The 55896-nt window shown below is 72.9% G+C and carries 56 protein-coding genes (2 of these 56 running past the window's edge); 29 read left to right on the forward strand and 27 right to left on the reverse strand.

The genetic code is table 11. The features are described 5' to 3' along the window. The 5 genes from BM385_RS11000 to BM385_RS11020 form a co-directional block, all read left to right on the forward strand. Positions 1–17: the end of a dihydrodipicolinate synthase family protein gene (locus BM385_RS11000; protein ID WP_019433865.1), read on the forward strand. 892 nt of this gene lie to the left of the window's left edge; only the last 17 of its 909 coding nucleotides appear in the window; its start codon lies off the left edge, out of view; the stop codon is at positions 15–17. Further along, positions 14–1750, forward strand: coding sequence for an L-arabinonate dehydratase (gene araD, locus BM385_RS11005; RefSeq protein WP_019433866.1), 1737 nt, complete (start codon positions 14–16; stop codon positions 1748–1750). Before BM385_RS11000 ends, araD begins: the two co-directional genes overlap by 4 nt. A gap of 21 nt (positions 1751–1771) precedes the next feature. Further along, positions 1772–2932, forward strand: a complete 1161-nt coding sequence (locus tag BM385_RS11010) for a Gfo/Idh/MocA family protein (RefSeq protein WP_093842901.1) — start codon at positions 1772–1774, stop codon at positions 2930–2932. Positions 2933–2942: 10 nt separating this feature from the next. Beyond that, positions 2943–4259, forward strand: a complete 1317-nt coding sequence (locus BM385_RS11015) for a pectate lyase family protein (protein WP_093842902.1) — start codon at positions 2943–2945, stop codon at positions 4257–4259. A 99-nt stretch (positions 4260–4358) separates the two neighbouring features. Continuing rightward, positions 4359–5501 (forward strand): serine hydrolase domain-containing protein, encoded by a 1143-nt coding sequence (locus BM385_RS11020; RefSeq protein ID WP_093842903.1) that lies wholly within the window; start codon positions 4359–4361, stop codon positions 5499–5501. Between the two features lie 67 nt (positions 5502–5568). Here BM385_RS11020 and BM385_RS11025 read toward each other — a convergent pair whose 3' ends face one another. Next, positions 5569–6438: an NAD-dependent epimerase/dehydratase family protein gene (locus BM385_RS11025; RefSeq protein WP_093842904.1), complete on the reverse strand. Its 870-nt coding sequence runs from the start codon at positions 6436–6438 to the stop codon at positions 5569–5571. 172 nt (positions 6439–6610) lie between these two features. On the opposite strand from BM385_RS11025, the gene BM385_RS11030 reads away from it, so the two are divergent. The 3 genes from BM385_RS11030 to BM385_RS11040 all read left to right on the forward strand — a co-directional run bounded on the left by BM385_RS11030 (position 6611) and on the right by BM385_RS11040 (position 10266). Beyond that, positions 6611–7540 carry a 5-dehydro-4-deoxyglucarate dehydratase gene (locus BM385_RS11030; RefSeq protein WP_019433871.1) on the forward strand — a complete coding sequence of 310 codons (930 nt, stop codon included), beginning with the start codon at positions 6611–6613 and terminating at the stop codon, positions 7538–7540. Positions 7541–7545: 5 nt separating this feature from the next. Beyond that, entirely contained in the window at positions 7546–8721 is a 1176-nt protein-coding gene (locus tag BM385_RS11035) for a hypothetical protein (protein WP_019433872.1), read from the forward strand. Positions 8722–8853: 132 nt separating this feature from the next. Further along, a complete protein-coding gene (locus BM385_RS11040) occupies positions 8854–10266 on the forward strand; it encodes an NCS2 family permease (protein ID WP_093842905.1) in 1413 nt (470 codons plus the stop codon). Between the two features lie 67 nt (positions 10267–10333). On the opposite strand, the gene BM385_RS11045 is transcribed toward BM385_RS11040, so the two are convergent. Next, positions 10334–11698: an MFS transporter gene (locus BM385_RS11045; RefSeq protein ID WP_019433874.1), complete on the reverse strand. Its 1365-nt coding sequence runs from the start codon at positions 11696–11698 to the stop codon at positions 10334–10336. 68 nt (positions 11699–11766) lie between these two features. On the opposite strand from BM385_RS11045, the gene BM385_RS11050 reads away from it, so the two are divergent. After that, positions 11767–12393 (forward strand): TetR/AcrR family transcriptional regulator, encoded by a 627-nt coding sequence (locus BM385_RS11050; protein WP_019433875.1) that lies wholly within the window; start codon positions 11767–11769, stop codon positions 12391–12393. Positions 12394–12438: 45 nt separating this feature from the next. On the opposite strand, the gene BM385_RS11055 is transcribed toward BM385_RS11050, so the two are convergent. Next, on the reverse strand, positions 12439–13209 hold the full coding sequence (locus BM385_RS11055; protein ID WP_026047443.1) for an IclR family transcriptional regulator: 771 nt from the start codon (positions 13207–13209) through the stop codon (positions 12439–12441). A gap of 108 nt (positions 13210–13317) precedes the next feature. On the opposite strand from BM385_RS11055, the gene BM385_RS11060 reads away from it, so the two are divergent. Both BM385_RS11060 and BM385_RS11065 read left to right on the forward strand, forming a co-directional pair. After that, on the forward strand, positions 13318–14853 hold the full coding sequence (locus tag BM385_RS11060; protein ID WP_093842906.1) for an aldehyde dehydrogenase (NADP(+)): 1536 nt from the start codon (positions 13318–13320) through the stop codon (positions 14851–14853). A 250-nt stretch (positions 14854–15103) separates the two neighbouring features. After that, positions 15104–17050, forward strand: coding sequence for a PhoX family protein (locus BM385_RS11065; RefSeq protein WP_093842907.1), 1947 nt, complete (start codon positions 15104–15106; stop codon positions 17048–17050). Between the two features lie 72 nt (positions 17051–17122). Here the strand turns inward: BM385_RS11065 and BM385_RS11070 are convergent, their stop codons facing one another. Genes BM385_RS11070 through BM385_RS11090 form a run of 5 tightly spaced genes read right to left on the reverse strand, consistent with a single transcriptional unit; the run spans position 17123 to position 21830 of the window. Beyond that, on the reverse strand, positions 17123–17719 hold the full coding sequence (locus tag BM385_RS11070; protein WP_019433883.1) for a DJ-1/PfpI family protein: 597 nt from the start codon (positions 17717–17719) through the stop codon (positions 17123–17125). Between the two features lie 13 nt (positions 17720–17732). Next, a complete protein-coding gene (locus BM385_RS11075; RefSeq protein ID WP_093842908.1) occupies positions 17733–18761 on the reverse strand; it encodes a LacI family DNA-binding transcriptional regulator in 1029 nt (342 codons plus the stop codon). Next, the gene (locus BM385_RS11080; protein WP_093842909.1) at positions 18758–19621 is read right to left on the reverse strand and encodes a carbohydrate ABC transporter permease; all 864 of its coding nucleotides are present in this window, start codon (positions 19619–19621) and stop codon (positions 18758–18760) included. Before BM385_RS11080 ends, BM385_RS11075 begins: the two co-directional genes overlap by 4 nt. Continuing rightward, complete coding sequence (locus BM385_RS11085) at positions 19618–20541, reverse strand: carbohydrate ABC transporter permease (protein WP_019433886.1); 924 nt, start codon at positions 20539–20541, stop codon at positions 19618–19620. Before BM385_RS11085 ends, BM385_RS11080 begins: the two co-directional genes overlap by 4 nt. Continuing rightward, positions 20538–21830 carry an extracellular solute-binding protein gene (locus BM385_RS11090; protein ID WP_019433887.1) on the reverse strand — a complete coding sequence of 431 codons (1293 nt, stop codon included), beginning with the start codon at positions 21828–21830 and terminating at the stop codon, positions 20538–20540. The genes BM385_RS11085 and BM385_RS11090 overlap by 4 nt, the downstream gene beginning before the upstream one ends. 143 nt (positions 21831–21973) lie before the next feature. On the opposite strand from BM385_RS11090, the gene BM385_RS11095 reads away from it, so the two are divergent. Both BM385_RS11095 and BM385_RS11100 read left to right on the forward strand, forming a co-directional pair. After that, positions 21974–23992: a beta-galactosidase gene (locus BM385_RS11095; protein ID WP_093842910.1), complete on the forward strand. Its 2019-nt coding sequence runs from the start codon at positions 21974–21976 to the stop codon at positions 23990–23992. Between the two features lie 119 nt (positions 23993–24111). Next, a complete protein-coding gene (locus BM385_RS11100; protein ID WP_367889593.1) occupies positions 24112–25221 on the forward strand; it encodes a glycoside hydrolase family 53 protein in 1110 nt (369 codons plus the stop codon). Positions 25222–25304: 83 nt separating this feature from the next. On the opposite strand, the gene thpD is transcribed toward BM385_RS11100, so the two are convergent. From thpD to BM385_RS11130, 6 genes are all read right to left on the reverse strand, one after another. Next, positions 25305–26204 carry an ectoine hydroxylase gene (gene thpD / locus BM385_RS11105; RefSeq protein WP_019433890.1) on the reverse strand — a complete coding sequence of 300 codons (900 nt, stop codon included), beginning with the start codon at positions 26202–26204 and terminating at the stop codon, positions 25305–25307. A 69-nt stretch (positions 26205–26273) separates the two neighbouring features. After that, positions 26274–26678, reverse strand: a complete 405-nt coding sequence (locus BM385_RS11110; protein ID WP_019433891.1) for an ectoine synthase — start codon at positions 26676–26678, stop codon at positions 26274–26276. A gap of 69 nt (positions 26679–26747) precedes the next feature. Next, on the reverse strand, positions 26748–28016 hold the full coding sequence (ectB, locus tag BM385_RS11115) for a diaminobutyrate--2-oxoglutarate transaminase (protein WP_093842912.1): 1269 nt from the start codon (positions 28014–28016) through the stop codon (positions 26748–26750). A 71-nt stretch (positions 28017–28087) separates the two neighbouring features. Further along, entirely contained in the window at positions 28088–28648 is a 561-nt protein-coding gene (gene ectA / locus BM385_RS11120; RefSeq protein ID WP_107407810.1) for a diaminobutyrate acetyltransferase, read from the reverse strand. A 352-nt stretch (positions 28649–29000) separates the two neighbouring features. After that, positions 29001–29663, reverse strand: a complete 663-nt coding sequence (locus BM385_RS11125; RefSeq protein WP_093842913.1) for a hypothetical protein — start codon at positions 29661–29663, stop codon at positions 29001–29003. Next, on the reverse strand, positions 29660–30343 hold the full coding sequence (locus BM385_RS11130) for a SigE family RNA polymerase sigma factor (protein WP_093842914.1): 684 nt from the start codon (positions 30341–30343) through the stop codon (positions 29660–29662). Before BM385_RS11130 ends, BM385_RS11125 begins: the two co-directional genes overlap by 4 nt. A 64-nt stretch (positions 30344–30407) precedes the next feature. Here BM385_RS11130 and BM385_RS11135 point away from each other — a divergent pair, with 64 nt between their 5' ends. Beyond that, positions 30408–31529, forward strand: coding sequence for an amidohydrolase family protein (locus tag BM385_RS11135; protein ID WP_093842915.1), 1122 nt, complete (start codon positions 30408–30410; stop codon positions 31527–31529). 174 nt (positions 31530–31703) lie between these two features. Continuing rightward, positions 31704–32771 carry an SCO1860 family LAETG-anchored protein gene (locus BM385_RS11140; RefSeq protein ID WP_093842916.1) on the forward strand — a complete coding sequence of 356 codons (1068 nt, stop codon included), beginning with the start codon at positions 31704–31706 and terminating at the stop codon, positions 32769–32771. 100 nt (positions 32772–32871) lie between these two features. Here the strand turns inward: BM385_RS11140 and BM385_RS11145 are convergent, their stop codons facing one another. Together BM385_RS11145 and BM385_RS11150 are read right to left on the reverse strand one after the other, a co-directional pair. After that, positions 32872–33102: a hypothetical protein gene (locus tag BM385_RS11145; RefSeq protein ID WP_019433898.1), complete on the reverse strand. Its 231-nt coding sequence runs from the start codon at positions 33100–33102 to the stop codon at positions 32872–32874. A gap of 19 nt (positions 33103–33121) precedes the next feature. Beyond that, positions 33122–34381 carry an inorganic phosphate transporter gene (locus BM385_RS11150; protein WP_093842917.1) on the reverse strand — a complete coding sequence of 420 codons (1260 nt, stop codon included), beginning with the start codon at positions 34379–34381 and terminating at the stop codon, positions 33122–33124. Positions 34382–34585: 204 nt separating this feature from the next. On the opposite strand from BM385_RS11150, the gene BM385_RS11155 reads away from it, so the two are divergent. The 10 genes from BM385_RS11155 (at position 34586) to amaP (ending at position 42925) form a co-directional block, all read left to right on the forward strand. Next, entirely contained in the window at positions 34586–35728 is a 1143-nt protein-coding gene (locus BM385_RS11155; RefSeq protein ID WP_093842918.1) for an alpha/beta hydrolase, read from the forward strand. Positions 35729–35781: 53 nt separating this feature from the next. Next, positions 35782–37191: a hypothetical protein gene (locus tag BM385_RS11160; RefSeq protein WP_078576073.1), complete on the forward strand. Its 1410-nt coding sequence runs from the start codon at positions 35782–35784 to the stop codon at positions 37189–37191. A 157-nt stretch (positions 37192–37348) separates the two neighbouring features. Continuing rightward, positions 37349–38947 carry a ribosomal protection-like ABC-F family protein gene (gene abc-f, locus BM385_RS11165; protein WP_019433902.1) on the forward strand — a complete coding sequence of 533 codons (1599 nt, stop codon included), beginning with the start codon at positions 37349–37351 and terminating at the stop codon, positions 38945–38947. A 361-nt stretch (positions 38948–39308) separates the two neighbouring features. Next, on the forward strand, positions 39309–39530 hold the full coding sequence (locus BM385_RS11170) for a helix-turn-helix domain-containing protein (protein ID WP_019433903.1): 222 nt from the start codon (positions 39309–39311) through the stop codon (positions 39528–39530). Between the two features lie 34 nt (positions 39531–39564). Further along, positions 39565–40350 (forward strand): enoyl-CoA hydratase/isomerase family protein, encoded by a 786-nt coding sequence (locus BM385_RS11175; protein WP_093842919.1) that lies wholly within the window; start codon positions 39565–39567, stop codon positions 40348–40350. A gap of 200 nt (positions 40351–40550) precedes the next feature. Continuing rightward, positions 40551–40991, forward strand: coding sequence for an Asp23/Gls24 family envelope stress response protein (locus BM385_RS11180; protein ID WP_026047450.1), 441 nt, complete (start codon positions 40551–40553; stop codon positions 40989–40991). A 47-nt stretch (positions 40992–41038) separates the two neighbouring features. Further along, positions 41039–41236 (forward strand): hypothetical protein, encoded by a 198-nt coding sequence (locus BM385_RS11185; protein WP_019433906.1) that lies wholly within the window; start codon positions 41039–41041, stop codon positions 41234–41236. Positions 41237–41242: 6 nt separating this feature from the next. After that, positions 41243–41599 carry a hypothetical protein gene (locus BM385_RS11190; protein WP_093842920.1) on the forward strand — a complete coding sequence of 119 codons (357 nt, stop codon included), beginning with the start codon at positions 41243–41245 and terminating at the stop codon, positions 41597–41599. Continuing rightward, entirely contained in the window at positions 41596–42318 is a 723-nt protein-coding gene (locus BM385_RS11195) for a DUF6286 domain-containing protein (protein WP_093842921.1), read from the forward strand. Before BM385_RS11190 ends, BM385_RS11195 begins: the two co-directional genes overlap by 4 nt. Positions 42319–42328: 10 nt before the next feature. Next, on the forward strand, positions 42329–42925 hold the full coding sequence (gene amaP / locus BM385_RS11200; protein WP_093842922.1) for an alkaline shock response membrane anchor protein AmaP: 597 nt from the start codon (positions 42329–42331) through the stop codon (positions 42923–42925). Here the strand turns inward: amaP and BM385_RS11205 are convergent. The 4 genes from BM385_RS11205 to BM385_RS11220 are packed head-to-tail and all read right to left on the reverse strand — an operon-like array spanning position 42918 to position 45533. Then, positions 42918–43319 carry a type II toxin-antitoxin system VapC family toxin gene (locus BM385_RS11205; protein WP_254791509.1) on the reverse strand — a complete coding sequence of 134 codons (402 nt, stop codon included), beginning with the start codon at positions 43317–43319 and terminating at the stop codon, positions 42918–42920. The genes amaP and BM385_RS11205 overlap by 8 nt on opposite strands. Beyond that, positions 43316–43597 (reverse strand): FitA-like ribbon-helix-helix domain-containing protein, encoded by a 282-nt coding sequence (locus BM385_RS11210; protein ID WP_093842923.1) that lies wholly within the window; start codon positions 43595–43597, stop codon positions 43316–43318. Before BM385_RS11210 ends, BM385_RS11205 begins: the two co-directional genes overlap by 4 nt. A gap of 51 nt (positions 43598–43648) precedes the next feature. Continuing rightward, complete coding sequence (locus tag BM385_RS11215; RefSeq protein WP_093842924.1) at positions 43649–44485, reverse strand: SURF1 family cytochrome oxidase biogenesis protein; 837 nt, start codon at positions 44483–44485, stop codon at positions 43649–43651. Between the two features lie 25 nt (positions 44486–44510). After that, positions 44511–45533: a DEDDh family exonuclease gene (locus tag BM385_RS11220; protein ID WP_037755939.1), complete on the reverse strand. Its 1023-nt coding sequence runs from the start codon at positions 45531–45533 to the stop codon at positions 44511–44513. A gap of 91 nt (positions 45534–45624) precedes the next feature. On the opposite strand from BM385_RS11220, the gene moaA reads away from it, so the two are divergent. Further along, positions 45625–46614, forward strand: coding sequence for a GTP 3',8-cyclase MoaA (gene moaA, locus BM385_RS11225; protein ID WP_217650945.1), 990 nt, complete (start codon positions 45625–45627; stop codon positions 46612–46614). On the opposite strand, the gene BM385_RS11230 is transcribed toward moaA, so the two are convergent. The 6 genes from BM385_RS11230 to BM385_RS11255 form a co-directional block, all read right to left on the reverse strand. Continuing rightward, entirely contained in the window at positions 46615–46866 is a 252-nt protein-coding gene (locus BM385_RS11230; RefSeq protein WP_019433914.1) for a hypothetical protein, read from the reverse strand. 182 nt (positions 46867–47048) lie between these two features. Then, positions 47049–47417, reverse strand: coding sequence for a DUF3099 domain-containing protein (locus tag BM385_RS11235; RefSeq protein ID WP_019433915.1), 369 nt, complete (start codon positions 47415–47417; stop codon positions 47049–47051). 41 nt (positions 47418–47458) lie between these two features. Continuing rightward, positions 47459–48880: a tyrosine--tRNA ligase gene (tyrS, locus tag BM385_RS11240; RefSeq protein ID WP_093842926.1), complete on the reverse strand. Its 1422-nt coding sequence runs from the start codon at positions 48878–48880 to the stop codon at positions 47459–47461. Between the two features lie 58 nt (positions 48881–48938). Next, complete coding sequence (locus tag BM385_RS11245) at positions 48939–50339, reverse strand: metallopeptidase TldD-related protein (RefSeq protein WP_093842927.1); 1401 nt, start codon at positions 50337–50339, stop codon at positions 48939–48941. A gap of 93 nt (positions 50340–50432) precedes the next feature. Beyond that, positions 50433–51962, reverse strand: a complete 1530-nt coding sequence (locus BM385_RS11250; protein ID WP_093842928.1) for a TldD/PmbA family protein — start codon at positions 51960–51962, stop codon at positions 50433–50435. A 131-nt stretch (positions 51963–52093) separates the two neighbouring features. Beyond that, entirely contained in the window at positions 52094–52843 is a 750-nt protein-coding gene (locus BM385_RS11255) for an RDD family protein (protein WP_139275166.1), read from the reverse strand. A 240-nt stretch (positions 52844–53083) separates the two neighbouring features. Between BM385_RS11255 and BM385_RS11260 the strand changes: the two genes are divergently transcribed. The 3 genes from BM385_RS11260 to fabI all read left to right on the forward strand — a co-directional run bounded on the left by BM385_RS11260 (position 53084) and on the right by fabI (position 55171). Beyond that, positions 53084–53569, forward strand: a complete 486-nt coding sequence (locus BM385_RS11260) for an ATP-binding protein (RefSeq protein WP_093842930.1) — start codon at positions 53084–53086, stop codon at positions 53567–53569. Between the two features lie 108 nt (positions 53570–53677). Further along, entirely contained in the window at positions 53678–54397 is a 720-nt protein-coding gene (gene fabG / locus BM385_RS11265; RefSeq protein ID WP_026047453.1) for a 3-oxoacyl-[acyl-carrier-protein] reductase, read from the forward strand. A gap of 3 nt (positions 54398–54400) precedes the next feature. Then, positions 54401–55171: an enoyl-ACP reductase FabI gene (gene fabI / locus BM385_RS11270; RefSeq protein WP_026047454.1), complete on the forward strand. Its 771-nt coding sequence runs from the start codon at positions 54401–54403 to the stop codon at positions 55169–55171. Positions 55172–55248: 77 nt separating this feature from the next. On the opposite strand, the gene BM385_RS11275 is transcribed toward fabI, so the two are convergent. Next, positions 55249–55896, reverse strand: partial view of a FadR/GntR family transcriptional regulator gene (locus BM385_RS11275; protein WP_093842931.1) — the 3' portion only. The gene runs 48 nt beyond the window's last position; the window shows 648 of its 696 coding nt (coding positions 49–696); its start codon lies beyond the right edge, outside the window; the stop codon is at positions 55249–55251.

Below are 55896 nucleotides of genomic sequence, written 5' to 3' on the forward strand. Positions count from 1 at the left end.
GGTGGGACGTGCGATGACCGACCCCCAGGAGTTCGACCCCACCACGCTGCGCAGCCACCAGTGGTACGGCACCGACGGGCTGCGTTCCTTCTCGCACCGGGCGCGCACCCGGCAGCTGGGGTATCTGCCCCAGGAGCACCTCGGCAAGCCGGTGATCGGCATCCTCAACACCTGGTCCGACATCAACCCCTGTCACCAGCATCTGCGCGAGCGCGCCGAGGCCGTCAAGCGCGGGGTGTGGCAGGCGGGCGGCTTCCCGCTGGAGTTCCCGGTCTCCACGCTCTCCGAGACGTACCAGAAGCCGACGCCCATGCTGTACCGCAATCTGCTCGCCCTGGAGACCGAGGAACTGCTGCGCTCCTACCCGGTCGACGGCGCCGTGCTGATGGGCGGCTGCGACAAGACCACCCCGGCGCTGCTGATGGGCGCGGCCAGCGCCGACCTGCCCGCCGTGTTCGTCCCGGCCGGTCCCATGCTGCGCGGCCACTGGCGCGGCGAGACGCTGGGCTCGGGCACCGACATGTGGAAGTACTGGGACCAGAAGCGGGCCGGGAAGATCGGCGACTGCGAACTGGCCGAACTGGAGTGCGGGCTGGCGCGTTCCCCGGGTCACTGCATGACCATGGGCACCGCCTCCACCATGACCTCCGCCGCCGAGGTGCTGGGCGTCACCGTCCCCGGCGCGGCCTCCATCCCCGCCGTCGACTCGGGACACAGCCGGATGGCCGCCGCCGCCGGCATGCGCGCCGTCGAGCTGGTGAAGCGGGGCGCCAAGCTCTCGCAGTTCCTCACCCGCGAGGCGTACGAGGACGCGGTCACCACCGTGCTGTCGCTCGGCGGTTCCACCAACGCCGAGATCCACCTCATCGCCATGGCCGGCCGCTCCGGCGTCGACCTGACCCTCGACGACTTCGACCGCATCGCCCGTACCGTCCCGGTGCTGGCCAATCTGCGGCCGGGCGGCGCCCACCTCATGGAGGACTTCCACTACGCGGGCGGACTGCCCGGGCTGCTGGCCCGGCTGGGCGACAAGCATCTGCACCTGGACCGGCCCACCATCAGCCACCCCACGCTGCGCGAACAGCTGGCCGGGGCGCTCGTCCACGACGACGACGTCATCCGCACCCTGGACAACCCGCTCGCCCCCGAGGGCGGCGTCGCGGTGCTGCGCGGCAACCTCGCCCCCGACGGCGCCGTCATCAAGCACATCGCCGCCGAGCAGCACCTGCTCCAGCACACCGGACCCGCCGTGGTCTTCGACGACTACAAGACCATGCAGAAGACCATCGACGACCCGGCGCTGGGCATCACCGCCGACAGCGTGCTGGTGCTGCGCGGCTCCGGTCCGCTCGGCGGCCCCGGCATGCCCGAGTACGGGATGCTGCCGATCCCCGACTATCTGCTGAAGCAGGGCGTCACCGACATGGTGCGGCTCTCCGACGCCCGGATGAGCGGCACCAGTTACGGCGCCTGCGTGCTGCACATCGCGCCCGAGTCGCACGTCGGCGGCCCGCTGGCCCTGGTGCGCACCGGCGACCTCATCACCCTGGACGTGCGGGGCCGGAGCCTGACCCTGCACGTGGACGACGAGGAACTGGAGCGCCGCCGGGCCGCCTGGCAGGCGCCGCCGCGCCGGTACGGGCGCGGCTACGGCGTGCTGTACGAGCAGCACATCACCCAGGCCGACACCGGCTGCGACTTCGCCTTCCTCTCCCAGCCGGGCGAGGTCCCCGAGCCCTACGCGGGCTAGCACCTGCCGGAAGGAACAGCCATGAGCAACGAACAGCCGCTTCCGGTGGTGCTGGTGGGCGCCCGGGGCCACGGCCGCTGGCATCTGCGCAATCTGCGCCGGCTGGCGGCGCGCGGCACCGTCACGCTCGCCGGGGTGTGCGAGCTGCGCCCGCTGAGCGCCGAGGAGCTGGGGGAGGGGCTCGGCAGCCCCGAGCAGGGGTCCGATCTGGGGGAGCTGCTGGAGCGCACCGACGCCCGGATCGTCATCATCTGCACCCCCATCCACACCCACGCCGATCTGGCGCTGACCGCGGCGAAGGCGGGCGCGCACATCCTGCTGGAGAAGCCGCCGGCCCCCTCGCTGGCCGAGTTCCGCCGTATGACGGACGGCATCGCGGCGGCCGGGGTCGCCTGCCAGATCGGCTTCCAGTCGCTGGGCTCGCACGCGGTGCCCTGGATCCGGGCGACGCTGGCCGGCGGCGCGATCGGCCGGGTCCGGGGGTTCGGCGCGGCCGGGGCCTGGGTGCGGGAGGAGGCGTACTGGCAGCGCGCCCCGTGGGGCGGGCTGCGCCGCACCCCGGACGGCCGGGACGTGGTGGACGGGGTGCTCACCAACCCGCTGGCGCACGCGGTGGCCACCGCGCTGCGGCTGGCGGAGGCCGACCGGGAGACGGACATCGCCGGCGTCGGCCTGGAGCTGTACCGGGTCAACGACATCGCCGCCGACGACACCTCCAGCGCCCGGATGACCACCACGGACGGGACGCCGGTGGTCACCGCCGTCACGCTGGCCGCCGAGCGGCCGGGCGAGCCGTACGTCGAGGTGCACGGCAGCACCGGCCGCATCACGTTCTGGTACAAGCAGGACCGGGTGCTGCTGGAACGGGACGGCGCGGAGCCGGAGTACAGCACGTACGACCGAACGGACCTGCTGGAGAACCTGATCGCGCATCTGCGGGACGCGGACGTCCCGCTGCTGGTGCCGCCGGAGCGCACCGGTGGCTTCATGCGGCTGGTGGAGGCGGTCCGTACCGCGCCCGAGCCGGCCGCGCTGCCGGCGTCGGCCTGGCACAGCGAGCCCGCCGAGCACGGGCCGCGCCGCGTCCTCGACGGCATCGACGCGCTGACCGCCGCCGGGGCGCGGCAGCTGGCGCTGTACTCCGAACTCGGCGCCTCCTGGGCCGGGTCCACGACGAGGTGAAGGAGTCGTCATGTCACGCACGCTGAGAGCCGCGGCCGTCACCGGGTGCGCCGCGCTGGCCCTGGGGCTGCTGCCGCTGGGGGCCACCGCGGCGGCGGCGCCCGCCGACCCGGCCCGTACGGTGCTGCCGGCCGGTGACGGCTGGGGTTCCGCCGAGGGCGGGGTCACCGGCGGGGCGGCGGCCGACCGGGCCCATGTCTTCACCGTCACCGACCGGGCCGGGCTGGTCGCGGCGCTGGGCGACCGGGACCCGACCCCCAAGATCATCAGAATCCGGGGCACCGTCGACGTCAACACCGACGACGCCGGGCGCCCGCTGGGCTGCGCCGACTACGCCGTCGACGGCTACACCATCGAGGAGTACCTGGCCGCCTACGACCCCGCGGTGTGGGGCTGGGACCGGGAGCCGGAAGGCCCGGTCGAGGACGCCCGGCACGCCTCCCAGCTCGCCCAGCGCGAACGGGTCCGGCTGTCCGTCGGCTCCAACACCACCATCATCGGTGAGGGGCGGGACGCCCGGCTGCTGGGCGCCAGCCTCAGTGTGCAGGGCGCCGAGAACGTCATCATCCGCAATCTCACCCTGGAGGACGCCGCCGACTGCTTCCCCTCCTGGGACCCCACGGACGGCCAGTACGGCAACTGGAACTCCGAGTACGACGCCATCGAGCTGCGCGGCGCCCGGCACGTCTGGATCGACCACAACACCTTCACCGACGGCCGCAACCCCGACAGCGGGCTGCCGCACTACTTCGGGCGGCTGTACCAGCAGCACGACGGGCTGCTCGACATCGTGCGCGGTTCTGACCTGGTGACGGTCAGCTGGAATGTGTTCCGCGAGCACGACAAGACCATGATCATCGGCAACGGTGACGGCGCGGGCGCCGACGACCGGGGCCGGCTGCGGATCACCCTGCACCACAACCTGTTCCACAACGTCAACGAGCGGGCCCCGCGCGTCCGGTTCGGCCAGGTGGACGTCTACAACAACCACTACCGGCAGGACGCGGGCGCCCGGTTCGGCTACAGCTGGGGCGTCGGCTTCGAGTCGCACCTGGTGGCCGAGCACAACGCGTTCACCCTCGCCCGGGGCACCACCGCCGACCGGGTCGTGCGGCCCTTCAACGACGGCCAGTCGATGACCGAGCGGCACAACTGGTTCAACGGGCGGCCGGTGGACCTGCTCGGCGCCTACCACGCCACCGGCGCGACGCGCACGATCGGCGACGACGCGGGCTGGACCCCGGAGCTGCGCACCCGGGTGGACCACCCGGCGGCGGTGCCGGTCCTGGTCGGCCTGTTCGCGGGGGCGGGCCGGGGCATCGGCTGAGCCCCACCCCACCACCGTGCCCCGGCGGGCGTGCGCCCGCCGGGGCACGCGCGCGTGGGCATACCGTGAAGCGGAACGGAACAACGGAGGCGGAGCGCGGTGAGCGGGATACAGGGCCGTACGGCCGAGGGTTTCGAGGCGGTACGGGAGGAGTTCGCGGCGCTGCTGGCGGCGGACCCGGAGCACTCCGCGCAGGTCGCGGCGTACCTCCACGGCCGCCCGGTGGTGGATCTGTGGGGCGGCCCGCACCTGGGCGGCGACGCGCTGATCGGGGTGTTCTCCTCCACCAAGGGCGCCGCCTATCTGGTCGCCGCCCTGCTGGTGCAGGACGGGGTGCTGTCGCTGGAGCGGGAAGTGCGCCACTACTGGCCGCACTTCGCGGCGGCCGGCAAGGACGGGGTGACGCTGCACCAGCTGCTGACCCATCAGGCCGGGGCCATCGGCACCGAGGCGGGCTTCTCCCTGGCGGAGCTGGCCGACGACCGCCGGCTGGCCGCGCTGCTCGCCCCGCACCGCCCGTACTGGCGCCCGGGGGCCGGGCTGTTCGGCTATCACACGGCGACCATCGGCGCCCTGCTGGGCGAGGTGGTGTTCCGGGCGACCGGCAGCACGCTCCAGCAACTGTACGAGGAGCGGATCCGCGCCCCGTACGGCATCGAACTGTTCCTGGGGCTGCCCCGGGCGTACGAGGAGCGGGTGGCGAGCGTCCTGCCCCCGGTGCCCCCGGTGCCGCCGGCGGTGGACACCCTGCCGGCGCCCGACCGGCTGGGCGGCATCGCGGGCAACGAGCACCGCCCCGACACCGGACCGCTGTGGACCTGGCCCAACTCCCGCACCGTGCGCGCCGGCGGCCAGGCGTCGGCCGGCGGGGTGGGCAGCGCCCGGGGACTGGCCCGGCTGTACGCGGCGGCGGTGCACGGCACGGCGGACGACGGCCGGCCGCCGCTGCTCACCCCGGAGACGGCCGCCGCCTGGGCGCTCCCGCAGGTGGCCGGGCAGGACCTGGTGCTCGACCTCTACCGTCCGTACGGCATCGGCTTCATGGTGGGCCTGCCGTTCCTGGGGGCCGGTTCCTTCGGGCACGACGGGGCGGGCGGTTCGATGGCCTTCGCCGATCCGCGCAGCGGGCTGGCCTTCGGCTATGTGCGGCGCCGGTTCCCGCAGCCGGGCGGCGCGGGAGCGGACGCCGAACGCCTGGCGCGCGCGGCCCGCGCCTGCGCCCTGGCCCTGCCCGCCGGCTGACGGGGCGGCGCGGGCCCGCGGGCGGACGCGGCGGTGGTGCCGCGTCCACCTTGGTGGCGGCCCCGGCTCAGTCCTCCTCGGGACTGGGGTGCGGGCGGTTGCCGACCGGCCACTGCGGGGGGCTGGTCACGAAGTGCCCGCCGAGATGGGCCTGGTCGGGGTTGTCCAGGTCCAGCTCGCCCTGTTCGGCGATCAGCTTCTCCGCGTACTTCTCGGAGTCGTCCTGCGGCGCGTAGCCCAGGCCGCGCGCGGTGGTCAGGTCCCACACCAGCCGGGTGTTGGCCGAGGATCCGTAGACCACGGTGTGGCCGACATCGCGGGCGGTGAGCGCGGCGTGGAAGAGCCGGGCGCCGTCCGCCGGGCTCAGCCACATCGACAGCATCCGCACCGAGTTGGGCTCGGCGAACAGCGAGCCGATCCGCACCGACACCGTCTCGATGCCGTGCTTGTCCCAGTAGAGCTGGGCCAGGTCCTCGCCGAAGCACTTGGAGAGGCCGTAGAAGGTGTCGGGCCGGTGCGGTGCGTCGGCGGCCAGCAGCGGGGCGTCGCTGCCGGGCGCGGGCCAGGGGTGGTAGCCCATGGCGTGGTTGCTCGAAGCGAAGATGATCCGGCGTACGCCTTCCGCACGGGCGGCCTCGTACAGGTTGTAGGTGCCCTCGATATTGGCGCGCAGGATCTTCTCGAAGGAGGATTCCAGGGAGATGCCCGCCAGATGGAGAATGGCGTCGGTCCCGCGCACCGCTTCGCGCAGCGCGTCCCGGTCGCCCAGGTCGGCGGTGATCGCCTCCGGAGCGCCGGGCACCGGGACCACATCGAGCAGCCGCAGCGTATAGCCGTAGGCGGGGAGCAGTTCCCGCATCATGGTGCCCACGCCGCCGGCGGCTCCGGTGAGCAGAACCGTGGATCCGGTACGACCAGTGGGCTCAGCGGCACTCATCGAGTCTCCATCCATAAATATCATTCATATATCGGGACACGCTAAGTGGTCGCCCTGTGCGCGTCAACGTGCTGTCAAAGACCTGTTGACCATTGATTCCGTACTCCTCTAGCGTGGACGTTCAGGTATATGGACAAAGGTCAGCATCCTGTACAGTCTCTGGGGGCCCCGCATGACGACCGTCTCACTGGCCGCACGCCTGGCCGGTCCGCTCTTCTTCCCCGTGACCGCCTTCCACCCGGACGGCTCCCTGCACCCCGACGCCTACCGGGCCCATGTGCGGGCCGGGATCGAGGCGGGCGCCGGGGCGGTCTTCGCCTGCTGCGGCACGGGTGAGTTCCACGCCCTGACCCCGCAGGAGTTCCACACCTGCGTCACCCTCGCCGTCCAGGAGGCCGCCGGGCGCGTCCCGGTCGTCGCCGGCACCGGTTACGGCACCGCCCTCGCCCTGGACTTCGCGCGCAGCGCCGAGGCGGCCGGCGCCGACGGCCTGCTCGCGCTGCCGCCCTACCTGGTACGCGCCGAACAGCACGGCCTGCTCACCCACTACACCCAGCTCGCCGCCGCCACCAGCCTCGACCTCATCGTCTACCAGCGGGACAACGTCACCCTCACCCCGGCCACCGCCGTCGCCCTCGCCCGCACCCCCGGCATCACCGGCATCAAGGACGGCGTCGGCGACCTCGGCCTCCTCCAGCGCATCATCGGCGCGGTGCGCACCGAGGCCCCCGGCGAGGAGTTCCGCTACTTCAACGGGCTGCCCACCGCCGAACTCACCCAGCCCGCCTACCGGGCGCTCGGCGTGGACCTCTACTCCTCCGCCGTCTTCTGCTTCGCCCCCGAGATCGCCCGCGCCTTCCACACCGCCCTGGCCACCGGCGACCGCGCCACCGCCGACCGGCTCCTGGACGGCTTCTACCGTCCGCTGGTCGAACTGCGCGACCGGGGCAAGGGCTACGCCGTGTCGCTGGTCAAGGCCGGTGTCAGGATGCGCGGGCTCGACGTCGGCGAGGTCCGCGCGCCGCTCACCGAACCCGCCCCCGCCCATCTCACCGAACTCGCCGCCCTCATCGAGCGCGGCCTCATCCTGGTTGGACACTGACACCGATGCCCCGTACCTCCGCCTTCCTCTACCCCTGGGACGTCAACGGCGACCCCGCCGCCGCCGAGCTGGTCGCCGGACTCGGCGTCCAGCAGGTCACCCTCGCCTCCGCCTACCACGCCACCCGCGCCCTGACCCCGCGCCACCCGGGGCGGCGCATCGTCACCGCCCGGCACTCCGCCGTGTACTACCCCGCCGACCCCGCCCACTGGGCCGGCTCCGCGCTGCGGCCCGCCGCCCAGACCTGGCTGCCCGGCGAGGACCCGTACGGCGAGGCCGCCGCCGCCCTCGGCGCGGCCGGTCTCGATGTCCACTCGTGGGTGATCCTCGCCCACAACTCCCGGCTCGGCCGCGAGCACCCCGGCAGCACCGTCCGGAACGTCCACGGCGACCACTACCCCTGGGCGCCGTGCATCGCCCGCCCCGAGGTCCGCGACTACGCGGTCCGGCTCGCGGCCGAGGCGGCGGTGCGGCCCGGCACCACCGGCACCGAACTGGAGTCCTGCGGCTGGTACGGCCTGGAGCACCCGCACGCCCACGACAAGATCGCGGGCGCCCCGCTCGGCGGCTACGGGCGGTGGCTGATGTCGCTGTGCTTCTGCGCCGTGTGCGAGCAGGGGTACGCGGAGCACGGCGCCGATCCGCAGCGGCTGCGCGCCCGGGTGCGGGACCTGCTCGCCCCCGCCTGGGAGGGCCGCCCGGTGGCGGGCGAGCTGACCGGCGCGGAGGCGGCGGCCGTGACCGGCTGGCGGGCGGCGGCGGCCGACACCTTCCAGCGGGAGACGGTGGCCGCCGTACGGGAGCGGGCCCGCGAGCGCGGACTGCCCGGCTTCCGGGTGCTGCTGCACGCCCACCCCGGCGCCCTGGCCCTGGGTGCCAACGCGGGCGCCGACCCGGCCCGGGTGCTGGAGCACGCCGACGGGGTGGTGCTGCCCTGCACCGGGGACGACGCGGCCCGCGCCGAGGTCCTGCCGCCGTTCGCCGCGCACCGCCGCCCGCACACGGTGCTGGCGGCGAACTTCCAGATCGTCGCGGGAATGGGCGGCAGCCCCGGTACCCTGGTCGATGACGCCGCGCACGCCGCCTCTCTGGGCGCCACCGAACTGCGGCTCTACCACGCCGGGCTGGCCACCGCCGATGATCTGGCCCTGGTCCGGCACGCCCTCGACCGGCTGCCCTGAGCCCTGCCGCAGAGCGCGATTCCGTAACGGTGCGGCATCGTGTTACACCGTGTAAACCCTTCCGGTCGGCTCGGCAGGCAGAATTCCCCGGTCGCACACCGCGTCACCCGCACCACATCACCGAGGAAGCCCATGCCGTCCCGACCCGCGCTCATCGCACGCGCCGACTCCTTCTTCCAGATATCGGCGCGCGGCTCCACCCTCGGCCGCGAGGTGCGCGGCGGGTTCGCCACGTTCTTCGCCATGGCCTACATCCTGGTGCTGAACCCGATCATCCTCAGCGGCGCCCAGGACGCCTACGGCAACCAGCTGGACTTCCAGCAGGTGGTCACCGTCACCGCGCTGGTCGCGGCGATCATGACCGCGCTGATGGGCATCACCGCGAACCTGCCGCTGGCGCTGGCCGCCGGGCTCGGCATCAACGCGATGGTGGCCTACCAGATCGCGCCCCGGATGAGCTGGCCGGACGCCATGGGCCTGGTCGTGCTGGAGGGCCTGATCCTATGCGCCCTGGCGGCCACCGGGCTGCGGCAGAAGGTGATGGACGCGATCCCGATGGCGCTCAAGCAGGCCATCGGGGTCGGGATCGGCATGTTCATCGCGCTGATCGGCTTCGTGAACGCCGGCTTCGCCGCCCCCGGCGACGGCACCCCGCTGACGCTGGGCGCCACCGGTGAGCTGACCGGCTGGCCGGTGCTCGTCTTCTGCCTCGGCCTGCTGCTCACCCTGGCGCTGATGGCCCGCGGGACCAAGGGCGCCATCCTCATCTCGATCGTCGTCACCACCGTGGTGGCCATGATCATCAACGGCATCGCCGACATCGAGGACGGCGCCTGGGGCCTGACGGTCCCCACGCTCCCCGACGACATCGTGGCCACCCCCGACTTCGGGCTGATCGGGCAGTTCAGCCTGTTCGGCGCGTTCGGCGAGATCACCTGGATCACCGTCCTGCTGATCACCTTCACCCTGTTCCTGACCGACTTCTTCGACAGCATGGGCACGGCGGTCGCCGTCTCCGGCGAGGCCGGGCTGCTGGACGAGAAGGGCCGGGTGCCCCGGCTGGGCCGGCTGCTCTTCGTGGACGGCCTGGCGGCGGCGGCCGGCGGTGCGGCCTCCGCCTCCTCCGGCACCTCCTACATCGAGTCGGCGGCGGGCGTCGGCGAGGGCGCCCGCACCGGGTTCGCCAATCTGATCACCGGTGCCCTGTTCGCCCTGGCCCTGCTGTTCGCCCCGCTGGCGGCGGTGGTCCCGGCCCAGGCGGCCTCGCCCGCGCTGGTGGCGGTCGGCTTCCTGATGATGACCCAGGTCGGGAAGATCGACTGGAGCGACTACACGCTGGCGGTCCCCGCGTTCGTCACCATCGCGGTGATGCCGTTCACCTACTCCATCACCAACGGCATCGGCGCCGGCTTCGTCGCCTACGTGGTGCTGAAGGCGGCCACCGGCCGGCTGCGGGAGATCAACTGGATGCTGTGGGTGACGGCCGCGCTGTTCGTCGTCTACTTCGCGATCGACCCGGTGCAGCAGGTGCTCGGCATCTCCTGACCGCGCGTCGTCCTCGGGCGCCCCGGACCGGCAACGGCCCGGGGCGCCCGTGCGCGTGCGGGGGAGGTCAGCCCCTGGCCCGCAGCCGGCCGGCGAGCAGGACGCCGAGCGCGGCGAGCAGCCCGGTGAACGCGAAGGTGGCCAGCAGCGCGGCCCGGGTGCCGTCCACCCCGTCCCCGGCCGCCGCGACAGCGGCCCCGCCGAGCCCGGCCACGACGGCGGTGGCCAGGGTCTGCGCCAGCTGGAGCGCGGAGCTGACCTCGCCCTGCCGGGCGGCCGGGGTCTGTTCGAGGGTGTCGGTGGTCGAGGCGTTGAAGGCCATGCCCATGCCCAGCCCGCCGATCGCCCACCCCGCGATGGCCAGCTGAGCCGGCACCGCGTCACTCGCCAGGGCCAGCGCGATCAGCGCCACCCCGGCCAGCAGAACGGCGAACCCCAGCGCCGTACCGCGCCCGCGCGCACCGGGGACGGCGCTGTCCCGCCGGGCCTGGAGCGCGGAACCGGCCACCCAGGTCACCGCGCCCGCCGCCAGACCCAGCCCCGCCAGGGTGGCGCCCAGGCCGCGGACCTCCTGGAGACCGAGCGGCAGGAACGCCTCGCTGCCGAAGTACACCGCGCACAGCAGCCCCCGGACGGCCACGCCGGCCCCGATGCCGCGCCGCAGGGTCAGGGTGCCCTCGGGCGTGACCCGGCGCAGCGCGGGAACGGCGAGGGCGAGCCCGGCGAGGGCCAGCAGGACCAGGGCGGGGACGTTGCGCAGCAGCAGCGCCTGGAGGAAGAGGGCGGTGCCCAGGGTGAGCGCACCGGCGGCGAGCAGCGGCCCGCGATCGCGCCCGGCCGGGCCCTGGCCGGCGGCCGTGGCGGGCGCGGGCAGGGCGGGCAGGGTGAGCCGGGCGGCTATCGCGACCAGCGGCGGCACCAGCAGGAAGACGGCGCGCCAGGTGGTGTGTTCGGTGAGGGTGCCGGCGAGGACCGGGCCGATGAGGGAGGGGACGGTCCAGGCCGAGGAGAGCAGCGCGAACATCCGGGCGCGCAGGTGCTCGGGGTAGGCGAGGGAGATGACGGTGTAGGCGACGGCCATGATGGCGCCGACGCCGAGGCCCTGGACGAACCGGCCGAGCAGGAACACCGGCCAGCCGCCCGCCGTGCCGGCCAGGACGCAGCCGGCCGCGAAGACCAGCAGCCCGGTGGCGAGCGGGCGGCGCACCCCGCTCCGGTCGGCGGCCCGGCCGGCGAGCACGGTGCCGACGATGTTGGCGAGCATCAGCGCGGAGAGCCCCCAGCCGTAGGAACCGAGGCCGTCGAGTTGCCGGGCGACGTCGGGCAGGACGGTGGCGACGCCGAGCGATTCGAAGGCGACGGTGCTGACGGACAGGATCACGCCGAGGGTGAGGGCTCGGTGCGGCGGGGCGAAGACGCTCTGCCGGGTCATGGGGGTACTCCTCCCGATTTACATTCCGTTCCGGATCGGAACGTATTAAGCGTACCTATAGTGGAGGCATGCTCAGCACCCCGACCGGCGCCCCGCAGCCGCGGCCCGGCAGGCCGAGGGACGTCCGTATCGACGAGGCCGTCCCGACCGCCGTACTCGAACTCCTCAACGAGGGCGGCTACGCCCGGCTGACCATGGAGGCGGTCGCGAGCCGGGCGGGCACCAGCAAGCCCGCCCTCCGGCGGCGCTGGCGCTCCCGCCCGCATCTGGTGGTGGACGCGCTCGCCACCGTCGTCGGCACCCAGCCCACCCCGGACACCGGCTGCACCCACTGCGACCTGATCGCCGGGATCAACACCCTCACCCAGGCCTTCACCACGGACCTCGGCCGACGCGCGCTGCCCGCGCTGGTCGCCGACCTCGCGGACGACCCCGAGCTGGAATCAGCCTTCCTGGACCGCTTCTTCCACCCCCGCCGCGCGACCACCGCCGAAGCGCTGCGCCGGGGGATCGCCCGGGGCGACATCCGCCCGGACGCGGACATCGACCTTCTCCTGGACATGCTGGCGGCCACGACCTACTACCGGGTCCTCTTCCACCATCTGCCCCTCACCCCCGACCTGGCCGAACAGGTCGTCCGCACCGTCCTGTCCGGCGTGGCGACGGCTCAGTGGCGGGCGGCGCACCGCTCCTGACCCGGTGCCCGGCGGGCCGGGCACCGGCGGGCGGAACGTACCGGCCTACAGGTGGCGCGTCGCCAGTGCCAGCCGGTCCCTGGCGTGCAGCAGCGTCTCCCGGATCCGCTGCTCATGGGCCTCGGTCAGCCGGGCCACCGGGATCGAGCAGCTGATCGCGTCCCGGGCCGGGGTGCGGTACGGGATGGCCACCCCGTAGCAGGTCAGCCCGAGGGTGTTCTCCTCCCGGTCGACCGCGTAGCCGCGCTCGCGCACCACCTTCAGCTCCTCGATCAGCCGCTCGCGGTCGGTGATGGTGTGCTCGGTCAGCGCCTCCAGCTCGCGCGGCAGCAGCTCGCGGATCCGCTCGTCCGGATACGTCGCCAGCAGCGCCTTGCCCAGCGAGGTCGAGTGCGCGGGCAGCCGGCGGCCGACGCGGGTGAAGGGCCGCAGATAGTGGTCCGACTGGCGGGTGGCCAGATACACCACGCTGGTGCCGTCCAGGCGCGCCAGGTGAATGGTCTCCGTCGTCTCGTCCGAGAGCCGGTCGAGCGTGGTGCGGGCCGCCGCCACCACCTCGTCGCCGTCGATGTAGGAGGTGCCCACCAGCAGCGCCCGCACCCCGATGCCGTACCGGGTGCCGGTCGGGTCGGTCTCCACCCAGCCCAGTTCCACCAGGGTGCGCAGCAGCATGTACAGGCTCGACTTGGGGTAGCCGAGTGCCGACTGCACCTCGGCGAGCGAGTGCATGCCGGGGCGTCCCGCGAAGAACTCCAGGAGTTCCACGGTCCGTACCGCGGATTTGACCGGGGATGCGCCCGTCTCACCGGCTGCCATCGACCTTGACCCCTTTGTTCGAACCGTTATAGAGTCTGTGAGCGTCCCATATTCACATACAGGGACGCTGTTCAGCATATCGAACGTTCGCCGCGGGAGGAACGACCGGTGTCAGCAGAACCAGTGTGGAGCGTGGACCCCCGGACCGGGAAGCGCCGCGAACAGGTCACCACCGAGGCCGGAGCGGCCGAGGTCGACCGGGCCGTCCGCGCCGCCCACGCCACGGCCGGCGCGCTCGCCGACCGCGACACCCGGATCGCGCTGCTGCGCGCCGCGGCCGACGCCCTGGAGGCCGACCGCGACGCCATCATCGCCGCCGCGGACGCGGAGACCGCCCTCGGCCTGCCCCGGCTCACCGGCGAACTGGGCCGCACCACCGGCCAGCTGCGCGCCTTCGCCGACGAGGTCGCGGACGGCGGCTACCTCGGCGTCATCATCGACCACGCCGACGCGAGCCTCACCCCGCCCCGGCCCGACCTGCGCCGCTACAAGATCCCGCTGGGCGTGGTCGCGGTCTACTCCGCCTCCAACTTCCCGCTCGCCTTCTCCGTCCCCGGCGGCGACACCGCCTCCGCGCTCGCCGCCGGCTGCCCGGTCGTCGTCAAGGCGCACCCCGACCACCCCGCCACCTCCGCCCTCACCGGCGCCGCGCTGCGCCGCGCCGCCGCCCGGGTGGGGCTGCCGGAGGACGTGATCTCCGTGGTGCACGGCTTCGAGGCCGGCATCGAGCTGATCAAGCACCCGCTGGTCAGCGCCGCCGGCTTCACCGGCTCGGTACGCGGCGGACGCGCGCTGTTCGACGCGGCCGCCGCCCGGCCGGTGCCGATCCCCTTCCACGGCGAACTGGGCAGCCTCAACCCGGTGGTCGTCACCCGGGCCGCCGCCGCCGAGCGCGCCGAGGAGATCGGCGAGGGCCTGGCCGGCTCGGTCACCCTGGGAACCGGCCAGTTCTGCGTCAAGCCCGGCCTCGTCCTCGCCCCCGAGGGGGAGGAGGGCGACCGGCTGGTGGCCACCCTCGGCGAGAAGCTCGCCGGCAGCACCCCCGGCGTGCTGCTCGACACCCGGATGCGGGACAACTTCGTCGCCGGCGTCGCCGCCCGCACCGGGCTGGCGGAGGTGACCACCTCCGCCCCGGCCGGCGCCGGCGAGGACCTGACGGTCGTCCCCGGCTTCCTCACCGTGCCCGCCGCCCGGCTGGCCGAGGACGAGAGCGCCCACGAACTCCTGCTGGAGGAGTGCTTCGGCCCGCTCACCGTCATCGCCCGCTACACCGACGACGAGGAGATCGGCCGGGTCCTGGACCGGCTGCCCGGCAACCTCACCGCCACCGTCCAGCTCAGCGCCGCCGAGTCAGCGGGCGAGAGCGGCGACGGCGCGGCGCTGGTCGCCGGACTCACCCCGCTGGCCGGACGCGTCCTGGTCAACGGCTGGCCCACCGGCGTCGCCGTCTCCACCGCCCAGCACCACGGCGGCCCCTACCCGGCGACCACCTCCACCTCCACCTCGGTCGGCGCCACCGCCATCGAACGCTGGCTGCGCCCGGTGGTCTACCAGTCCACGCCCCAGGCCCTGCTCCCGCAGGAACTGACGGACGCCAACCCGCTGGGCCTGCCCCGCCGGGTGAACGGCAAGCGCGAGGGCTGACCGCCCACCGCCCGGAACGACGGCGGGGGCCGGATGCGTCGGGCATCCGGCCCCCGCCGTCGCCGTTGCGCCGTCCCGCGCTGCGCGGCCCGCCCGCCCGCACCGCGCGCGCGGCTCCGTACGGGTGGTTCCGCCGCCGCTCCGCTGTCCGGCGAAAACTGGTCGTGTTGTCACCTCCGATGCTTCACGCGACCACGGATCGCTCCTAACCTCTCGGAAATGTCCTGTTTCCGGCAGTAAGGATCAGCGGATGTCCGTCCAGCGTCGCCCGGTCTTCCCCGCGTCCGACCCGGACGAGGTGAGCTCCAACCCCTCGGCCAACCGGCCCTTCCACGAGGTCGCCGCCGCCCGGTTCAGCCGGCGCTCCGTGCTCGCCTCCGGAGCCATCGCCGCCGCGGCCGGGTTCCTCACCGGGAGCACCGGCACCGCACACGCCACCGCCGCTACCGCGTCGCCGCCGGAGCCCACGGGCCGCCGGCCCACCCTCGGGTTCACCCCGGTCCCCACCTCCGACGCCGACCGGCTCACCCTCCCCGAGGGCTACCAGGCGCAGGTCATCATCCCCTGGGGCACCCCGATCCGCCCGGGCGGCCCGGCCTGGCGCAAGGACGCCGCGAACTCCGCCGCCGAACAGGCCCAGCAGGTCGGCATGAACCACGACGGCATGCACTTCTTCCCGCTCGGCAAGGGCGCCGAGCGCAACCGCCGCGGACTGCTCGTCCTCAACCACGAGTACATCGACCAGCAGCTCCTCTTCCCGGACGGCGACGCCGAGATGACCCGCGAGAAGGTCGCCAAGGCCACCGCCGCCCACGGCGTCAGCATCGTCGAACTCGTCCACACCGACCGGCACGGCTGGCAGGTCGCCGACTCCCCGCGCGCCCGCCGCGTCACCGCCGACACCCTGGTCACCTTCTCCGGACCCGTCGGCCCCCGCCACCCCGCCCTGCGCGCGGCCGACCCGCCCCGCGGCACCATCAACAACTGCTCGCACGGCGTCACCCCCTGGGGTACCTACCTCGCCTGCGAGGAGAACTTCAACGCCTACTTCGGCACCGAACACCCCGGCTGGGAGCCCACCGACCTCCAGGCCCGCTACGGCATCGACCGCGAGGGCTTCGGCTACCGCTGGCACGAGGCCGACCCGCGCTTCGACATCGCCGTCAACCCCCACGAGGCCAACCGCTTCGGCTGGGTCGTGGAGATCGACCCCATGGACCCCGACGCCGTCCCCGTCAAACGCACCGCACTCGGCCGCATCAAGCACGAGGGCTGCGTCACCACCGAGGCACGCGGCCGGATCGTCGCCTACACCGGCGACGACCAGGACGGCGACTACCTCTACAAGTTCGTCGGCGACGGCTCCTGGCGCGCCCACCGCGCCCGGGGCCGCAGCCCGCTGGACCACGGCACGCTGTACGTCGCCCGGTTCGAGGACGACGGCACCGGCCGCTGGCTGCCGCTCACCCACGGCACCGGCCCGCTGACCCGCGACGCCGGCTGGGCCGACCAGGCCGATGTGCTGCTGCGCACCCGCGAGGCCGCCGACGCCCTCGGCGCCACCCCGATGGACCGCCCGGAGTGGATCGCCGTCAACCCGGGGAACCAGGACGTGTACTGCTCGCTCACCAATGGCAGCGGCCGGGGCGGCGCCGCCAACCCCCGTACCCCCAACCCGTACGGGCACATCATCCGCTGGCGCGAGCGCGACGGCGACAACACCGCCACCACCTTCACCTGGGACATCTTCCTGCTGGCCGGCGACCCGGCGTACGAGGAGCGCACCGACCTCACCGAGGACACCCGCTTCGGCTCACCCGACGGCCTGTGGTTCGACCCGGACGGCCGGCTGTGGATCCTCACCGACGTCTCCAACTCCTCGCAGAACCTGCCGGAGAAGGGCTACGACCGCATCGGCAACAACCAGATGCTGGCCGCCGACCCGCACACCGGCGAGATCCGCCGCTTCCTCACCGGCCCGCGCGGCTGCGAGATCACCGGCGTGATCACCACCCCCGACCAGCGCACCATGTTCGTCAACGTCCAGCACCCCGGCGAGGCCACCCCCGCCTGGGGGGAACCCACCCCGGAGAACCCCCGGGCCGTCAGCAACTGGCCCGACTTCGACCCGGAGGGCCGCCCCCGCTCCGCCACCATCGCCATCCGCCGCACCGACGGCGGCGTCATCGGAGCCTGACGACCCGCCCGTTCCCCGCCCGCGACGCTGCCGCACCGGCCGCCGTCCCGGGCGGGGGAGCGGGCCGGCCGCTCACACCGGTGAGCGCGGATCGTACTGGATGCCCCGGCGCACCTCGCGGGCCCGCTCCGTCCCGGCCAGCCGGTCCACCAGATGCAGCGCCATGTCGATCCCGGCCGACACCCCGGACGAGGTGATCAGGTCACCGTCGTCCACGAACCGGTCCTCGGGCCGCACCTCGACCGTCGGGTCGAGCCCGGCCAGCAGCTCCAGCGAGCCCCAGTGCGTGGTGGCCGGCCGGCCCCGCAGCAGCCCGGCCGCCGCGTACACCAGCGATCCGGTGCACACACTGGTCATCAGCGGCACCGCCGCCCGCCGGCCGCGCACCCACTCCAGATGCGCCTGATCCGTCAGCAGCGGACGGGTGCCGCGACCGCCCGGGTGCACCAGCACATCCAGCGCGGGCATGGTGTCCCGGGCGTGGTGCGCCGCCACCGTCAGGCCCTTGGCACACTCCACGGGCGCGCCGTCGGCGGAGAAGGTGAACACCTCCCAGCCGTCCCCGGGCGCGTTGCGGGTCCACCACGCCAGCACCTCCCAGGGGCCGATGGCGTCCAGTTCCTCGACCCCGGGGAAGAGGAAGATGCCGATCCTGCGTACGTCGTCCATGCCGGGTATCCAACTACGCGGAGCCGCGGCGCACCAGCTCGGTCGGCAGGATCACCGCCGAGGTGTCCTCGCCGCTCAGCTGCGTCAGCAGCAGCCGCACCATCTCCTGGCTGATCCGGTCCCACGGCTGCCGGATCGTGGTCAGTTCGGGGCGGGAGGCCACCGCGGCGGCCGAGTCGTCGAAGCCGCCGACCGCCACGTCCTGCGGCACCCGGCGGCCCGCCGCGGTGAGCGCGGCCAGCGCGCCCCGCGCCATCAGATCGGAGGCCACGAACAGCGCGTCCAGATCGGGGCGGCGGGCCAGCAGCCGGGCCGCCGCCCGCTCACCGCCCTCCCGGCTGTAGTCCCCGGTCTCCACCAGGCCGTCCTCCGCCGGGAGCCCGGCCGCCGCCAGCACCTCGCGGTAGCCGGCCAGCCGCTCCACCCCGCCCGGGGTGTCCGGCGGACCGGTGACCGTACCGATCCGGCGCCGGCCCAGCTCCACCAGATGACGGACCATCTGCCGGGCGCCGTCCCGGTCGTCCGCCGCCACGTGCGCCAGCCGGCCGGGGCCCATCGGCTTGCCGCACAGCACCACCGGCACCCCGGCGTCCACCAGTTGCTCGGCCACCGGGTCCCCGGTGTGACTGGAGACCAGCAGCACCCCGTCCACATGGCCGGAGGTCACATAGCGCAGCAGCCGCCGCTGTTCCTCCCGGGTGCCGGCGATCATCAGCAGCAGCGGGATGTCGTGCGCGGCCAGCGCCTGGGTGCAACCGCGCAGCAGGACGTTGAAGTTGGGGTCCTCGAAGAACTTCTCCTGCGGCTCGGTCAGCAGGAAGGCCGCCGAGCCCGACCGGCCGGTGATCAGCGAACGGGCGTGGCGGTTGACGACGTAACCGGTTCTGCGGATGGCCTCCTCCACGGCGCGGGCCGAGTCGGGGCTGACGTGGTGGCCGCCGTTGAGGAACCGGGAGACGGTGCCCCGGGAGACACCGGCCTCCCGGGCCACGTCGTGGATCGTCGGCACCCGCCGGCGCCGCGCTGGTACGGACATGGTCATGACTTTACGGCGCCGGAGAGCAGGTCAAGGCTCCAGAAGCGCTGGATGAACAGGAACAGCGCGATCAGCGGGACGATCGCGAGCAGCGCCCCGGTGATCACCAGCGTGTACAGCGCCGGGGTGTTGGCGCCCTGGTTGAGCAGCGTGAACAGCCCCAGGGTGAGCGGGAACTTCTCGTCGTCGCTGAGCATGATGTACGGCAGCAGGAAGTTGTTCCAGATGGCGACGAACTGGAAGAGGAAGATCGTCACCAGCCCCGGCAGCATCATCGGCAGCGCCACGGTGCGGAAGATGCGCCACTCCCCGGCACCGTCCATCCTTCCCGCCTCCACCACGTCCTGCGGCACGGCAGCCGCCGCGTAGATCCGCGCCAGGTAGATGCCGTACGGGGAGAGGATCACCGGCAGCAGCACCGACAGATGGCTGTCGGTCAGCGACACCTCGGCCATCAGCAGGTACTGCGGCACCGCCAGGATCACCGGCGGCATCAGCACCCCGGCCAGCAGCACGTTGAAGACGGTCTCCCGGCCCCGGAACCGGTACAGCGCCAGCGCGTAGCCGCTGACCGCCGAGACGGCCGCCGACAGCAGCGCGCCCAGACCCGCGTACAGCGCCGAGTTGGCCATCCACGTCCAGTAGACGCCGTCCCGGTACCCGGACAGATCGCTCAGGTTCCCGGCGAAACCGGTGCCCGGCCAGAAGGTGAAGGTGGAGAACAGCTCGCTGCCGGACTTGGTGGCGGCCATGACCACCCACACCACCGGGAGCAGACAGTACGCGGCGCCCACGAACAGGACGGCGGTGGGCAGCCAGCCGCCCCGGCGTCCGGAGCGCGGGGCGGTGGTGGTCGGGGCGGTCATCGGTTCTCCTCCCGCCGGGTACGGGCGCCTGCCAGCCGCAGAAAGCCGAAGGACAGGGCGAAGGTCACCACGGCGATGATCACGGCGGTGGCCGCCCCGGAGTGGATGTCACCGGCGACGAAGGCGTCCTGGTAGACCTTCATCATCGGGGACCAGGTGGTGGACAGGCTGTTGGTCAGCGGCCGCAGCGTGGTCGGCTCGTTGAAGACCTGGAGCGTGGCGATGACCGAGAAGAAGAAGGTGAGCACCAGGGACGGCGCCACCATCGGGATCTTGATCCGCCAGGCGATCTGCCACTGCGAGCAGCCGTCCAGCCGGGCCGCCTCGTACACCTCGGCCGGGATCGCGCGCAGCGCCGTGTAGATGACGATCATGTTGAAGCCGGTGCCGCCCCACACCGCGATGTTGGACAGCGCGACGTACAGCGCGCCACCGCTGAGCAGATCCGGCTGCGGCAGCCCCAGCGCGTCCAGGGTGTAGTGCAGTGGGCTGACCGAGGGCAGGTAGAGGAAGCCCCACAGCAGCGCGGCGATCACCCCGGGCACGGCGTACGGCAGGAAGATCGCCAGCCGGGTGAAGGCGCGCCCGCGCACCCGGTCGGAGTCCAGCATGAGTGCGAACAGCAGGGCCAGACCCAGCATCAGCGGGACCACGATCAGCCCGTACACCAGCACCCGCAGGGCGCCGTCCAGCAGCACCGGGTCGGTGAGCGCGTCGGTGTAGTTGGAGAAGCCGGCCCACACCTCGGAGCGGGCGCCGCTGCCCAGGCCCAGGCCCTTGACCTCGATCTTGCGCAGCGACAGATACCCGGCATAGCCGATGGGCAGCGCGAAGAACAGCGCGAACAGCAGCCCGGCGGGGAGCAGGAAGAGATACGGCGCACGGCGCGGGGCGCCGTGCGCGGCGCGGTGCTTCCTCACTCGATGACCTGGAAGCCGTGGCCGGTCATGTCGTCGGCGGTGGCGCGCTGCATGGTGGTGAGCGCGGCGCGGAAGTCGCCCCGGGTGCGGGCCGCCTCGCCGAAGGCGTCGTTGAAGGTGGCGTAGGCGACGTTGGTGTTGGGGCCCCAGGCGGCGGGCGCGGTGCCCTCGGCTATTTCGGCGGCGGTGACGTAGAAGTCGGGCTGGTTGGCGAAGAACTCGGGGGCCTCGGCCAGCGCCTCGCCACTCTGGGCGGCGGTGGCGGCGGGGTAGATGCCGCCGGCGCGTACCAGCGCGGTCAGCGCCTCGGGGTCGGTGTTGAGCCAGGTGGCGAACGCGGCGGCGGCGTCCTTGTCGCGGGCGTCGTTGGTGACGGCGGTGGTGGAGCCGCCCCAGCTGCCGGTGACGTTCTCGCCGGCGTTCCACTGGGGGAGGGGCGCCATGGCCCACTTGCCGGCGGTGTCGGGGGCGGCGGTGGTGAGGGTGCCGGGGGCCCAGACGGCGCTCACCCAGGCCAGCTGCTCACCGGTGTTGAGGGCGTTGTTCCAGGCGGGGGTGTACATGGGCTGGTTGTCGATGACGCCCTCGGCGACCAGGCCGCCCCAGAAGTCGGCGACCCGGCCGGTGGCCTCGTCGTCGATGGCGACCTTCCACTGCTCGCCCTCGGTGGTCCACCACTGGGCGCCGGCCTGCTGGGCGAGCCCGGCGAACAGGCCCGCGTCGTTGGCGGAGAAGGTGGTGAGCACCTTGCCGGGCTCGGTCTCCTTCAGTGCGCGCGCGGTGTCGGCGAACTCGTCCCAGGTGGTGGGGACGGTCAGCCCGTACTCCTCGAACAGATCGGCGCGGTAGTAGAACATCAGCGGGCCGGAGTCCTGCGGGAGCGCGTAGACGGCGTCGGTGCCGAGGGTGACCTGCTGCCACAGTCCGGGCGCGAACGCGTCCTCGGCGCCGGCGACCTGATCGGAGATGTCGGCCAGGACGTCGTTGCTGACCAGGGTGGGCAGCGCCTGGTACTCGGCCTGCATGAGATCGGGGGCGTTGCCGGCCTTGGCGGCGGTGATGGTCTTGGTGACCAGGTCGTCCCCGCTGGCCTGCTTCTTCACCGTGACCTGGATGTCCGGGTTGGCGTCGTTCCACAGCGCGACGACCTCGTCCATGCCCGGGGCCCAGGCCCAGTAGGTGAGGTTGACCGGGCCGGACGAGGAGTCGTCCGAGGAGCCGCCGCAGCCGGCGAGGGCGACGGAGGAGAAGACGGTGGCGGCCAGTACCGCGACGGTGCGGTGATTCATCATGCCTCCCTGGCAGGGACTGTGAGCGTTCACAGTAGAGAAACAGAACAGACACTTGTCAATGGTTGATGCTGTGCGGTTATGTTGGTGTGACGCAGCCAGCGACGGCTGTGCACGTTCCCACGCGATGCCCAGGAGTACCCATGCCGCACGCCGTCCCCCAGGGCCCAGGCCGCCTCGCCTACGGCGGTGACTACAACCCCGAGCAGTGGCCCGAGGAGACCTGGCAGGAGGACATCGCCCTGATGCGCGAGGCCGGGGTGACCATGGTCAGCGTCGGGATCTTCTCCTGGGCCAAGCTGGAACCCAGCCCCGGACGCTACGAGTTCGGCTGGCTGGACCGGCTGCTCGACCTGCTGCACACCGCCGGCATCCGGGCCGACCTCGCCACCCCCACCGTGGTGCCGCCCGCCTGGTTCTACCGCGCCCACCCCGAGGCCCTGCCGGTCAGCCGCGAGGGCGTCCGGCTCGCCTTCGGCTCGCGCGGCGCCATCTGCCACAGCTCGCCCGCCTACCAGGAGGCCGCCGCCGGCATCACCCGCGCGCTCGCCGAGCGGTACGGCACACACCCCGCCGTCGCCATGTGGCACGTCCACAACGAGTACGGCGTGCCGGTGCTGGAGTGCTACTGCGACGTCTCGGCCGCGCACTTCCGCCGCTGGCTCGCCGGGCGCTACGGCACCCTGGACGCGCTCAACGCCGCCTGGGGCACCGCCTTCTGGGGCCAGGCGTACGGCGACTGGGAGGAGATCAACCCGCCCCGGCTCACCCCCACCACCTGCAACCCGGCCCAGCGCCTGGACTTCGCCCGGTTCGCCAGTGACAGCGCCCTGGACAACTTCCGCCGCGAGCGCGACCTGCTGCACGAGCTGTCACCCGGCGTCCCGGTCACCACCAACTTCATGGTCTCGCCCACCCAGTGCGACACCATCGACTACTGGGCCTGGGCCCGCGAGGTCGACATCGTCACCAACGACCACTACCTGGTGGCCGAGGACGACCGCAACCACATCAACCTCTCGATGGCCGCCGACCTCTCCCGCTCGGTCGGCGGCGGCAAGCCCTGGCTGCTGCTCGAACACTCCACCAGCGGCGTCAACTGGCAGACCCGCGGCATCGCCAAGCGCCCCGGCGAGATGGCCCGCAACAGCCTCGCCCACGTCGCGCGCGGCTCCGAGGGCGCCATGTTCTTCCAGTGGCGCGCCTCCCGCTCCGGTGCGGAGAAGTTCCACTCCGCGATGGTGCCGCACGCCGGCACGGACAGCCGGATCTGGCGCGAGGTGGTCGCGCTCGGCGGCCACCTCGGCGCGCTGGAGCCGGTGCGCGGCACCCGGACCGTCGCGGACGCCGCCATCGTGTGGGACTGGCAGTCCTGGTGGGCGCAGAAGCTGGAGTGGCGGCCGAGCGAGGACCTCGACACCCGCGAGCGCGCCGAGGCCGTGTACGCGGCGCTCTTCGACCGCCACCTCACCGTGGACTTCGCCCACCCCGAGGCCGACCTCAGCCGCTACCCGCTGGTCGTGGTCCCCGCCCTGTATCTGATGACGGCGGAGGCCGGGAAGAACCTGCGCCGCTACGTGGAGGGCGGCGGCACCCTGGTCGTCTGCTACTTCTCCGGCATCGTCGACGAGCACGACGCCGTCCACCCCGGCCCGCACCCCGGCGCGCTGCGCGAGGTCCTCGGCCTCACCGTCGAGGAGTTCCAGCCGCTGCGGGCCGGCGAGCAGGTCACCCTGGAGGGCCCCGACGGGCACCGGCTCACCGCCGACGTCTGGGCCGAGACGGTGGTGGCACGCGGGGCCGAGCCGGTGTGGACGTACGCGGACGGACCGGCCGCCGGCTGCCCCGCGATCACCCGGCACGAGCTGGGCGAGGGCACCGCCTGGTACGTGTCCGCCCGGCTGGACACCGCCGGTCTCGACACCGTGCTGGCCGCGGCCGGTCTGGACGCGGACATCGCGCCGCGCGAGGAGCTGCCGCGCGACGTGGAGGTGGTGCGCCGCGAGGGCGAGGGAGGCCGCTACCTGTTCGTCATCAACCACACCGACGCCGACACCGAGGTCACGGCCGGCGACGGCACCGAACTCCTCACCGGAACCCGGGTGACCGCCGCCCTGCCGGTCCCGGCGGGCGGCGTACGGGTGCTGCACCTGGACGACTGACCCCGCAGCCGGCCCCGCGCCCGTCTCCGTACCCCGTACGTACCCGTACCCGGCAGGACTCCCAGGAACAGCGCCACCCCCCACCGTTCACGCACCCCGCAAGGAAGGGACCCTTGACGATGCGCCGACGCAGTGTGCTCCGCCTGGGCACGGCCGCCCTGGCCGCCCCCGCCGTCCTCGCTCTCCCCACCGGTACGGCGCGGGCCGCCGGCCTCGCCATCCGGGGCGTCGACCTGTCCTCGCTCCCCAAGGGCGAGGACAAGGGCGCCGTCTTCCGCTACGCCGACGGCACCCGGGGCGACGCCGTACGGATCCTGCGCGAGGCCGGCGCCAACTGGGCCCGGATCAAGGTCTGGGTCGACGCGGCCGACGGCTACCACGGCAAGCCCCACCTGCTGGCCATGGCCCGCCGGATCCAGGACCAGGGCATGCGGCTGCTGGTGGACTTCCACTACTCCGACACCTGGGCCGACCCGGGCAAGCAGTTCAAGCCCGCCGCCTGGACCAGCCTCACCGGCGCCGCCCTGGAAGCGGCGCTGGCCGAGCACACCGCCGACATCCTCGGCTCACTGGCCCGGCAGGGCACCCCGGCGGCCATGGCGCAGATCGGCAACGAGATCAACGGCGGGATGCTCTGGCCGGACGGCCGCAGCACCGACTGGGGCCGGCTCGCCGGGCTGCTGAACGCCGGGGTGACGGCGGCGCGTTCCGCCTCGCCCGGCATCCGGATCGCGCTGCACCTCGCCGAGGGCGGCGACAACGGCGGCACCCGCTGGTGGTTCGACAACGCGGTGGCGCGCGGCGTCTCCTTCGACGTCATCGCGCTGTCCTTCTACGGCTACTGGCACGGCACCCTCGCCGAGTTGCGCACCAATCTGCACGACGCGGCGAGCCGGTACGGGCGGGACGTGCTGGTGGCCGAGACCGCCTACCCGTTCCGGCTCGGCAGCAAGGACAGCCACCCCGACATCATCGCCGAACCCTCCCAGCTGGTGCCCGGCTACCCGGCCACCCCACAGGGCCAGGCCGCCTGGATGCGGGACATCGGCGAGGTGGTCGCCTCGGTGCCCGGCGGGCGCGGGCTCGGCATCTTCTACTGGGAGCCGGCCTGGACGGCGGTGCCCGGCAACGGCTGGGACGAGACCGACCCGTCCTCCGGCAACGGCTGGGAGAACCAGGCCCTGTTCGACTACGACGACCGCGCGCTGCCCGCCATGTGGTGGCCGTAGCCCCACCGGGCACAGCACAGCACGGCCCCCGGTGTACCGTCTCCGGACGGGACACCGGGGGCCGTGTGCTGCGCCCGCGCCCGCTAGCGCACCGGGGTGAAGTCCCGGGCCCCGATGTAGTCGGGGCGCGGCACCGGTGCGGCGAAGGGCTCGACCGCCGTGTTCTCCACGCTGTTGAAGACGATGAAGACATTGCTGCGCGGGTACGGGGTGATGTTGTCCCCGGAACCGTGCATGCAGTTGCAGTCGAACCAGGTCGCCGAACCGGCCGGGCCGGTGAACAGCTTGATGCCGTGCTCCTGCGCGAACCGGGTCAGGGCCTCGTCCGACGGGGTCCCCGCGTCCTGCATCTGGAGCGACTTCTTGTAGTTGTCCTTCGGCGTCTCGCCGGCGCAGCCCAGGAACGTCTGATGCGAACCCGGCATGATCATCAGCCCGCCGTTGGTGTCGTAGTTCTCGGTCAGCGCGATCGACACCGAGATCGTCCGCATCCGGGGCAGTCCGTCCTCGGCGTGCCAGGTCTCGAAGTCCGAGTGCCAGTAGAACCCGCTGGCACCGAACCCCGGCTTGACGTTGATCCGCGACTGGTGGACGTACACGTCCGACCCCAGGATCTGCCGCGCCGTCCCCACCACCCGGGGGTCGCGCACCAGGCCGGCGAACACCTCGCTGATCCGGTGCACCTCGAACACCGAGCGGATCTCCTGGGACTTCGGCTCCACGATCGAGCGTTCGTCCGCCCGGATGTCCGGGTCGGTGATCAGCCGGTCCAGTTCGGCGCGGTAGCCCGCCACCTCGTCGGGGGTGATGAGCTGTTCGACGGAGAGGAATCCGTCCCGCTCCAGACCGGCCAGCTGCTCCGCGCCGACCGGCCCCGGCGTGCCGGGCGGTGACCACACCACCGGGTCCTGCCGCGGGGTGGACACCTCGGTGGCGCCGCGGGTCGGGTACAGGTCAGCGGTGCGTTCGCGGGCGATGGTCATGGTGCGTGCCTTCCCTTCCGTTTCCGGTGGTGGGGTGGGTGATGCGGCTGTCGGCGGGGCTTTCGGGGATCAGCTCACCTCCGGCTCGGTCAGCAGCGGGTAGACGCCGTTCTCGTCGTGGTCCTCGCGGCCGGTCACCGGCGGGTTGAAGACGCACAGCACCTTGAAGTCCGTCTTCGGGCGGACGGTGTGCTTCTCGTGGCCGTCCAGCAGGTACATCGTCCCGGGGGTGATCAGATGCTTCTCGCCGGTGTCGTCATTGGTCAGTTCGGCCTCGCCCGACACGCAGAAGACCGCTTCCACGTGGTTGGCGTACCACATCGAGGTCTCGGTGCCGGCGTACAGCACCGTCTCGTGCAGGGAGAACCCGACGCGCTCCTTGGCCAGGATGATGCGCTTGCTGCGCCAGGTGCCCGACGCGGACTCGATGTCGCGGTCGGTGCCCTCGATGTCGCTGATGGATCGGACGATCACGGTGTGGGACTTCCCTTCTCGTTTCTCGTTTCCGGGGGTGTGGCCGGCGGTGCGGGTGCGCGCCGCCGGTCAGTCGGTGTCCCGGACGGCGCGGGTGACGATGCGCAGGCCCTCGTCCAGCTCCTCCGGGGTGATGGTGAGCGGGGGCAGGAACTTGACGACCTCGCTCTGCGGTCCCGAGGTCTCCAGCAGCAGCCCCAGCTCGAAGGCGCGCCGGCACACGGCGGTGGCGCGGGCCGGGTCCTGGAACTCCAGCCCCCAGACCAGGCCGCGGCCCCGGAAGGTCGCGCCGGCGTGGGCGTGTTCGGTGACGATGTCGCGCAGCGTCCGCTCGATCCGCTCGCCGCGCGCCAGGGTCTGCTTCTCCATCTGGCCGTCGGTCCAGTAGGTGTTGAGCGCGGCGGCGGCGGTGACGAAGGCGGGGTTGTTGCCGCGGAAGGTGCCGTTGTGCTCGCCCGGCTCCCAGATGTCCAGCGCGGGGCGGAAGAGGGTCAGGGCCAGCGGCAGCCCGTACCCGCCGATGGACTTGGAGACGGTGATGATGTCCGGCACGATGCCCGCCTCCTCGAAGGAGAAGAACGGTCCGGTACGGCCGCAGCCCATCTGGATGTCGTCGACGATCAGCAGCATGTCGTGGCGGCGGCACAGGTCCGCCAGCGCGCGCAGCCACTCGGCGCGGGCCACGTTGATGCCGCCCTCGCCCTGGACGGTCTCCACGATCACGGCGGCGGGCTGGTTGAGGCCGGAGCCGGAGTCCTCCAGCAGCCGCTCGAACCAGATGAAGTCCGGGGTGCGGCCGTCCAGGTAGTCGTCGAACGGCATCGGGGTGCCGTGCACCAGCGGGATGCCGGCCCCGGCGCGCTTGAAGGCGTTGCCGGTGACGGCCAGCGAGCCGAGCGACATGCCGTGGAAGGCGTTGGTGAACGAGACGATCGACTCGCGGCCCTTCACCTTGCGGGCCAGCTTCAGCGCCGACTCCACCGCGTTGGTGCCGGTGGGGCCGGGGAACATCACCTTGTGGTCCATGTCGCGGGGGCGCAGCACCACGTCGCGGAAGGTCTCCAGGAAGGCCCGCTTGGCGGTGGTGGACATGTCCAGCGCATGGGTGATGCCGTCGCGCTCCAGGTAGTCGATCAGGGCGCGTTTGAGGACGGGGTTGTTGTGCCCGTAGTTGAGCGAGCCCGCCCCGGCGAAGAAGTCGAGATAGGTGCGGCCGTCCTCGTCGTACAGGTAGCTGCCCTGGGCCCGGTCGAAGATGGCGGGCCAGCTGCGGCAGTAGCTGCGGACTTCGGACTCCACTGCCTCGAAGACGCTCAGATCGGGCTGGGTGATGGTCACGGCGTTCTCCCTGGGGGATGAGGTACGCGAAGAGATGGGGTGGTCGGTGGGGGAGGGGAGGACGTACGGGCTCAGGGCCCGTCGGGTGCCGGGACGGGGCCGATCCGGTGGAGCACCTCCGGCTGGTGCCCGCGCTCCGGGAAGCTCCCGGAGTCGAACAGGACCTCGCGTTCGACGGGGGCGCCGTGGCGCTGCGCGAAGGAGGCGAACAGCCGGTTGGAGGCGGTGTTGTCCGGTGTGATGGTGGTTTCCACCATGTTCACCCCCCACTCGCGGCCCGTGCGCCCGACCAGGCCGTCCAGCATGGCCGCGGCCAGGCCCTTGCCGCGCTGGGCCGCGTCGACGGCCACCTGCCAGATCAGCAGGGTGCGCGGGGCCTCGGGGCGGGTGTAGCCGGTGATGAACCCGACCGGCTCGCCGGTGCTGTCCCGTGCCACGATGGAGGTACCGGCGTAGTCACGGCACCACAGAAGGTAGCTGTAGGAGGAGTTCAGGTCGAGGGCCCGGGAGTCGCGGGCAATGCGCCACAATGCGGCTCCGTCCTCGGGACGCGGGCTCTCCAGCCGCAGTCCGCCGGCTATTTCCTGGAATTCTTGGTCGGCACGTGCATGGTCTGCTTGTGCGGGGGTCATGCGCATCGAATTTACCGAGCATGGAAGGAAATCGCATCGCGAGTGGGGGTTACCCGGGCGGTGGTGGTTATGTTATGGGGGCGGGGGCGCAGCACTCCGCTGTGCCCGGTGGATTGTCCGGTTATGTCGGCTAGTTACCGGGACAAAGCGGGCATCGAGCCGCCGTTTGTAACGGATGCGTAACGACGGCGTGACCTCTTCATGTGAGTGTGGCCTTGCTGACATCCACCGCAATGCGCGCGTTTAAGGTCCCGAAAAGCGGGCAGGAGCGCCTTGATATGTCGGCTGATAATTCACCTGGAAAGAGCACCCGTGGCGCTTGTTGAAAAGACACCGAATTGACGTTCCGCATTCACCGGAAACCGCCTTCCGCGGTCAGCGGGCCGTCCGCCGCCGTCGCCCGCACGAGGTAACGGTCGTACCCGGGTTCGTGTCCGCCGGCCGGATGGTCGTACTGCGCGGCGAACACATGCTCCCCGGCCGGCACCTCGGCCCCCGGCCGCAGCACCCAGCGGTGCACCAGCTCCTCGCCCTCCTGGCTCACCGTCAGATCGAAGTCCTCGCCCGGCAGGGTCCGCCAGGCCCCCGTCGAGCGCACTCCGTCCCCGCCCCGCACCCGCAGCTCCAGCGAGAACGCCGTCAGCGGCAGCTCGGTCCGCACCGTCACATTGCTCTGCGACCAGGACGCGTGACTGCCCGGATCCAGCTCGCCCAGCGCGCTCAGCGGGCCCGCCGTCACCGCCGCCGGAGGTGTGCCGCCCCCGGTCCCGTCCGGGGCCGGCCGGCCCACGGCCAGCGCTACCGCGCCCACCGTCAGCGCGAGCGCCGCCGCGGCTCCGGCCACCCGCGCCCAGCGCGGCGGCGCGCCCGCCCGCCGGCGCCCCCGTACGTCCTGCGCGCCGTCCAGGATGCCCGCCGTCACCCGGGCCCGCATCCGCTCCCGGTCCGGCCGGTGCGCCCGCGCAGCCGCCCGCAGCGCGGGCGCCGGCCCGGGCTCGCCCGTGGGCTCGCTCATCCGCTACTCCGTTCCACCGGGCCGGTGCGCAGCACCCGCAGCGTCGCATCGGCACCGGCAGCGGCGTCGGCACCGGTCCCGGTCTTGCCGGGGCCCGTCGCGGCACCGGGGGTCAGCAGCCGCTCCAACTCCGCGATACCGCGCGAGGTCTGGCTCTTCACCGTACCGACCGAGATGCCCAGCGCGCGGGCGGTCTCGCGTTCGGACAGGTCGAAGGCGTGCCGCAGCACCACACAGGCGCGCTTGCGGTAGGGCAGCCGGTCCAGGGCCGCCCGGACGTCCAGCACCGCCGGCACATCGGGACCCTCGGTGTGCGTGCTGTGCTGCGACCAGAAGAGGGCGATCCGGCGCCGCTCGCGGGTTCGGCTGCGGATGCTGGAGCGCGCCATATTGGCGACCACGCCCCGGGCGTACGCGATGGGGCGGTCGGCCGCCCGTACCCGCTCCCAGCGGTGCCAGATGGCCACCAGCGCGTCGGCGGCCAGGTCGTCCGCGCTCTCCGCGCTGTCCCGGCCGCCGAGCAGCAGATGGGCGAGCCGGGCGAGTTCGGCGTGGTGCCGCTCGAAGAACGCGTCGAACTCCGCGCTGAACCCGTCGCTGGGGTCGGCCACGCCGGCCTCCTTGGTGTTGCGGACCCGTACTCCCGCCGAACCGTCCCTGTTCGACAGGCCGTGCAACATTCGGACATCCGTCCGGACCCCCGGCGACCCTGGAGACTAGCAGTCAATTTGTAGGCTGCCGAGCATGATTGACGACACTCCGGCGTTGCACATCAAGGGACGGATCCTGCTCGGCCCCGGGGCGGTGTCCGGTGGGCGGGCCGAGTGGCAGGTCCGGGACGAGCTGTGGGTCACCGGCGGCCGGATCACCTTCGAACGGCCCCGCCGGCTGCGGGAGATCACCACCGTGACCGGCTGGGCGCTGCCCGGTCTGGTGGACGCGCACTGCCATGTCGGACTGGACGCGCACGGCGCGGTGGACCGGATCACCGCCGAGCGGCAGGCGCTGACGGACCGGGACGCGGGCGCGCTGCTGCTGCGCGACGCCGGCTCGCCCGCCGACACCCGCTGGATCGACGACCGGGAGGATCTGCCCCGGCTCATCAGGGCGGGCCGGCACATCGCCCGCACCCGGCGCTACATCCGCAACTACGCCGAGGAGATCGAGCCCGGCGAGCTGGCCGCGACCGTCCGCGAGCAGGCGCGGCGCGGGGACGGCTGGGTCAAGCTGGTCGGCGACTGGATCGACCGGGGCGCCGGCGACCTGGCGCCGTGCTGGCCGGCCGGCGCGCTGCGCGAGGCGATCGCGGCGGCGCACGAGGAGGGCGCCCGGGTGACCGCGCACTGCTTCGCCGAGGACTCGCTGCGCGATCTGGTGGCGGCCGGCATCGACTGCGTGGAGCACGCCACCGGGCTGACCGAGGAGACCATCCCGCTGTTCGCCGAGCGGGGGGTGGCCATCGTGCCCACGCTGGTCAACATCGCGACCTTTCCCCGGCTCGCGGACGGCGGCCAGGCGAAGTTCCCGCGCTGGGCGGACCACATGCGGCGGCTGCACGCACGCCGGCACGACACGGTGCGGGCCGCGTACGACGCGGGGATCCCGGTCTTCGCCGGCACCGACGCCGGGGGATCGCTGGGGCACGGGCTCATCGCCCAGGAGGTGGCGGAACTGCGGGCCGCCGGGCTGCCGGTGCACGACGCGCTGGGCGCGGCCTCCTGGCGGGCGCGGCAGTGGCTGGGACGTCCGGGGCTGACCGAGGGCGCCCCGGCCGATCTGGTGGTCTACGGCGAGGACCCGCGGGCCGATCCGGCGGTGCTGGCCCGGCCCCGGCGGGTGGTGCTGCGGGGGCGCGTGGTGGCGTGAAGCAGCCGGTGGGGGCGCGCGTACGGGTGACGTGCGGGGCGGAAGCGAACAGGAGTGGCCCTGGAATCGCACGCTCAAGCGACTTTGCCCCGTTCGGGTGAAGTGCCCGAAGATTGCTGACGTTTCCATGTTTGAACATCAAGGATGGCGGAGTCCCAGTCGCCACCGCGTGTGATGTCCCCCATCGGCACGCGTGGCGGCGCCAACTTTCCCGTGGGGGTTCCACACGTGTACAACTCTGCCTTCCGCCGGTCAGCCGTCCTGCTGGCCACCGCCGCGCTGCTCGGGGCCGCGGGTCCCGCCTACGCGACGACCGGCGGGGACAGCACCGGCGAGGAGAGCGACGGCCGCGGCTCGGCCCGCGCCACGGTGCTCCGCACCAGCCTGGACGTCGGCCTCCTCAACCGCACCGTCCAGCTGCCGCTCGAACTCACGCTCAACGAGGTGAACGCCCCCGAGACCGAGGGCACCGCGGACAGGACCGCCCTCAGCGCCAGCCTGGAGGGCGTGGACGGCGGACGCCCCTTCGAGGTGCTGCGCGCCGACGTGGCCTCCGCCACCGCCACCGCCACCGACGATGGCACCGAGGCCGAGGTCTCGCTGGCCGAGGCCAGGCTCCACGTGCCCGGTCTGCCGCTGCTCTCCGTGGTCGAACTGGAGGCGATCACCGCCCGCGCCGTGTGCGCCACCGGCGCGGCCCCCGTCGCCGAGGCCAACCTGGGCGCCTCCCTCACGGTGCTCGGCAAGGAGGTCACCCTCAGCACCGGCGGCAGCACCGTCGTGGACGTGCCGGGCGTCGGCTCCGTCGAGCTGGACCTGTCCGCCACCGAGACCACCAGCACCACCGCGGCGGCCAGCGCCCTCGATCTGCGGATCGCCGTCAACCCGCTCAAGCTCAATGTCGCCGAGGTCGAGGGCCGCGTCACGCTCGCCGAGGTCAGCTGCACCACCCCGGACGGCAGCGGCACGGGCGGCGAGGAGGAGCCCGAGCCCGAGCCCGAGCGGCCGGAGGAGCCCGCCGAGGAGGAGCAGCCCGCCCCGTCCGGCCCCAGCACCCAGACCGGGGAGCAGACCGAGGTCGACCAGGGCACCGGCCCGGACCTCGCCGCCACCGGCGGCGACTCCAGCACCCCCTACCTGGCCGGCAGCGCCATCGCCCTGCTGGGCGGCGGCGGCATCCTCCTGGTGGCCAGGCGGCGCGCCCTGGCCGCGGCGGCGGCGCGCAGGACCACCGAGGGCTGATTCCGCTCTGATCACCCTCGTTCCGTGAGCGGTGTGCCCCGGCCCGGGCGGTAGGAGCCCGGGCCGGGGCACACCCCGGAGGATCGATGCGAGTGCGGCCTCAGAAGGCGATCAGATAGATGCCGTAGCCGACCGCCGCCGCGCACAGCGCGAAGCACGCGTAGCCGCCCACCCTGCTCAGCGCCGCGCCCAGCCGGGGCCGGCCGGCCGCCGCCGCACCGCCCTGGTTCGCGCCGGTCACGATGCCGACCGTGAACAGGCCGACGAGCGCGATCGTCAGGAGCACGGACACCAGGGCGACCTCGCCCAGTACGGACCATTCGATGTTCATGGTGTTCCTGTCCTTCGGCTCAGACCGTGGTGGTCGGCTGGTCGGGTACGGAGGGCTCCTCGCCCGCCCGGCCGGCGGGCGCCGTCCGGGTGATGGTCACCTGGAGCGGCACCGGGGCCGGCTCCGGGCCGGACTCCGCGGGAGCGGCCTCCGCCGGCTGCGCGTCGTTCACACCGTTCACGTCGTTCACGTTCGAGTGGTCCACCGGCTCCTTGCGGGACCGCACGTAGATCGCGATGCTCCCCGCGATCAGCAGCGCCAGCACCGCGCTCACGCCCCACGTGCCCTGCTCCGCGAGCAGCGCGCCCAGCGCCCCGATGATCCCGGCGGCCGGCAGCGTCAGACCCCACGCCACCACCATCCGGCGCGCGGTCGACCAGTGCACCACGCCGCCCTTGCGGCCCAGGCCGCAGCCCATCACCGCGCCCGAGCACACCTGCGTGGTGGAGAGCGCGAAGCCCATGTGGGAGGAGGCCAGGATGGTGGTCGCCGCGCTGGTCTGGGCGGCGAAGCCCTGCGGCGGCTGGATGTCGGTGATGCCCTTGCCCAGCGTGCGGATGATCCGCCAGCCGCCCAGGTAGGTGCCGAGCGCGATGGCGATACCGGCCGAGGCGATCACCCACATCGGCGGATCCGAGTCGGGCGCCAGCACCCCGCCCGCGATCAGCGCCAGGGTCATCACACCCATCGTCTTCTGCGCGTCATTGGTGCCGTGCGCCAGCGAGACCAGCGCCGCCGAGCCGATCTGGCCCGCCCGGTACCCCTTGGAGGTGGCCCGCTCGTCGGTGTTCCGCGCCACCCGGTACGTCAGCCGGGTGGCGGCCATCGCCGCGAACCCCGCCACCAGCGGCGCCACCAGCGCCGGAACGATCACCTTCATCACCACGGCGTCACCGTGGATCGCGTCCAGGCCGACCGAGGCGATGGTCGCGCCGATCAGACCGCCGAACAGCGCGTGCGAGGAGCTGGAGGGCAGCCCCGCCAGCCAGGTGAGCAGATTCCACAGGATGGCGCCCACCAGACCGGCGAAGATCACTTCGGGCTGGACGCCCGCCGACTCGTCGATGATCCCGCCCGAGATGGTCCGCGCCACCTCGACCGAGAGGAAGGCGCCGACCAGATTGAGTACGGCCGACATGGCCACCGCCGCCTTGGGCTTCATGGCCCCGGTGGAGATGGTCGTGGCCATGGCGTTGGCCGTGTCGTGGAAGCCGTTGGTGAAGTCAAATGCCAAAGCCGTGACGATCACGATCGCGATCAACAGCGTGATGTGTTCCATCTACCGGACAATCAGCTCGACGGGGCAAGGCCGCGGTGAACGTAAAAGAAACAGATGAACGGAAAGTGAACTGCTGGCAGCCTCCGGGTGCTGTGTACCAAGGACCCTTGTCCGAACGGTGAATGCGCAGGTGAACACGGCGGACGAGTCGCCCGCACGGCGCTCCGAGTGGCCGCGCGCCGCCGGTGCCCCCATGCTGGGGACATGGGTCGGCGCACAACGGCGGCGATGACCGCCACAGCACTGCTCGGCGCCACCGCGGCGGCAGCCGCCGTGGCGGTCCGCACCGGCAGAAAGGCCGCGGCACCGGTCGGGTTCACCACCGCCGCGGTGACGGTGCACGCCACCGCCGCCGGACGTGTCACACTCACCCGCACGTTGGAAACCCTGCGTCCCGGGGTGTACGCGCTGGCCGCCACGGACGGCGACCCGCCCGCCCGCGCCGTCGTCGGCGAACTGCTCGACGTCCCGGCCGGCGAGCACACCGTGGTCCGCCGCCTCGTCGCCACCACCCCCGACCAGGGCCCGCCGCTCACCCCCGGCAGCCGCGTCACCCTCACCCCGCAGCTGTACCGGGGCGACCCGCGCTCCGCACTGGGCATCGAGCACCAGGACATCACCGTCCCCTCCGAGCTCGGCCCGCTGCCCGCCTGGTACGTCCCCAACAGCCGCGACATCTGGGTCATCGCCCTGCACGGCGGCCTCGGCGCCACCCGCGAACAGGCCCTCAACCTGCTCCCGCGCTGGCAGCGCGACCAACTGCCCGTCCTCGTCCCCGGCTACCGGGGCGACCCCGGCGCCCCGCGCGCCGGCGAGGACACCGCCCGGCTGCTCGGCGCCGCCCAGTGGCACGACGCCGACGCCGCCGTCCGCCACGCGCTGCACCTCGGTGCACAGCGGGTGATCCTGCACGGCTGGTCCACCGGAGCCACCACGGCCCTGTTCACCGCCGCCCGCTCCCCGCTCGCCCACCGCATCGCCGGCATCGTCCTCGACTCACCCGTCCTGGACCGTGCCGCCACCCGCCGCGCCCTCGCCGCCCGGCGCGGCGTGCCCACCCCGCTGCTCCCGCTGGCGCTCGCCGGCGCCCAGGGCGGCCTCGTCCCGCACGACAGCGACCCGCCGCCGCTGACCGCCGGACCGCACGGCACCCCCATCCCCGTGCTGATCCTGCACGGACCCGGCGACACCATCGCCCCCTGGGACGCCTCCCGGGAGCTGGCCGCCCGGCACCCCGAGGCCGTCGTCCTGCACACCGTCCGGCAGGCCGAGCACGCCGCCATGTGGAACGCCGATCCGGCCGGGTACGAGGAGATCCTGCGACGCTTTGTCACCCCCCTCATGTGAGGGCGGACGTCCGCCGTTTGGGCTTTCGAGCCCTCAGCGGTGAAACTGCTCGGGTGACGTCCCGAACTCCGCGCGAGCCCCGGTTGCACCTGGTCCCCGAAGTGCCCGCCCAGCCCGCCGCCGCGGGCCGGCGGACCCGACCCCGCACCCCCGTACGACGCACCCCCACCCCGCCGCGCGGCATCCCGCCGCGCGCCGAGCTGGCCCGCCAGGCCCGCGCACTGCTGGCCGACACCGTCCGCGTGGCCCGCTGGGCCCAGCTCACCGGCAGCGCCCCCGACACCGCCGCCGACCGGGCCGCCCCCGCCCTGCGGCTCAGCCCCGCCCAACTGCGCGAGCTGTGGGGCGGCGCCCGCCTCGCCGGTCTCGTCGAACAGGGCGAACCCGGACCGGCCGGCCCCACCGAGGTACGCGGCGGCTGGCGGCTGCGCGCCTGGGACAGCGACGACACCGCCGTGCTGCGCGGCTGGGTCGCCCTCTTCGAAGCCTGGTCCCTGGTCCGCCCCGCCCCCGGCGACGCGGACACCACCCTGGTCGCCGAGATCGTCACCGCCGTCCCCCAGCTCCTGGCCTTCATGCAGCTCTCCGGCGGCCCGGTCGCCGCCGTGGAACTCCTGGACCTGCTGCGCCAGCGCGTCACCGAACTGCGCGAGGGCCGCCCCGGCGCCGCCCCCAGCGCAGCCGCCGCCCCACCGATAGCCCCGGACCCCGAACTCGTCCGGCTGCTCGGCTGGGCCCTGGACGCGCTCTCCGCCGTCGGCGCCCTCACCCTGCACGCCCGCTACGGCGACACCCCCGCCCGGGCCCGGCTCACCCCGCTCGGCGGCTGGGCGATGTGGACCAAGCTGGAACAGATCTGCATCGCCGCCCAGAGCCCGGCCGGCAACATCGAACAATCCGCCGTCGGCATGCTGCGCGGCTGCGCCGGCCTCACCCCCGGCCCCGCCCGCGCCGAATACCGCGCCTGGCTCGCCGCCCGCCCCACCGGCCCGGCCGTCGACGAACTCCTGGAAGCCGCCCGCGGCGAGGACGCCCTCATCCGCTCGCTGGCCTTCGACGCCCTGCGCACCGTCGGCGCCCCCGCCCGCACCGCCGTCCGCGCCGCCGCCGACGAACCCGTGCTGCGCCCGTACGCGCTGCTGTGGCTGGCCGAGCACGAGGGCGAGGGCTCGGCCGCCGACCCCGAGGAGGCGCCGCAGACCGTCCTCACCCGCCAGGAGGCCACCTGGCTGTGGGTGGACACCGCATCGGCCGCCCACGAGCACGGCTCGGGGCAGCTGCTGCTCGACCACCTCGACTCCGCCCAGCAACCCTCCATCCCGGAACTGCTCGCCGAGATCCGCACCTGCGGCCACCCGCACACCGTGCAGGTCCTGCTGGCCCTCGCCGCCGCCCACCCGGACGCGGCCACCGCCAAACGGGTCCGCAGAGCCGCCTTCCAGGTGCACAACGGGGGCGCCTGACCGCGGCCGCCGGCGGGCACCGGGGGCGGGCACGGCCGAAACCGGCTTGCGGGCCCCCGGTAAACTGCCCCCATGGACTTTTCGCTCCTCGTTGCCTAGCGGACGTACCCGCGCCTCAGGAAGCTTCTGCCCGTACGTCCTCACCTGGAGTGATTCCGTGATTACCGCCACCGGTGTCGAGCTGCGCGCCGGCGCCCGCATCCTCATCGAGTCCGCGTCCTTCCGCATCGCCAAGGGCGACCGGATCGGTCTCGTGGGCCGCAACGGCGCCGGCAAGACCACCCTGACCAAGTGCCTGGCCGGCGAGGGCATCCCCGCCGCCGGCACCATCACCCGCGGCGGCGAGACCGGCTATCTGCCGCAGGACCCGCGCACCGGCGACCTCGACGTCCTCGCCCGCGACCGGGTCCTCTCCGCCCGCGGCCTGGACACCGTGCTGCGCGGCATGCGCGAGAACGAGCAGCGCATGGCCACCGGCAAGGGCGCCACCCGGGAGCGCGCCATGAAAAAGTACGAGCGCCTGGAGACCGAGTTCCTCACCAAGGGCGGCTACGCCGCCGAGGCCGAGGCGGCCACCATCGCCGCCAGCCTCGGCCTGCCCGACCGGGTGCTCGGCCAGCCCCTGCACACCCTCTCCGGCGGCCAGCGGCGCCGCGTCGAGCTGGCCCGCATCCTCTTCTCGGACGCCGACACCCTGCTGCTCGACGAACCGACCAACCACCTCGACGCCGACTCCATCGGCTGGCTGCGCGACTTCCTGAAGACCTACCGGGGCGGCCTGGTGGTCATCTCCCACGACGTCGAGCTGGTGGAGACCGTCGTCAACAAGGTCTTCTACCTCGACGCCAACCGCTCCCGCATCGACATCTACAACATGGGCTGGAAGCAGTACCAGGCCCAGCGCGAGGCGGACGAGAAGCGCCGCAAGCGCGAGCGCGCCAACGCCGAGAAGAAGGCCGCCGCCCTCAACGCCCAGGCCGACAAGATGCGCGCCAAGGCCACCAAGACCGTCGCCGCGCAGAACATGGCCCGCCGCGCCGAGCGGCTGCTGTCCGGCCTGGAGGAGCAGCGGCAGCAGGACAAGGTCGCCAAGCTGCGCTTCCCCGACCCCGCCCCGTGCGGCAAGACACCGCTGATGGCCGAGGGCCTGTCCAAGTCGTACGGCTCGCTGGAGATCTTCACCGATGTCTCGCTCGCCATCGACAAGGGCTCGCGGGTGGTGATCCTGGGCCTCAACGGCGCCGGCAAGACCACCCTGCTGCGGCTGCTCGGCGGGGTGGAGGAGCCGGACACCGGCCGGGTCACCCCGGGCCACGGCCTCAAGCTCGGCTACTACGCCCAGGAGCACGAGACGCTCGACCCCGACCGCACCGTCCTGGAGAACATGCGCTCGGCAGCCCCCGACATGGACCTGGTCGACATCCGCAAGACGCTGGGCTCCTTCCTGTTCTCCGGCGACGACGTGGACAAGCCGGCCGGCGTGCTCTCCGGCGGGGAGAAGACCCGGCTGGCCCTGGCCACCCTGGTGGTCTCCTCGGCCAATGTGCTGCTGCTTGACGAGCCGACCAACAACCTCGACCCGGCCAGCCGCGAGGAGATCCTGGGCGCGCTGCGCACCTTCACCGGCGCCGTCGTCCTGGTCACCCACGACGAGGGCGCGGTGGAGGCACTCCACCCGGAGCGCATCATCCTGCTCCCCGACGGGGTCGAGGACCTGTGGGGCAAGGACTACCTGGACCTGGTGGCCCTCGCCTGACGAGCGGCCGGTCCGCCGGATGTGATCATCCGGGATGGATCATTCGGCCCAGCCTTGATCCTTCATATGAGTGAGGGCGGCTCGTACGGCGGCGTGTCAGTGCGCCGGTCGTACGACCGTCCCTCTCCGGCCGCCCCGCCCGCCGCCGGCCCCCGCTGACCAGCGCATTCCATCCCTCGGTCATCGGCGGGCAGCCGAGCGCGACCGTACGGGCACGCGCCGGCCCGCCGCGACGCGCCGGTAACCCGTTGTCCGCTTGTCGTACGGACATCGTCGAATGGGTGGCCAGGAAGCCGGATAGGGGTGATCATGAGAGTCAGTTCGGAGAGTCCAACAGCGCACTTCCCACGAGGAGGCACGGGTGGCCGAGACTCTGAAGAAGGGCAGCCGGGTAACCGGCGCCGCACGCGAGAAGCTCGCGGCAGACCTCAAGCGTCAATACGAATCCGGCGCGAGCATCCGGGCACTGGCCGAGGAGACCGGCCGGTCGTACGGGTTCGTGCACCGCATGCTGAGCGAGGCCGGTGTCACCCTGCGGGGGCGGGGCGGCGCGACGAGAGGCAAAAAGACCCCGGCGGCCTGATCCCGGCGCCACCGGGGACGGATAATCTGACCCGATGACGCTGCTGGAGAAGGACGGTGTACGGGTCACCGTCGACGCCGACGGTGCCCTCGCGACCGTCACCCTGACCAACCCGGCCAAGCGCAACGCCCAGACGCCCGCCCTGTGGCGGGCGCTGGCCGAAGCCGGGCGGCGGCTGGACGGCACCGTGCGGGTGGTGGTGCTGCGTGCCGAAGGGGTGTCCTTCTCGGCCGGTCTCGACCGGCGGGCGTTCACCCCCGAAGGCATCGACGGCGAAGTCTCCTTCCCCGCCCTGGCCCGCCGCCCGGACGGCGAGATCGACGCGGTCATCGCCGAGTACCAGGAGGCCTTCACCTGGTGGCGGCGCACCGACCTGATCAGCGTCGCCGCCGTGCAGGGGCACGCCGTCGGCGCCGGCTTCCAGCTCGCCCTCGCCTGCGACCTGCGGATCTGCGCCGACGACGTGGCCTTCACGATGCCCGAGACCACCCTCGGTCTGGTGCCCGACCTCGGTGGCACCGGCCCGCTGGTCGAACTTCTCGGCTATCCGCGCGCCCTGGAGGTGTGCGCCACCGGCCGCACCATCCACGCCGAGGAGGCCGAACGCACCGGCCTGGCCAATCTCGTGGTCCCCGCCGCCGAACTGGCCGCCGCCACCGAGGACCTGACCACCGCCCTGCTGGCCGCCCCGCGCGCCGCGGTGACCGAGACCAAGGCCCTGCTCGCGACCGCCGGCACCCTGGCCCCCGAGGCCCAGCGCGAGGCCGAACGCGCCGCCCAGACCCGGCGGCTGCGCGATCTGACCGGCCTCGGCGAGTAACACCCGCCCCTGCCGTCCGCATCCCGGAACACCGCCGTGCGCCGCGGTCCGGCAACTGCCAGGAGTCGGCCACCGGATCCCCGGGCACGCGTAAGGTGACCGGGAACGGCGGAGCGAGCGCCGTTCGAGGACGCGGAAGACGGAAAAAGGGGTGAGGTCCGGTGTCCGACGGCGAAGACGGGACCGTGACGACGACCGAACTGCCGGGCAGCAGGACGGCACTGGCCGGGCGACGGGGCACCGGTGACCCCGCCACCCGGGGGCGTACCACCATCGCCGACGGCGTGGTGGCGAAGATCGCCGGGCTCGCCGCCCGCGACGTGGTGGGCGTGCACGCGATGGGCAGCGGCCTGGCCCGCACCTTCGGCGCGGTACGGGACCGGGTGCCGGGCAGCGGCAAATCGGCCACCCGGGGTGTCAAGGCCGAGGTAGGCGAGGTGCAGACCGCACTCGACCTGGAGATCGTCGTCGAGTACGGGGTCTCCATCGGCGATGTGGCCCGCACCGTCCGGGAGAATGTGATCGCCGCCGTCGAGCGGATGACCGGACTGGAAGTGGTCGAGGTCAACATCGCCGTGGTGGATGTGAAGTTGCCCGACAGCGAGGAAGATGACGAGGACTCCCGCCCGGCGTTGCAGTAGGACGGCACAAGGGGTAACGGGGCCGCGCGCGGAGAAGGAGCGGACGCATGAGCATGGCGATGGTCGGCATGGTGGCCGGCATGGCACTGGGATTCGCCGGATATTTCGGCGGATTCGGGGCCTTCCTTCTGGTGGCGGCCCTGGGCGCGATCGGGTTCGTGGCCGGTCGGTTCGCCGACGGCGATCTGGAGCCCGGGGACTTCTTCCGGGTCCGGGACCGCGGCGAGCGTGACCGGCGGAGGTGAGGGGCGATGACCACGGTGGTGCCCGCCGCCGAGCGCGGCGCGACCCGGATCGCCGAGCGGGTGGTGGCCAAGCTCGCCGCCCAGGCGGCGCGCGAGGCGCTGCCGCCCGGCGGCCCCGGCGCCCGGCCGTCCGCCACGGCGGTCCTGCGGCCCGCTCGCGGCCTGGCCCGGATCCGGGTCGCCGTCGAGCTGGCCTATCCCTCCGACATCGGGGCGCAGTGCGGTGCGGTACGCCGTCGCATCGTCTCCCGGGTCAGGGAACTGGCCGACCTGGAGGCCTCTGAGGTGGCCGTGGACGTGGAGCGGCTGCATACGGCGGAGTCCGGCGGCACCGGCGCGGCGGGAGCGAGGCGAGTGCGGTGAGTGAGGAGCGGCCCCTCTCCCTGGCCAAGGACCCGGACCCGGAACCGGAGCCCGGGGGACACCCCGGCGCCGGGCCGGGCCCGGAGACCGCGGACAGACCGGACACCCCGGACACCCCGGGCATGGCGGTCTCCTCCTCCGCCGCCCGCTACGAGCCGGACGCCGCCGCCGGCCGGGGCCGCCCGGCCGGCCGTTTCTGGTCGGTGCGCCGCGCCCCGGCGGCCCTGGTCGCCCTCGTGCTGCTGCTGTGCGCGGCGGTGCTGCTCTACGACATCGCCTCGGTCCGCGCGGAGCGCCCGGTCGGCGCCTGGCGCCGCCGGCTCGCCGAGGAACTGTCCACCCGCACCCTGGACGACCCGTGGGTGATCACCGGCGCGGTGCTCGCCGTGCTGGCCGGGGCGTGGCTGATCACCCTGGCGCTCACCCCCGGGCTGCGCGGCCTGCTGCCGATGCGCCGGGAGAGCCCGCTGCTGCGCGCCGGCATCGAGCGCCGGGCGGCAGGCGTCGTGCTGCACGACCGGGCGCTCCAGGTGCCCGGGGTGCGGACGGTGCGGGTCCGGGTCGGCCGGCGCCGGATCCGGGTGTGGGCGCAGGCGCACTTCCGCGATCTGCACGAGGTACGGGCCGATCTGGACGCGGTGCTGGAGACGGGCATCGCCGGGCTCGGCCTGGCCGGAGCACCGGCGCTGACCGTACAGGTCCGCCGGCCGAAGGGATGAGGGAGACCGCATGCTGCGCGTCACCAACCGGATCCTGCTCGCCCTGACCGGGACGGGCCTGCTGCTGGCCGGGCTCGCCGTGCTGGCGGCGGCGGCCGATCTGCCGGACCGCTGGGGCATCACCCTGCCGTCGGGCTACACCTGGCGCGGCCCGGACAGCGTGCTGCTCGGTTCCGACGGCCGGACCCGCTGGCACGGAACGGGCTGGTGGTGGCCGCTGGTCCTGGGCCTGCTCGGCCTGCTGGTGCTGCTGGCCCTGTGGTGGCTGCTGGCCCAGCTGCGCCGCCGGCGGCTGGCCGAGATCCTGGTGGACAGCGGCGACGGCGTGGGCGCGCTGCTGCGCGGGCACGCGATGGAGGAAGTGGTGGCCGCCGAGGCCGAGTCGCTGCCGGGCGTGGACCGGGCCGGCGTCACCCTCACCGGCCGCCGCACGGAACCCGAGGCACGGGTCGGCCTGGTCCTGCTGCCCCAGGCGGAACCGGCCGAGGTGGTCCGGCGCCTGGAAGCCGAGTCCCTGCGCCACGCCCACCGCTCGGCGGGCCTGGAATCCCTCCCGGCGGAGGTCAGGCTGCGGGCCTCGAAACACCCGCCGGAGCGGATCAGCTGACGACCTCGATCCGGCACCGCGCCCGGTCCGCCCTCAGCAACCGGGCGTCCGCGGTGACCAGCGGACAGTCGTAGACCTCGGCGGCGGCGATGTAGGCGGCGTCGTACCCGCTGACATTGCCGCGCAGCTCCCACATCCGGGGCAGCAGGGCGTCGGTGGGCACCACCGTGACCGCCATCCGGGGAATCCTGCTCAGCGCCTTGTGCGCCTGCTCGTCACTGAGCTTGCGGCCGAGCCACAGTCCGCGCAGGGCGCTGAACACCTCGGTCTTCCAATGCTCCGGGACGACCCAGCCCGGATCACGGGCAGCCGCCGCGCGGGCCGACTTCACCCGGGGGTCCGAGCCCGGCTGGGCGAACAGCAACGCGGCGACCGACGCGTCGAGAACGATCACGCGGCACCGTCCCGGCGGTCCGCTTCAGGACTGCCGAACACCCGGCCCCGTTCCGCACGGGCGTCGTCGAGAGCGGCCAGGACGTCTTCGACGGTCGGTCCGGGCTGTGGGGATTCGTCGTCGAGCTCTCTGATCAGGTCGAGATTTCTGCTGAAGGATGCCTCGCGCAGGACGAGAGCCAGCAGGAACGCCTGCAGGGACTGACCGTTCTCGCGCGCGCGTGCGGCGAGCGTGTCCCGGACGTCCTCGGGGACATCGCGGATCTGAAGCGCCACCATGCATGCATAGTACATGCGCACCGCAGGTGCAGTGCATTGGGCGAGTGCCCGTCAGCCCGCTGTGCCCGCCGTGGCGGGGGTCTTCGGTCCGGGGCCGGTGGCGGGGTCCGGGGTGGCCGGCCGCTTCTTCGCCTCCGCCGCCTGGTCGTGCAGTTCGCGGCGGAGCAGGATGATCCAGCCCGCCGGGACGCCCGCCGCGAAGATCCACCACTGGATGGCGTAGGCGAAGTGCGCGCCGATGCCGGTGTGGTCCGGCTCGTCGCGGGGGAGCGGGGCGCCCTCCGCCTCATCGGCCGGGGAGCTGTCCGTCAGATCGATGAAGCCGCCGAGCATCGGCGTCCCCAGCTCCGCCGCGCGCTGCTCGCTGTTCACGAGCATCACCATGCGGTCCGGCAGCCCGGGCCGGTCCTTGATGCCGGTGTTCCCGGTGGTCTCGTCCACCATCAGCCGGCCGGTCACCGTGACCTCGCCGGCCGGCGGGGCCGGCACCTCGGGGGCCACGGTCACATCGCCGCCCGCCGGGACCCAGCCCCGGTTGACCAGCACGGCCGTGCCGTCGTCCCGGATCAGCGGCGTCTGCACCAGATAGCCGACCTCGTCGTTCGGCCCGGTGCGCGAGCGCGTCAGCACCTCGTGGCCGGCGTCGTACACCCCCGTGGCGGACACCGGCCGGAACCGGTCGGCCGGGTCGGGGCCGGCGCCCACCGAGGACAGCTCGTCCATCGGCACCACCGGCGCCGCCAGGCTCCGCGAGATCAGCTCGTTGCGATCGACCCGCTGCTCGTGCCGGTGCAACTGCCAGAAGCCCAGCCACACGAAGGCCGGGATCAGCGCGAGGGCGACCAGCGTGAGGATCACCCACTGCCGCGTCAGCAGAAAGCGGTACACGGCTGACGACGTTACCCGAACGGGGTCACACCTCCGGAGCCGGGGCCACCTCCCGCAGCAGATGGGTGAACGCCGCCTCGTCCAGCACCGGCGTGCCGTACGCCCTGGCCTTGGCCACCTTGCTGGTGGGGGCCTGCGGATCGTTGGTGACCAGCAGACTCGTCAGCCGCGACACGCTGCCGGCGATGTGCAGCCCGGCCTCGAACGCCTGGTCCTCCAGCAGCTCCCGGTCCACCGAGGTGTCCCCGGAGAACGCCACCCGCATGCCCTGCACCAGCCGCCCGCCCGGCTCGTAACGGCCCGGATTGGGGTACGGGCACGGGGGCCGCCGCTTGCTCGCCCGCCACCCCGGCCGCCAGGCCGTGCCGCCCCCGGACCGGCCGCCCGCCGCCGCGCCCGCCGCACCCGACGCCGTCTGCGGCCAGTCGGTGACCGGCAGACACGTCAGCAACGGCAGCGGCAGCCGCAGCCGGGCCGCCTGCTGAAGGCTCGGCCGGAACGCCTCCGCCAGCACCCGCGCGTCGTCCAGCGCGTGGTGCGCCCGCCGCTGCTCCACCCCGAAGTGGGCGGCCAGGGTCTCCAGCCGGTGATTCGCCAGCGGCAGCCGCAGCGCCTTGGACAACTGGATCGTGCACAGCCGCTGCTCCACCGGTGCCACCCGGTCCGCGCGGGCGTACTCCCGGGCGATCATCTTCCAGTCGAAGACGGCGTTGTGCGCGACCAGCACCCGTCCCTCGAGACGCCGCGCGAACTCCTCGGCGATCTGCCCGAACAACGGCGCGTCCGCCAGCATCGCGCTGGTCAGTCCGTGAATCCAGGTCGGACCCGGGTCACGCTCCGGGTTGACCGGCGTGTACCAGTGGTCCTCCACCTCCCCCCTGGCGGTCAGTCGGTAGACCGCCGCCGATACGATCCGGTCATCCGGTGCGAGCCCCGTGGTCTCCACATCCACCACCGCGTACCCGCCGGGGTAACCGGAGGGCCAGGGCACGCCCGCGGACTGCTGTCCGGGAACCTCAACTGTGGTTGCCTGGTGGTCTTCGAGCATGGTCCCTGAGGATACGGGCCGCCACCGACAGCGCTCCCACCCCGGCCGCGAGTTGACGGCACCGTCGGCGGCGTGCCGTACGCTGCGAAGCATGTTGTCGGACACCTACGGCCGCGTCGCCACCGATCTGCGGGTCTCGCTGACCGACCGCTGCAATCTGCGCTGCACCTACTGCATGCCCGAGGAGGGCCTGCGCTGGCTGCCCAGACCCGAACTGCTGACCGACGACGAGATCGTCCGGCTGGTGACCGTGGCCGTGCGCGAACTCGGCGTCACCGAGGTCCGGTTCACCGGCGGCGAGCCACTGCTGCGCCCCGGTCTGGTGTCGATCGTGGAGCGCTGCGCCGCGCTCACCCCGCGCCCCCGGCTCTCCCTGACCAGCAACGGCATCGGCCTGGAACGGGTCGCCCCCGCCCTGCGCGCGGCGGGCCTGGACCGGGTCAACGTCTCGCTCGACACCCTCGACCCACAGACCTTCCGCACCCTCACCCGCCGCGACCGGCACGCCGACGTCCTGCGCGGCCTGGCCGCCGCCCGGGTCGCCGGGCTCGACCCGGTCAAGGTCAACGCCGTCCTCATGCCCGGCGTCAACGACACCGAGGCACCCGATCTCCTTGAATGGGCGATCCGGCACGGGTACGAACTGCGCTTCATCGAGCAGATGCCGCTGGACCCGCAGCACGGCTGGCAGCGCGACACCATGATCACCGCCGAGGACATCCTGCGCTCGCTCGCCACCCGCTTCACCCTCACCCCGGAGAGCGCCGAAGCCCGCGGCGCGGCCCCCGCCGAGCGCTGGACGGTGGACGGCGGCCCGCACCGGGTCGGCGTCATCGCCTCCGTCACCCGGCCGTTCTGCCGCACCTGCGACCGCACCCGGCTCACCGCCGACGGACAGGTGCGCACCTGTCTGTTCGCCCGCGAGGAATCCGATCTGCGCGGCGCCCTGCGCGGCGGGGCCGACGACGCGGAACTGGCCGAACGCTGGCGCACCGCCATGCACGGCAAGAAGGCCGGCTCCGGACTGGACGACCCGTCCTTCCTCCAGCCGCAGCGCCCCATGTCCGCGATCGGCGGCTGATCAGCCCCCGGCGCCGTTCTCCGCCGCCCGCCACTCGGCGAGCGGCACCACGTCCTTCAAGAAGCCCCGCACACCGAGGAACTGCCCCAGATGTTCCCGGTGCTCCTCGCAGGCCAGCCAGGTCTTGCGGCGCTCGGGGGTGTGCAGTTTCGGGTTGTTCCAGGCCAGCACCCATACGGCGGGCTCGCGGCAGCCCTTGGCGGAACAGATCAGCGGCTCATCGGCCAGGGGTTCGTCGGACACGGAGACCATCCAACACCCTCACCCCGGACATGGCGACGCCGGGCAGCCACGGGGGGAGCCGCCCGGCGTCGGTCCGTCGCTCCGACGGGGGATACGGAGCGCTCTTGAAGTATGACATGCCATGCCCGCCGGTGTGCAGCCGAAGGGCTCATATTCCGTTGAGCCTTTCCTGAGCTTCGCAACCGAATACATCAACTCGTATGACTGTGCTGCCCGTTCGAGGGCGTATCCAGGTGGGAAGCGGGCGGCAGCGCGGTCCGGGAAGCACTGGTGATGAAGGTGGACGGCAGCGCCGGCGAGTTCTCCCGGCCCGCATTCGCGATCACCACGGCGATGTAAGGCATCACCGTTCCGAGAACCAGAGTTGCGATGGCAATCGGGCGGCTGGTGTCCCACAACACAAATGTGAGGAGTACCGCAGCCGTACGCACCAACATGGAAATGACATAACGTCGCTGCCGTCCCCGGACGTCCTCCGCCAGCCCGCGCCGGGCGCCGGTGATCCGGTACACGGACCCCTCACCGGCCGCCCCGGCCCCGCTCCGCCGCCACCGCGCCATGCCGCACGCTCCTCACCTCGGGAGCCGGCCGCCGCCCTCGGTCAGCGGCGCACCAGCAGTGCGAGCTTACGCCCGGCCTTCAGGTACACCCCGGCCGGCCGCTCCCCGCCGTCCTGCGCCGCGGTCACCTCGTCGGCCACCTCGGCCAGCGACCGGGTCACCGCCGCCTCGCCCAGCACCTCGCTGCGCTGCCCGCCGCCCGGGTACTCCACCACGATCCGCAGCGCGTTCTGCTTGGCCAGCCGCCGGGCCGCCGACGAGGACGCCGCGAACTCCAGCACCCGGGTCAGCACCGCGTCGATCCGCTCCGCGCCGTGCTCGGCCAGATCCACCTCGGGCAGCGTCCCGACCTCGGTGAAGCTCTTCCTCGAGAACTGCGCCGTGAACCCGGCCCGCGCCGCCATCGCCGCCTCGACCCCGTACAGCGCGGCCACCATCTCCCCGGCCAGCACCTTCTTCAGGTCCATCGGGTGCAGCGAACCGTCCGCCACCCGGGCCAGCGCCCCGGCGATCTCCGGATCGGTCCACTCCGTCCACGCCCGCAGGTACGGCTCCATCAGCCGGTCCGGCACCGACATGATCTTGCCGAACACCTCGTCCGCCGGCGCCGACAGACCCACGTAGTTGCCCTTGGACTTCGACATCTTCGCGCCGGTGCCGTCGGTGCCCTCCACCAGCGGCATCGTCACCACCAGCTGCGGCTGCTGCCCGTAGATCTCCATCACACGGCGGCCCATCTGCATGTTCAGCAGCTGGTCCACACCGCCCAGCTCGATGTCGGCGTCGATCTCCGCCGAGTCGATCGCCATCGCCACCGGGTAGATCAGCTCCGACATGGTCAGCCCGTGGCCGCCCTCAAGACGGGTGCGGAAGTCCTCCCGCTGGAGCAGCGAGGACGCCGGCACCTGCGACAGCACCCCGATCAGCTTCGGCAGCGTGATGCCCGCCAGCCACTCGCTGTTGTGCCGGAACTCCACCCGCTCGAAATCGAAGAACGGCTTCACCTGGCCCCGGTACCCGGCCAGGTTCGCCGCGATGTCCTCGTCCGACAGCGGCGGACGCTCCGCCGAACGCCCCGAGGGGTCACCGATCTTCGCCGTGATGTCCCCGATGATCAGCGTCACCGCGTGGCCCATCCGCTGGAAGCGGCTGAGCACGATCACCGGCACCGCGTGCCCCAGATGCACATCGGCCGCCGTCGGGTCGATCCCGAGCTTCACCCGCAGCCCGCGCCCCTCGGCCCGCGCCGCCTCGATGTCCGCCGCCAGCTTGTCCACCGACGGCAGCACCTCGACCGCGCGGGCCGCGATCAGCTCCGCCTGCTCCCGCGCCGGCAGATCCGTCAGGTCCAGATAACGCCGCGATCCCGTCTCCGCCAGCAGCTGCCGCACGGTGGAGTCGGAGGAGAGGTCCTGCGCGAGCAGCGCGGATGCGCGCTGCACGGAGTCGCCGAGGCGTGTCACGTTCAGTCCTGAAGGTCGACGGTCGGATGGGAAACAGAAGATCGGACGCAGTCTACGGTCACACGCCGGGGCTCACCGAGCTCATATTGAACCCGGGCACCCGCAGCGCGGGCATCGCGGTGCGCGGGAAGTAGTCGCCCCACTCCCGCGACCGGGTCACCTCACTGCGCCCCGCCTCGCTCGCCCTGGCCAGCACATCGACCGGGGACTCGTTGAAGCGGAAGTTGTTCACCACCCCGCTCACCTCCCCGTTCTCCACCAGGAACACCCCGTCCCTGGTCAGCCCGGTCAGCAGCAGCGTGGCCGGATCGACCTCGCGGATGTACCACAGCGAGGTGACCAGCAGCCCCCGCTCGGTGTCGGCCACCATCTCCTGGAGCGAACGGGTCCCCCCGGCCTCCAGCAGCAGGTTGTCGGTCAGCGGCGCCACCGGCAGACCGGTCACCCCCGACGAGTACCGGGTGGTCGGCAACTGCCGCAGCACCCCGCCCCGCACCCAGTCGGTACGTCCCAGCGGCAGCCCGTTGTCGAACACCGACACCTCGGGCGACAGACCGCCGCCCGAGGCGTGCGCGATCAGGAACGGAGCCGCCTCCGTCCCTGGTGCCGCCGGATCGCTGTACAGATCCACCGGCAGCCGCGACAGCTTCTCGCCCACCCGGGTACCGCCGCCCGCCCGGCTGAACACCGTCCGGCCGTCGTGCGCCTTGCGCGCGTCCGCCGTCCAGTACAGGTAGATCAGCAGATCCGCCACCGACGACGGCGGCAGCAGCGTCTCGTACCGCCCGGCCGGCAGGTCGATCCGCCGCCGCGCCCACTGAAGGCGCTGCGCCAGCTCCGCCTCCAGCGCCGCCACGTCCACGTCCGAGAAATCGGCGGTGGGCACCGTCACATAGGAGGACCGGGTACGGTCCGGGGACTTCGCGTTGATCTCCACGTGCCCCGCCCGCTGGTCGTGCCGCAGCCGCAGCCCGCCCGAGGTGCCCAGATAGGTGGAGGTGATGTCGTGCGAGGCGAACCCGAACAGCTCCCGGTCCGCCGCCCGCGAGCGCGCGAAGCTCTCCCCGAGCGCCGGCGCGAACTCCGCGAAGACATCGGGCGAGGTGACCTCCGGGTCCTCCGTGAACCCGGGCGCCGCCCCGTCCCCTGACAGCAGCGGCGCGGCGTCCTCGGCCGGCGGCGCCTGCCGCGCCGCCTCCTCCGCGGCCCGCACCAGCGGCTCCAGCTCCGCATCCGTCACCGCGCTGCGCGAGACCACCCCGGCGGCCGTGCCCTGCGCCCCGTCCACCGTGGCGATCACCGTCAGGGTCCGGCCCCGGGTCACCCCGTTGGTGGTCAGCGTGTTGCCCGCCCACCGCAGATTGGCGCTGGAGTTCTCCTCGGCGAGCACCACCAGACCGTCGGCCCGCGACAGTTCCAGCGCCCGTTCCACGATCTCGTACGGCTTGCCGGCGCTCATCCTTGCCTCCCGTTCGTGTCCCCGCCCGCGCGGCGGAGCTGCGACTGCGTTCCCGACTGCGTTCCCGACTGCGGCCGGCCGGCCGCGCGGCCCTCACGCGGCACGGCCCGCCTCCTCGGTGGTGTTGAGAATGTTCACGCCCCGGAACAGCGCCGACGGGCAGCCGTGCGAGACCGCCGCCGCCTGCCCCGGCTGCGCCTTGCCGCACATGAAGGTGCCGCCCAGCACATAGGTCTGCGGCCCGCCGACCGCCTCCATCGAGCCCCAGAAGTCGGTGGTCGTCGCCTGGTACGCCACATCCCGCAGCTGACCGGCCAGCCGCCCGTTCTCGATCCTGAAGAACCGCTGCGCCGTGAACTGGAAGTTGTACCGCTGCATGTCGATCGACCAGGAGTTGCGGCCCACCGCGTAGATCCCGCGCTCCACCCCGGCGATCAGCCCCGCCGTGTCCGGCCCCTGCGGGTCCGGCTGGAGCGAGACGTTCGCCATCCGCTGGATCGGCACATGCGCCGGGGAGTCGGCGAACGCGCAGCCGTTGGACCGCTCGAAGCCCTGGAGCCTGGCGGTGCGCCGGTCCATCTGGTAGCCGACCAGGGTGCCGTCCTTGATCACGTCCCAGGACTGGGTCCGCACGCCCTCGTCGTCGAACCCGGTGGTCGCCAGCCCGTGCTCCACCGTGCGGTCACCGGTCACATGCATCAGCGGCGAGCCGTACTTCAGCGTCCCCAGCCGGTCGAACGTCGCGAACGAGGTCCCGGCGTACGCCGCCTCGTAGCCCAGCGCCCGGTCCAGCTCGGTGGCGTGGCCGATCGACTCGTGGATGGTCAGCCACAGATTGGACGGGTCCACCACCAGGTCGTACCGGCCGGCCTCCACCGACGGCGCCGCCAGCTTCTCCGCGAGCAGCGACGGCAACTGCTCCAGATCGCTCTCCCAGTCGTAGCCGGTGCCGGTCAGATACTCCCAGCCGCGCCCGGCGGGCGGCGCCAGGGTGTTCATGGTGTCGAACCGGCCGCTCGCCGAGTCCACGGCGGTCGCGGTCAGTTCGGGGTTGATCCGCACCCGCTGCTGGGTGGTCACGGTGCCGGCGGTGTCCGCGTAGAACTTGTTCTCCTGGACCGCCCACAGCCGGGTGTCCACATAGCTGATCCCCGGCGCCGCCAGCAGCCGCGCGCTCCAGTCGGCGAACAGCGCGGTCTTCTCCGCGTCCGGCACGTCGAACGGGTTGATCTCGTACGAGGAGACCCAGGTCTGCTCGCCGTAGGAGGGCTCCGGCGCCAGCTCCACCCGGGAGTCCGCTCCGGACGCCGCGCCGATCCGCGCCGACAGCTTGGCCATCGCCACCGCCTGGCCGGCGACCCGGGCCGCCGCGTCCATCGTCAGATCGACGCCGGCCGCGAAGCCCCAGCTGCCGCCGTGCACCACGCGGACCGCGTAGCCGGTGTCCGTCACGTCCGAGGAGCCGGCCGGACGGGCGTTGCGCAGCCGCCAGTCGGCGCTGCGCACCCGCTCGAAACGGAAGTCGGCGTGTTCGGCGCCCAGCGCCTTGGCGCGGGCGAGCGCGGCATCGGCGAGCTGCCGCAACGGCAGCGCGAGGAAACTCTCATCGATGGATGGGGGCACAGTCTCTCCTGTCCATGGCCATCTTCGGATGTCCCCGGGGCAGGGTGCGCCGCCGGGAACCACCGATCATGCCCGCTCGGAGCGGAACTGCCCAGGGAGGACCGGCCCGACGGGGGAGGCGGGCAGCCTCTTCACCCGCCGGCCGCCGGGCGGGAGCGGATCACCACGGTGCCCATCACCTTGTCGTGCAGCCCCTGCTTGAACGGGGTGTCCCACAGGCACCAGGCGGCGATCAGGAAGCCGGCGCCGGCCACCAGCCCCGTGAACAGACTGCCGAACAGGTAGAACCACTCCCGGCCCAGCGCCGTGAAGAGACCGACCGGCCCGCCGTCGTGCAGCCGCACCACCCGCACTCCGAACAGCCACTTGCCGAGCGTGCGTCCGCCGAACAGCCAGTGCGCCAGCGGGTCGTACAGCAGCAGATAGCCGAGCGCGCACCACAGGGCCCACAGCGCGTTGGCGCCGCGGGCGCCGCCGTCGTCCCCGGCGAGGGTGAGTCCGGCCCACAGCACCACGAGGACGAGGGCGATCAGCACCCCGAAGTCCACCAGCCGTGCGTACAGCCGGTGCGAGGGCGCGGCCAGCAGGGCGAGCGGCGGACCGTACCCCGGGTGGACGGGACCGGGGCGCGTCACCGGGCCGGGCGGCGGCGCCATCCGGTACACGGGCTCGGCGTGGGTCGCGCCGTACGGCCCCGGATGCGGTCCGGGCCCGGGGTACGCCGTGGCGTGCGGTCCGGGGTACGGCGGAGGTTGCGGCCCCGGGTACGGCATCGCGTGCGGCCCCGGGTACGGGCCGGGCTGTCCGCCGGGCCACGGGGCGCCCGGGACCGGGGGCGGTGGCTGCGCGGGCGGCGGTGGTATCGGTGGCTGCTCGGACATGCGCGAACGGTAAACGATCCCTGCGGGAATGGTGAAAACACCCTCCGCAGGCGGAAGTTGGTGCCTCACCTGCGGTTGTCCCCTGCGGGCGTCATATTCCGCGCGGTTTTCGTCTCCCGGGCCACCCGTCCCCCGCTGCCGCCGCCACCTGCGCGGACACCCCCGGCGGACGCGGAGAGTAACGGCCCGTGTCCGGTGCCGGACTGGCCGGTCAGGGCCTCTTTTCGCCACGCTCGGTCCATGGAGCAGGAGCTGATCCCCGCCGGGGCCATGACGTCGTTCAGCATGTCGTTCAGCGCGACCCCGCACGCCGTACGTCTGGCCCGCCGGCTCACCGGGGAGCGGCTCGCGCGGTGGGGGGTGCCGGCCGGCTGCCCGGCCGCCCGCACCGTGGCGCTGCTGGTGGGCGAACTCACCGCGAACGCGGTACGGCACGGCTCGGTGCCCGGCCGCGGCTTCACGCTCGCGGTGTCGATGCCCGCCCGCGCGAACGACGGGCACGAGGCGGAGGGCGGCGCCGTTCCGCTGCGGATCGAGGTGACGGACGCCCGCGCCGACCGCTACCCGGTGCTGCGGCCGGCCGGCTGGGAGGAGCGGGAGAGCGGCCGGGGGCTGCTGCTGGTGGACGCGTTCGCCGCCGCCTGGGGCGTGGCCGCCCATCCGGCCGGCAAGACGGTGTGGTGCGAATGCCTGCTTCACCCTGCGGAAATGGCGCCCCGGATGTAGGAATCCCACAGGCCCCCGGTGCTGCGCCTGTCAGCCCCCGATCCCCGTCCGGTGTACCGGGCGGGCTAGTTTGGTGCCGAGCACATGTCGCAGAGAAGGGGTGATCCCTTGAGTCGCTCGGTACTCGTCACCGGAGGGAACCGCGGAATCGGCCTGGCCATCGCCCGTTCCCTCGTGGACGCGGGTGACAAGGTCGCCATTACCTTCCGCTCAGGCGAACCGCCGCAGGAGCTGGTGGAGCGCGGCGTGCTGGCGGTGCGGTGTGACATCACCGAACCGGAGCAGGTGGAGCAGGCATACAAAGAGATCGAGGAGAAGCACGGCAAGGTCGAGGTGCTGGTGGCCAACGCCGGCATCACCCGTGACCAACTCCTGCTGCGGATGTCCGAGGAGGACTTCGCCGCGGTCCTGGACACCAACCTCACCGGCACCTTCCGCATGGTCAAGCGGGCCTCCAAGGGCATGCTGCGGGCCCGTACCGGGCGGATCGTGCTGATCTCCTCGGTGGTCGGCCTGATGGGCCAGGCGGGGCAGGCCAACTACGCCGCCTCCAAGGCCGGTCTGGTGGGCTTCGCCCGCTCCCTCGCCCGTGAACTGGGCTCCCGGGGCATCACCTGCAACGTGGTGGCCCCCGGATTCGTGGACACCGATATGACGCGGGTGCTCAGTGACGAGCAGCGCGCCGGCATCGTCGCGCAAGTGCCGCTCGGCCGGTACGCGCAGCCCGACGAGATCGCCGCCGCGGTCCGCTTCCTGGCCTCCGAGGAGGCCGCGTACATCACCGGAGCCGTCATCCCCGTTGACGGCGGATTGGGCATGGGGCACTGAACCATGAGTGGACTTCTTGTCGGTAAGCGCATCCTGGTCACCGGGGTGCTCACCGAGTCGTCGATCGCCTTCCATGTCGCCAAGCTGGCCCAGGAGGAGGGCGCCGAGGTCGTCCTGACCGGGTTCGGGCGGCTCTCGCTGGTGGAGCGGATCGCCAAGCGGCTGCCCAAGCCGGCTCCGGTCATCGAGCTGGACGTGCAGAACAAGGAGCAGCTGGCCTCGCTCGCCGGCTCGGTGGGGGAGCACCTCGACGGGCTGGACGGCGTGGTGCACTCCATCGGCTTCGCGCCGCAGGACGCGCTGGGCGGCAACTTCCTCAACACCGAGTGGGAGTCGGTGGCCACGGCCGTCGAGGTCTCCGCGTACTCGCTGAAGTCGCTGACCATGGCGCTGCTCCCGCTGCTGGAGAAGCGCGGCGGCTCGGTCGTGGGCATGGACTTCGACGCCCAGGTGGCGTGGCCCAAGTACGACTGGATGGGCGTGTCCAAGGCGGCGCTGGAGGCCACCTCCCGCTACCTCGCCCGTGACCTGGGGCACAAGAACATCCGGATCAACCTGGTGTCGGCCGGCCCGATCAAGTCGATGGCGGCCAAGTCCATCCCCGGCTTCGAGGAGCTGGCGGACGTGTGGAACACCCGGGCGCCGATCGGCTGGGACCTGGAGGACCCGGAGCCGGCGGCCCGCGGCGTGGTGGCGCTGCTCTCGGACTGGTTCCCGAAGACCACCGGCGAGATCGTGCACGTCGACGGCGGGGTGCACATGATGGGCGCCTGAGCGCCCGCGGTACGACGGCGGCGGCCCGTACGGAAGGAACTCCTTCCGTACGGGCCGCCGCCGCGTCGTGGCGGGGGTCAGCCGGTGCCCGCGCCGGCGCCCGCGGTGAAGGTGCGGCAGGTACGGGTGTGGGTGGCCGCCTCCTGTTCCGCGCGGTCGGCGTCGCGGTCGCGGACGGCGGTCAGCAGCCGGGCGTGGTCCATGTACGAGGCCGGGTCGAGCGCGTCGCCCACGTCGTACCGCAGGAACTGCCGCAGTACGGTGCCCAGATCGGCGTAGAGGCCGGAGAGCACCTCGTTGTGGGAGGCGGTCACGACGGCGAGGTGGAAGGTGGCGTCCGCCTCCACGAACCGTTCGACGTGCCCGGTGTGCCAGGCCGCCTCGCGGGCGGCGAGCACCCGCTCCAGGCGGCGCAGGTCCTCGGGGGTGCGGCGCCGGGCGGCCATCCGGGCGGCGGCGGTCTCCAGCGCGCCGCGCAGTTCGGCGACGTGGCGCGGGTCGGCGCCGGCGAAGCGGCGGTGCATCACTCCGGCCAGTTCGCTGGTGGCCACCACATAGGTGCCCGAGCCCTGCCGGATGTCCAGCAGCCCGTTGTGGGCGAGCGCGCGGATGGCCTCGCGGACGGTGTTCCTGGCCACTCCCAGCTGTTCGACCAGCTCGGGTTCGGTCGGGATCCGCGATCCCACCGGCCAGGCGCCCGAGGTGATCTCATTCCGCAGCTGGTC

The organism is Streptomyces harbinensis (assembly GCF_900116145.1).
GTDB lineage: Bacteria > Actinomycetota > Actinomycetes > Streptomycetales > Streptomycetaceae > Streptomyces > Streptomyces carpaticus.

Coding starts and splice junctions, on each gene's coding strand:
- BM385_RS11220 (WP_037755939.1), bottom strand. CDS start 45,533: ATGCTCGAAGACCACCAGGCAACCACAGTTGAGGTTCCCGGACAGCAG.
- BM385_RS11230 (WP_019433914.1), bottom strand. CDS start 46,866: ATGGTCTCCGTGTCCGACGAACCCCTGGCCGATGAGCCGCTGATCTGT.
- BM385_RS11130 (WP_093842914.1), bottom strand. CDS start 30,343: ATGTTGCACGGCCTGTCGAACAGGGACGGTTCGGCGGGAGTACGGGTC.
- BM385_RS11125 (WP_093842913.1), bottom strand. CDS start 29,663: ATGAGCGAGCCCACGGGCGAGCCCGGGCCGGCGCCCGCGCTGCGGGCG.
- BM385_RS11045 (WP_019433874.1), bottom strand. CDS start 11,698: ATGACCCGGCAGAGCGTCTTCGCCCCGCCGCACCGAGCCCTCACCCTC.
- BM385_RS11190 (WP_093842920.1), top strand. CDS start 41,243: ATGACCACGGTGGTGCCCGCCGCCGAGCGCGGCGCGACCCGGATCGCC.
- BM385_RS11090 (WP_019433887.1), bottom strand. CDS start 21,830: ATGAATCACCGCACCGTCGCGGTACTGGCCGCCACCGTCTTCTCCTCC.
- BM385_RS11025 (WP_093842904.1), bottom strand. CDS start 6,438: ATGAGTGCCGCTGAGCCCACTGGTCGTACCGGATCCACGGTTCTGCTC.
- BM385_RS11210 (WP_093842923.1), bottom strand. CDS start 43,597: ATGGTGGCGCTTCAGATCCGCGATGTCCCCGAGGACGTCCGGGACACG.
- BM385_RS11235 (WP_019433915.1), bottom strand. CDS start 47,417: ATGGCGCGGTGGCGGCGGAGCGGGGCCGGGGCGGCCGGTGAGGGGTCC.
- BM385_RS11030 (WP_019433871.1), top strand. CDS start 6,611: ATGACGACCGTCTCACTGGCCGCACGCCTGGCCGGTCCGCTCTTCTTC.
- BM385_RS11145 (WP_019433898.1), bottom strand. CDS start 33,102: ATGAACATCGAATGGTCCGTACTGGGCGAGGTCGCCCTGGTGTCCGTG.
- BM385_RS11075 (WP_093842908.1), bottom strand. CDS start 18,761: ATGACCATGTCCGTACCAGCGCGGCGCCGGCGGGTGCCGACGATCCAC.
- BM385_RS11080 (WP_093842909.1), bottom strand. CDS start 19,621: ATGACCGCCCCGACCACCACCGCCCCGCGCTCCGGACGCCGGGGCGGC.
- BM385_RS11010 (WP_093842901.1), top strand. CDS start 1,772: ATGAGCAACGAACAGCCGCTTCCGGTGGTGCTGGTGGGCGCCCGGGGC.
- BM385_RS11135 (WP_093842915.1), top strand. CDS start 30,408: ATGATTGACGACACTCCGGCGTTGCACATCAAGGGACGGATCCTGCTC.
- BM385_RS11040 (WP_093842905.1), top strand. CDS start 8,854: ATGCCGTCCCGACCCGCGCTCATCGCACGCGCCGACTCCTTCTTCCAG.
- BM385_RS11065 (WP_093842907.1), top strand. CDS start 15,104: ATGTCCGTCCAGCGTCGCCCGGTCTTCCCCGCGTCCGACCCGGACGAG.
- BM385_RS11055 (WP_026047443.1), bottom strand. CDS start 13,209: ATGGCAGCCGGTGAGACGGGCGCATCCCCGGTCAAATCCGCGGTACGG.
- araD (WP_019433866.1), top strand. CDS start 14: ATGACCGACCCCCAGGAGTTCGACCCCACCACGCTGCGCAGCCACCAG.
- BM385_RS11140 (WP_093842916.1), top strand. CDS start 31,704: ATGTCCCCCATCGGCACGCGTGGCGGCGCCAACTTTCCCGTGGGGGTT.
- BM385_RS11035 (WP_019433872.1), top strand. CDS start 7,546: ATGCCCCGTACCTCCGCCTTCCTCTACCCCTGGGACGTCAACGGCGAC.
- BM385_RS11260 (WP_093842930.1), top strand. CDS start 53,084: ATGGAGCAGGAGCTGATCCCCGCCGGGGCCATGACGTCGTTCAGCATG.
- BM385_RS11245 (WP_093842927.1), bottom strand. CDS start 50,339: ATGAGCGCCGGCAAGCCGTACGAGATCGTGGAACGGGCGCTGGAACTG.
- amaP (WP_093842922.1), top strand. CDS start 42,329: ATGCTGCGCGTCACCAACCGGATCCTGCTCGCCCTGACCGGGACGGGC.
- BM385_RS11255 (WP_139275166.1), bottom strand. CDS start 52,843: ATGTCCGAGCAGCCACCGATACCACCGCCGCCCGCGCAGCCACCGCCC.
- BM385_RS11070 (WP_019433883.1), bottom strand. CDS start 17,719: ATGGACGACGTACGCAGGATCGGCATCTTCCTCTTCCCCGGGGTCGAG.
- BM385_RS11050 (WP_019433875.1), top strand. CDS start 11,767: ATGCTCAGCACCCCGACCGGCGCCCCGCAGCCGCGGCCCGGCAGGCCG.
- BM385_RS11100 (WP_367889593.1), top strand. CDS start 24,112: ATGCGCCGACGCAGTGTGCTCCGCCTGGGCACGGCCGCCCTGGCCGCC.
- BM385_RS11175 (WP_093842919.1), top strand. CDS start 39,565: ATGACGCTGCTGGAGAAGGACGGTGTACGGGTCACCGTCGACGCCGAC.
- thpD (WP_019433890.1), bottom strand. CDS start 26,204: ATGACCATCGCCCGCGAACGCACCGCTGACCTGTACCCGACCCGCGGC.
- BM385_RS11095 (WP_093842910.1), top strand. CDS start 21,974: ATGCCGCACGCCGTCCCCCAGGGCCCAGGCCGCCTCGCCTACGGCGGT.
- BM385_RS11185 (WP_019433906.1), top strand. CDS start 41,039: ATGAGCATGGCGATGGTCGGCATGGTGGCCGGCATGGCACTGGGATTC.
- moaA (WP_217650945.1), top strand. CDS start 45,625: ATGTTGTCGGACACCTACGGCCGCGTCGCCACCGATCTGCGGGTCTCG.
- BM385_RS11155 (WP_093842918.1), top strand. CDS start 34,586: ATGGGTCGGCGCACAACGGCGGCGATGACCGCCACAGCACTGCTCGGC.
- BM385_RS11150 (WP_093842917.1), bottom strand. CDS start 34,381: ATGGAACACATCACGCTGTTGATCGCGATCGTGATCGTCACGGCTTTG.
- fabI (WP_026047454.1), top strand. CDS start 54,401: ATGAGTGGACTTCTTGTCGGTAAGCGCATCCTGGTCACCGGGGTGCTC.
- BM385_RS11015 (WP_093842902.1), top strand. CDS start 2,943: ATGTCACGCACGCTGAGAGCCGCGGCCGTCACCGGGTGCGCCGCGCTG.
- ectA (WP_107407810.1), bottom strand. CDS start 28,648: ATGACCCCCGCACAAGCAGACCATGCACGTGCCGACCAAGAATTCCAG.